This window comes from Agromyces mariniharenae (assembly GCF_008122505.1).
Taxonomy (GTDB): Bacteria; Actinomycetota; Actinomycetes; order Actinomycetales; family Microbacteriaceae; genus Agromyces; species Agromyces mariniharenae.
The window spans coordinates 748,288-804,343 of record NZ_VSSB01000001.1 but is presented as its reverse complement, the minus strand read 5'-3'; the positions used below and the strand labels follow the sequence as shown (position 1 = coordinate 804,343).

The window sequence follows — 56,056 nt, the reverse complement described above, 5'->3', positions numbered from 1 at the left end:
GATGCCTCGCTCGAGGACATCGCCCGCCGGGCCGGCGTCGGCATCGGCACGCTCTACCGCAACTTCCCCACGCGCGACGCGCTCGTGGAGGCCGTGTACCTCGACGAGGTCGCGGGTGTCGCGTCCTTCGCCGAGGAGCTCGACGACGCCGCGCCCTTCGACGCGCTCGCGGCGTGGCTGCGCCGCTTCGCCGACTACGCGAGCCGCAAGAAGGTGCTGCTCGAGGGGCTGAACCGCGACTCCGAGCTGCTGCAGACCTGTCGCGGCATCATGTACGAGTCGGGGGAGCCGCTCCTGCACCGCGCGCAGGAGGCCGGCGAGGTGCGCACCGACGTCCGGATCGACGACGCCGTGCGGCTGGTCGCGGGCGTGGCCGGCGTCGCGTTCCCCGACGCCGAGCAGCGCGAGCGCGTGGTCGACCTCGCGCTCGACGGGCTGCGCACGCGGTAGGCACAGCGCGCGGCGCGTGCACCCCGCGCGTGCCGGAATCCCGCCGAGGCGCTGGAATCCCGTTCGTGAGGGATTCCAGCGCACGCCGGGGATTCCAGCGCACGCCGGGGATTCCAGCGCACGCCGGGGATTCCGGCGAGTCTCAGGCGGTGGCAGGATGTGTGCCGTGCGGAGCCGCGCCGGCGAACGGCGCCGCCATCCGCGCGGAGGGAGGTCGTGATGGACGACCTGCGGGGAACGGCGACCGAGCGACTCGCACAGCTGCGTGCCGGCGAACCGGGCGACGCGGCGTGGCTGCACCGGCAGCTCGTCGCGGCGCTCGAGGGCTGGGAGGCCTCCGAGGACCAGGTGCAGGAGTACCGCGAGGCGCGCGAGGACTACTGAAGTCGGGCCGCGCGCGACATCACGAGGCCGCGCGCGACATCACGAGGAAGAAGGCGCCCGTCGGGTCGAGCAGCCCGGCGCTGCGGCCCGACGCCACGTCGGACGGCGGGTCCACGACCGTGCCGCCCGCCTCGACGGCACGAGCGACCGTGTCGTCGACGTCGTCGACGCCGAACACCACGCGCCACGCCGGCGCCTCGTCGGCGCCGAGCGTCGACGCCGCGTCGACGATGCCGGCGAAGTCGCGTCCGCGACGCTCGAACACGGCATAGCGGGGCTCGTCCTCGCCGAGGGCGAGGCTCCAGTCGAACGCGTGCGCGTAGAACTGCGTCGCCGCGTCGAAGTCGCCCGCCGCGAGCTCGAACCACACGGCACTGCCCGGTTCTCCGAACACGTCGAACCCCTCGACGATGCCGGGCTGCCAGTAGCCGACCACCGCGCCGGTGCCGTCGATCGCCATGCCGATCACGCCGCGCGTCGGCACGACCATGGGCTCGAAGAGCACCGTGCCGCCCGCCTCCGCGATGAGCTCGTCGGTCGTCGCGGCGTTGAACGTGAGCAGGAACACGGTCCAGTGCGGCGCCGACACGTCGTCGTCCATGCGCATGCCGATCCCGCCGATCCGCTTGCCCCCGAGGCGGAACACGCGGTAGCCGCCGAAGCGCTCGTCGACGACGTCCTCGGCCTCCCAGCCGAACAGCGTCTCGTAGAAGGCGGATGCCGCGTCGACATCCGTCGTGCTCAGGTCCACCCAGGCCGGGGCGCCCGGCACGAGGTCGTCGGGTCCGGGCATTCGGGCTCCCCCCTGGTCGCGGTCGTCCGATCGGCGACCGTCCGTCCGCGCATGCTAGCAGCGTCAGGGTCGTTCGTCGTCGGTCTCGACGTCGGGCTCGACCTCGTCCGCCTCCGCGTCGGCCGCCGGCCCGTACACGGCGTCGTTGGACTGCCCCACCGCGAAGAGGACGCCGATGATGGCGGCCGCCGGGCTGGCCAGCAGCATGATCGCGAAGAGGTTCCTGACGGGGTCGTCGATGCCGGTGAGCAGGGTGAGCAGGCCGGGGGACCCGGACAGCAGTGCGGTCCACCAGCGGCCCCCGATCACGAGCGCCCCGACCCCGCCGAGCAGGCTCGTGAAGGTCAGGGCGGGGACCACGGCATCCTCCACGGGCGGCGCGCCGGGGCCGCCGAACGCGCCGAAGGCGGCGGCGAACTGGGCCAGGATCAGCACGGGGCCCACGAAGACCGTGACGAGGCCCCAGATCCAGATGAGCGCGACGACGTGGGGGCGTCGGCGCCCGGTGGGCGGCGTGTCGATCACGGCGCCAGCGTAGTGGCATCCGCCGCAGCGGAGCGTGAGGCGATCGATCGAGATCAGGACGCAGCAGGAACGCGGAGTCGTTCGAGGATCCCCTGGCGACCCCACTCCATGACCTGGTCGTGGTTCCGGGTCAGCGTGCCGCGCGCGAGCGGGCTGAGCGCCCGCAGGAGCCGATTCGTCGTGCGCACCTGCCAGAGGTACACCGCTCGCGTGCCCCCGTCGGTCGACTCGGTGGTCCATCGGCCGAACCCCTCGAGGTCGCCCGTCGACCTGGCTTCGATGAGCCGCAGCGGCTCGACCCGCACGACCTCGACCCGGTAGCGCAGCCGATAGGGCAGCCGGCCGTGGGTGACGAGGTCGCGCACGTTGCCGACACCGTTCGCGTCGCCTTCTCGCACGACGTCCACGCGCTCGAACCCGCGCCACCACGTCGGCCAGGCGTCGATGTCGAGCAGTTCGTCCCAGACGCGCCCGACGGGCGCAGGCAGCTCCCACACCGTCGTGAACTCGAAGTCGGATGCCGTCGCCATGCTGCGCCTCCATGCCTGTCGACTCGACCAGCGAGGGACCCCGCGGTCGAGCGCGACGATGAGACAACGAGGTCAGGGTACCGAGCGGTTCACTCGATCGGCGGTTCGCGTCCTCATGCCGCCGCGATCGCCGCGCGCACCTCGTCCTCGACCAGGTCGGCATTGATCCCCGCGCCGGCGAGGCTGCCCGCGGCCATCGCGTAGGGCACCGACGACCGGCCGTCGGTGACGTTGCCGGCCGCCCACAGCCCGGACACGCTGGTGCGTCCCATCGGGTCGACCGTGACCCACGATCCGCCCATCGGGTGGTCGGCCGTCTCGGCGCCGAGCGCGAGGAGGATCCCGTCGTTGGGGCGCGGCGTCGGCCCGACGAAGATCGCGTCGGCCGCGGCATCCGTGCCGTCATCGAGCCGGATGCCGCGGAGCCGGCCCTCCTCGTCGGCGATCACCTCCGCGACGGCGCGATCCTCGACCCGGATGCCACGGGCCTCCAGGCCCGCTCGCGCCTCGGGCGGCAGCTCGACGCCGTGCCCGTAGAACGTCACGTCGCCCGACAGCTGGCGCATGAGCTGCGCCTGGTGCACGTTCGCGGCGCTCGACGCGATGACGACGATGCGCCCGTCGCGCTGCTCCCACCCGTCGCAGTACGGGCAGATGAACGCGCCGCGGCCCCATTGCTCGGCCAGCCCGGGGATCCCGGGCAGCTCGTCGCGCAGCCCCGATGCGACGAGCAGCCGCCGTGCGAGGTGCCGCCCCTCGTCGTCGAGCTCGACCTCGAACCCGTCATCGGCGACGGATGCCGCGGCCACCTCGCCCGGGCGCACGACGACGCCCTCGTAGCGCCGGAGCTCGGCGCGCCCGGCGGCGAGCAGGTCGAGCGGGGAGGTGTGGTCGCGCCCGAGCACGCCGTGCATGTGCCCCGCGAAGCGGTTGCGCGGCCGGCCCTCGTCGACGACGAGCACGCTCCGGCGCGAACGGCCGAGCATGAGCGCGGCGCTGAGGCCCGCGCTCCCGCCGCCGACGATGATGACGTCCCATGAGTGCTGCTGCATGGTTCCGATCGTCGTCGCGGTTTGATCGAATGGCAAGATCGATTGCCATAATGGCAAGCGAACCCTGCGAACGGATGCCGCATGCCCCACGATCCCGATCACCCATCGCCCGACGCCGACCGTCGGCCCGACGACGACCTCGACGCCGTGCTCGACGCGGTCGCGCCGCGCCTGCGCGCCCTCCGCACGCGCCGCGGCCTCACGCTCGCCGAGCTGTCCGAGCAGACGGGCATCTCGGTCTCGACGCTCTCAAGACTGGAGTCGGGCGGTCGCCGTCCGACGCTCGACCTGCTCATCCGCATCGCCGGCGTCTACCGCGCGAGCCTCGACGACCTCGTCGGCGCGCCGCAGATCGCCGATCCGCGCGTCGCGCCGCGGCCGTTCTACCGCGGCGGCCGGGCGATCATCCCGCTGACCCGCAGCAACCCCGACGTGCACGCGTTCAAGATGGTGCTGCCGGGGCATCCGCCCGACGTGCCGGTCGAGCGGCGCGTGCACGAGGGCTACGACTGGATCTACGTGCTCAGCGGTCGCGTCCGCCTCGCGCTCGGCGACGAGGAGATCGTGCTCGAGCCCGGCGAGGCCGCCGAGTTCGACACCCGCACGCCGCACGGCACCGCGAGCGCGTCGCTCGAGCCGGCCGAGATCATCAACCTGCTCAGCGCGCAGGGCGAGCGGGTGCACCTGCGCGAGCCGGGCGGCGACTGAGCGCTCGCGGCGCGGCGGCTCGCCGATGACACACCATCGGATGCCGCGGCGCGGCGGATTTCGCAGCCACTGCGCAGCGACATCCGCTCGGTCAGGGGTTAACGTCGAATATGGCGGAGCGAGAGCTGCGGAGCGCGGGCGGCGCACGCTGGCGGCTGCGCTCGCGCTCGCCGCGTTCGCACCAGGAGCTGCCTCCGTGGACGACGGCGCTCGTCGAGGGCGACGACGCCGGGTACTTCGGACCGGGGAGCGCCGTCTGGGCCGTGAACGGTGCCCTCCCGACGCTCGTCGCGGGCATCCGGGCGCTGCTGCTGCAGACGCTGCATCCGGGTGCGATGGCGGGCGTGCACGACTGGTCGCGCTACCACGAGGACCCGCTCGGGCGCCTCGACGGGACGATCCGGTGGATCGCCACGACGACCTTCGGCGACCGCAGGGCGGCGGCGGCGGCATCCGCTCGCGTTTCCCGGCTGCACGAGCGCATCACCGGCACCTACGTCGACGCCGCCGGAACCGAGCGCGCCTACGCGGCGAGCGACCAGGTGCTGCTGCGCTGGGTGCACGACGCGTTCACCGAGGCGTTCCTCGGCGCGCATGCGGTCTGGGGTGCGCCGATCCCCGGCGGGCCCGACGCGTACGTGCGGGAGTGGGCGGAGGCCGGGCGTCTGATGGGCGTGGTCGATCCGCCGACGTCGGTCGCCCGACTCGACGCCGAGCTCGACGGGTTCCTGCGCGAGGCGAAGGTCGACGAACGGGTCGCCCAGGCCGTGCGGTTCATCCGCAAGCCCGGACTCCCCGGCCTCACCGGTCGCGCCTACCCGATCCTGTTCGGCGGCGCCGTGGCGTCGCTCTCGCCGCGCTACCGCGAGCTGCTCGGCCTGCGGCGGCCGTGGTGGCCAGCGATCACGATGACCCGCATCCTCCTCGTGTCGGCCGCCCGAGTGCTCGGTCCGGTCTCGCCGAGCGAGCGGAACGCGCGGGCCCGGATCGCGCGGCTGGCGAGCGAGACCGCGCACGAGTCCGACACGCAGGCGGCCTGAGCGCCCGCCCTCGCGAGGCCGTCGTCGGGCGGATGCCGCGCAGCCGTGACGACCGCGCCGAATTCCGTTGACACGGCGCATCCGTGGGCATAGCCTGACCCCAAGGTTTACCGGTGATTACCGAAGGTTTTCAAATATGCAACAAACGCAGGGTCCTGCCGAGGGGCCGATCGGCCCGGTCGATGCGAGCGTCGTGCCCCGGTTCGCGGGCATCGCGACGTTCGCGCGGCTGCCCCGGATCGGCGAGGTCGAGCACGCCGACATCGCCGTCGTCGGCGTGCCGTTCGACAGCGGGGTGAGCTACCGCCCGGGGGCGAGGTTCGGCCCCTCGCACGTGCGCGAGGCGTCCCGTCTCCTGCGTCCGTTCAACCCGGCGCAGCAGATCTCGCCGTTCGCCGTGCAGCAGGTCGTGGACGCGGGCGACATCGCGGTGAATCCGTTCCGCATCGAGGAGGCCGTCGAGCAGGTCGAGGCCGGGGCACGGGCGCTCGCCGAGTGGGCCGATCGGCTCGTCGTGATCGGCGGCGACCACACCATCGCGCTGCCGTTGCTCCGCGCCGTGGCCGACCGGCACGGGCCCGTCGCCGTGCTGCACTTCGACGCCCACCTCGACACCTGGGACACGTACTTCGGCGCCCCCATCACGCACGGCACGCCGTTCCGCCGCGCGTCGGAGGAGGGGCTCATCGACCTCACCGCGAGCATGCACGTGGGCACGCGCGGTCCGCTCTACGGCGTCGAGGACCTCACCGACGACGCCCGCCTGGGCTTCGCCATCGTGACGAGCGAGGAGATCGAGGAGCACGGGGTCGCCGCCGCGATCGAGCGCATCCGGGCACGCATCGGCGACGCCCCGCTCTACATCTCCATCGACATCGACGTGCTCGACCCCGCGCACGCGCCGGGAACCGGCACGCCCGAGGCCGGCGGCATGACGAGTCGGGAGCTCCTGCGCATCATCCGCGCGCTCGCCGACCGGCGCATCGTCGGCGCCGACGTCGTCGAGGTCGCTCCGGCCTACGACCACGCCCAGCTCACGGGCATCGCGGCATCCCACGTCGCCTACGAGCTCATCAGCGCGATGGCGCCCCGCCAGGAGGAGGAGTCCGATGACCGACCGTGAACCCGACGAGCAGGAGGTGCTCGCGGCCGCCGACGCGATCGTCGACGCCTTCGCCGCGACCGACGGCGAGCGCTACTTCGCCACGTTCGCCCCTGAGGCCTCCTTCGTGTTCCACACCGAGTCCGACCGGCTCGACGACCGCGCGACCTACGAACGCCTCTGGGCCGAGTGGATCGAGAGCGGCTGGCGCGTCACGTCGTGCACCTCGTCGAACCGGCACGTGCAGACGTTCCCCGGCGGCGCGGTGTTCGCCCACGATGTCGACACGGCCGTCGAGACCGGTGACGGTCCCGACGCCTATCGCGAGCGGGAGACCATCGTCTTCCGCGCCGACGGCGACCGCCTCGTCGCCGTGCACGAGCACCTCTCCCCGTTCCCCGGCTGACGCGCCACGCGGCATCCGACCGCCACACCCCACCCAGGAGGAGCAATGTCGCTCTACTCACGCCTCGACCGCCGCCTCGAACAGCAGGCCGACAATGCCGGGCCCGTGCGCGGCACGCTGTCGCTGCTGCGCATCGGCATGATCTGGCTCGCCGCGAACCTCGTCGTCACGACGCTGCTCACCGGCACGCTGTTCGTGCCGGGGGTCGACTTCGGCACCGCGTTCACCATGATCGTGTTCGGCACGCTCGCGGGCGCGATCGTGCTCGCCGCGGTCGGCAACATCGGCACGCGCACCGGGCTGCCCACGATGGCGCTCACGCGCGGGTCGTTCGGCACGCGCGGCAGCTACCTGCCCGTCGTCGCCAACGTCGTGATCCTCATGGGCTGGAGCTGGGTGCAGGCAATGCTCGCCGGCGTCACGGTGGACTACCTGGTGCAGAGCCTCACCGGCTTCTCGAGCCCCATCCTGTTCTCGGTGCTCGCGCAGACGCTCGTCGTGATCCTCGCGATCTTCGGCCACGAGGGCATCGCCCGCGTCGAGCCGTGGCTCGCGGTGCTCATGCTCGTCATCATCGCGTGGATCTTCATCGTCGCGTTCACCACGTTCACGCCCGCCGAGTTCCAGGCCATCCCGGTCGACGAGGCGATCGGCTACACGCCCGTGATCGTGCTCGACATCGTGATCGCCACCGCGATCTCATGGACCGTGCTGTCGGCCGACTTCAACCGCCTCGCGAAGAGCAGCCGCGCCGGCATCCTCGGATCGGGCATCGGCTACACGCTCTCGACGGTCATCTCCATGACGCTCGGCCTCACCGCGTTCGCCTACGTGATCCTCGCCGGCGGCGACGCGGTGCCGTTCGACCCCGCCACGATCGTGGCCGAGTTCGGCGCCCCGCTCGCCATCGTGATCTTCCTGTCGGTCATGGCGACGAACACGATGGTCGTCTACGGCATGGTGACGTCGGTCGTGCACGCCCGCGTCGGCGGCCGACTGAAGTTCCTGCCCACGGCGCTCGTGCTCGGGGCGATCTCGATCCTCGGCGCGACCTGGCTGGGGCTGCTCACGCAGTTCACGAACTTCCTCGTGCTCATCAGCTCGCTGTTCGTGCCGGTGTTCGCGATCATGATCGTCGACTACTACCTCGTGAAGCGATCGGCGTACACCGCCGACATCCTGCGGGCGAGGGGCGGACGCTACTGGTACGCGGCCGGCATCAACTGGATCGCGGTGGCCGTCTGGGTCATCGGCGCGCTGACCTCGTACCTGCTCACCTACGTCTGGCCGTCGCCCATCGGCGCGACCATCCCGGCGTTCGTGCTGAGCTTCGCGCTCTACCTCCTCGCGATGCTGCGCGAGCGGTCGCGGCATCCGCGCGAGCCGATCGTGCACCTCAGCGAGGCCGATGCCGCGACCGCGACCGACGCACGCGCCGAGGTGGGCTGAGGTCGGGCGTGCGCGAGCTGAGCCACCGCATCACGAGCGGGATGCAGGTGTACCCGGGCGACCCCGGCGTCGAGATCGGGGTCGCGCTCGAGCTGGCGCGCGACGGCGTGGACGTGGCGCAGCTGCACCTCGGCTCGCACACGGGCACGCACCTCGACGCGCCGTCGCACACCGTGTCCGGCGGGCGCACGACCGGGGGCATCGGGCTCGACGAGCTCGTGGGGGAGGCGCTCGTCGTGCATCTCGAGGGCCTGGCGCCTCGGCAGCGGTACGGTGTCGCCGAGCTCGCGACCGCGCTCGGCGGCGAGGTGCCCGAGCAGCTGCCGCCGATCGTCGTGGTCGACACCGGGTGGGCGTCGCGGTTCGGCACGGATGCTGCGCTCGAGCATCCGGCGATCGACCCCGATGCCGCGACCGAGCTGCTGCGGCGCGGCATGCGCCTCCTCGCGGTCGACACGCTGAGCCCCGACCCGACGGGCGGCGACGGATTCCCGGTGCACGACGTCGTGCTCGGGGGTGACGCGCTCATCGTCGAGAACCTCACCGGGCTCGAAGGCCTGCCCGAGCGCGTGCGCATCGGGTTCTTCCCGCTGCCGATCGACGCCGACGGCGCACCGGTGCGGGCGGTGGCGTTCACCGACTGAGCCGTGCGCCCGGCCGCTGCCGGTCCGCTCCTACCGGCCCGCCCAGCGCAGCACGCGCAGGGCGCGCAACGTGTTCCACCGGCTCGGCTCGCCCTCGGGATCGTCGAGCGGGAAGAACACCTCGCCTCGCCGGGGCTTCGCGGCCGGCCATCGGCCGTCGTCGAGGCGCTGGTCGAGCACGAGCCCGACCGCGTCATCGACGCGCGGGTCGGGGTCGGCACCGGCCTCGCGGAAGTAGTCGAGCGCACGCAGCACGTCGTAGTGCCAGTACGGCGGGAACGCGAAGTCGAGGTAGCGATCGAGCACGAGCTCGCCGGTCGACCGACGCCGGTACAGGCCCCGCTCGAGCAGGTACTCCTCGCCGCGCCGCCGGGAGTCGGTGAGCTCGGCCGGAGCGTCGGGCACGGCGCGCTCGTAGGCGAGGAACCCCTCGATGACGCACAGGGTCGAGTCGAACGACGACCGCGTCGACTCCTCGGGCGGATCGCAGTTCCATCCGCCGTCGAGGAGCTGCTGCTCGAGCAGCATCCCGATGATGCGGTCGCTGCCCTCGCCGAGCTCGCCGAAGTAGGCGCCGTGGGCCAGCACGCCGCCGTTGACGCACTCCTCGACCTCGCCGTGGAAGTACGGGCGGTGCTCCCACCAGCGCCAGGTCACGCCGTCGCGCACCCGGTCGATCGCGGCCCGGACCTGCGGCGCAGCGGGATCGACGCCGATCCGGCGCAGGTCCTGCAGGATCCAGTGCGTGCCGCGGCGGTCGCCGTCTTCGCCGTACTCGTGATCGCCCCAGTGGCCGTCGTCGGCCTGCAGGGCGAGGAGCCGTGCGCCCACGCCCTCGGTCGCGATGCGGGATCGCTCGGCGGCGACCGCATCGGGCGGCGCGTCGAGCAGGTCGCGCATGACCTGCCAGCGGATGGCGGGATCGGATTCGAGCAGCCACTCGGTGACGTCCATCCGACCATGGTTCCGGATGCCGCCGACACCCGATGCGGGTCGCCGGTCAGTCGGGGCGGCGTGCCCCGGGCCCCGGGATCGACACGACCTCGTCGGGTGCGTGCTCCACGCCGTCCTCGTCGAGGAACGCCAGGCGCACCGGCCGACCGCCGGCCGTGTAGATCGAGGCGGGGCCGTGCCCGCTGGGGCGGTACTCGTCGCCCCACTCGATGATCGACGCGAGCACGGGCTTCAGCGCTCGGCCCGCGTCGGTGAGCACGTACTCTTCGCGCTCGCGCTCGCCCGCCTCGCGGTACGGCCGGCGCTCGAGGATGCCGGCGTCGACGAGCCGCGCCAGCCGGTCGGTCAGCACGTCGGGCGCGACGCCGAGCCGCGAGCGGATGTCGGCGAATCGCGTGCGGCCGCGGAACGCCTCGCGCACGATGAGCAGCGACCACTTCTGCCCGATGACCTCGAGGCTCCGGGCGATCGAGCAGCGCTCGTCGGAACGGTCGATGGGTGCCATGCGACCATTCTCGCACACTGGGTTGGAATTCCGGACTCAGCCTGCTAGCTTGGTGATTCCAACTCAGGAACATGCGGAAGGCGCAGGATGACCCTCAGCACCCGTGGAAGCTTCTGGACCGCGGCATCCGTGGCCGGCCTGGCACTGTGGGCGAGCGGCGCGCCGACCGTCGTGTATCCGCTCTACGCGGCCGAATGGCAGGTCGAGCCGACCGTCACGACGGCGATCTTCGCGATCTACCCGATCGTGCTCGTGCCGGTTCTCATCGTGTTCGGCAACCTCTCCGACGTGATCGGCCGGCGGGCCGTCATCCTGCTCGGACTCGCGGCGCTCGGGCTCGGCTCGATCGCATTCGGGATCGCACCCGACCTCACCTGGGCGTTCATCGGTCGCGCGCTCATGGGCGTCGGCGTCGGCCTCTCGCTGAGCCCCGCCACGGCGGCCATGGTCGAGTTCGGCGGCCGTGACGGCGCCCGGCGCGCGAGCTCCGCGACGACGGCGGCCACGGCGACCGGACTCGCCCTCGCCACGGTCGTGGGCGGCGCCCTCGTGCAGTACGCGCCCTGGCCGCTGCACCTCAGCTTCTGGGTGCTCACCGCCGTGACCGCGGTCGTCGCCGTCTTCGCCGTCGGGCTCCCGCGCCACACGCGCGACGAGGCCGCCGGCCCGTGGCGTCCCCGGCTGCCACGGATGCCGCGGAGCGAGCGCCCGTCGTTCGTCGCGGGCACGCTCGGCATCTCGGCCGCCTACGCGATGGGCGCGATCTTCCTCGCCCTCGGCGCGCAGATCGCACGCGACCTGGTGCGCAGCGACGACGTGTTCGTCGACGGCGCGATCATCGCGCTCTCGGCGGTCGTCATCGGCATCGTCGCGGTGCTGACGCGCGGGCTCCGCCCGCGGCTCGCCGTCACGCTCGGTCCGCTGCTCGCCACCGCCGGGCTCGGACTGCTGATCGTGGCGGGGCTCGCGCACTCCCTGCCCGCGTTCCTCGCGTCATCCGTCGTGGCGGGGGCCGGCTACGCCCTGATGTTCTCGGGCGGCCTCGGCCTCGTCACCACGAGCGCGCCCGTGCACGAGCGGGCCGCGATCATCTCGGCGGCATACGTCGTCGGGTACCTCCTGCAGGCGCTCGCCGCGCTCGGCCTCGGCGCCATCGCGACGGCGTCGGGCCTGCAGGCCGCCCTCGACCTGGGCGCCCCGCTCATCCTGCTGCTCGGCGTCTCGGCCCTCGTCGTCGCGAACCTGCCGCGGCGGCGCGAGGCGGTCACGGCGTAACCGTTCGAATGTCGACCGGGCGCGCTTCGAGGCCTGACGGAGGCCGCGTCGGCGGCAATCGGGTCTGGCGCATCGCGCCGTGGCATCCGTAGGCTGAGCCACGTCGGTCGGGCGCAGTCGACGCGCCCGCTGTCGGGGCAGGGGGAAGCCGTGGTGCAGTGGTTCTACGAGACACCCATCTGGATCACGCTGCCGCTGTTCGTCGGCGGATTCGTGGTCGTCTCGTGCTTGATCGTGCTCGCGCTCCGGCCGCTCGTGCACAAGCTCGTGACCGACCACAAGGAGTGGGACCGCGCGCTCGCGCACGTGATCGGCACGTTCGGCGTCTTCTTCGGCATCCTGCTCGCCCTCGTCGCGCTCTCGGTGTACGAGAACTTCGCCTACGCACGCGACACGGCGGTCGAGGAGGCCGGGCGCGTCGGCACGTTGTACCGCGCGACGAGCCTCCTCGACGCGCCCGACGGCGTGCCGCTGCGCACCGAGCTCGACCGGTACATGCATGCGGTCATCGAGCAGGACTGGCCGGAGCAGCGGCGGGGTGTGCTCCCCGAGGCGAGCGACGAGCAGGTCGACGAGTTCGAGGAGCTGCTCGCCCGGGTCGAGGCCCAACCGGGCCACGAACAGGCCGCGCTCCAGCAGGTGCTCACCACGTTCGACACGTTCATCGAGTCGCGTCGCGCTCGCATCGACGCCACGGCCCTCGAGCTGCCGTTCCTGCTCTGGCTCGTGATCTGGGTGGGTGCTGCGGTCAACGTCGTGCTGCTCGCGTTCCTCGACGTCCGCAACCCGCGCCTGCACCTGCTCATGGTGGGCCTGCTCTCGTTGTTCATCGGCCTCGTCATCTTCGTGACGGCCGACATGGACCGACCGTACGCCGGCTCCATTGCGGTGGGACCCGAGGCGTTCGAGCGCGTGCTCGAGCAGGTGGTCGAGGGGAGCGGCTGACTCGCGGGGGAGGACTCCGCCTGCTCATCGGGACGGTCGCGACGTTCCCACGGCGTCGGCCGGCGCCAGCATCACAACGGACGCTCTCCTCGAGCTCCACGCGCGCACGGGACGCGGGGGTTGCGGCATCTGGACGTCCTCCGTACGATACCCCACTAGGGTATGATACGAACGACGGACGGAGCGATCATGCGTGCGAGCGAGACGAACACGGCGACGACCGAGACGACGATGAACGCAACGTCGACGGATGCCGCGGCGTCCGCGTCGGGGTCCCCGCGACCGCGCGCGTGGTTCATCGTGCTGCTCGTCGTCGTGGGCGTGATCACGGGCGGCGGTCTGCTCCTCGGCGGCGCCGCCCTGGGCGGACTCGACGCGACGACGCCGATGACGGCCGTGGGCATCGCGACGCTCTGCTACGTCGCGGCGGCGGCGACCGGCATCCGCTGGATGGCCTGGGCGTGGGCGGGCCTCGGCTCGGTGCTCGTGGTCGGCGCCGAGCTGCTCGACGTGCCCCGCTGGATCGTGCTCGCCGCGGTGGGGGCCGTGTTCCTCGTGGTCGGCCTCGTGCGCCGGCCGCGGGTCACGGTGCCCCAGGGCATCGCGATGGTCGCCTACTTCGGCGTCGCGATCGCAGCACTCTTCCTCGCGCCCCGGCTCGGCCTCGTGATCGCGGGCGTCGCGCTCGCCGCGCACGCCGGCTGGGACCTCGTGCACTACCGCCGCGACGCCGTCGTGAACCGGTCGCTCGCGCTCTGGTGCCTCGGGCTCGACGTGTTCCTCGGCGGCGCGTGCGTGGTGCTGGCGATCGTCGGCTGAGTGGCGAGCGTCGGCTGAGTGGCGAGCGTCGAACGCGGCAGCACCGCCACGCGGCATCCGCTCGTCTCAGGCGCTGAGCGCGAGCCACGCGGCATCCGCTGGCGTCAGGCGCTGAGCGCGAGCTCCGCGTCGAGCAGGTCGAGCAGCAGCGGGGCGGATGCCGCGGCCGGCGCGCCGGTGATGGCCGAGACGACCCACTCGGGCGTCGACTCGGGCGGCAGCCGCAGCGTCACGAGCCCCGACGCCTGCGGCTTCGCGGCGACGTGCTGCGGCACGAGTGCGATGCCGAGGCCCCGGTGCACGAGGTCGAGCAGCGTGTGCACGTCGTTCACCGCGGCGCTCACGCGACGGGGCACGCCGTGCGCGGCGCACGCCTCGTCGTTGAGCGTGCGCACCGCCCACGACTCCTGGAAGTCGACGAAGTCGAGCTCGCGCAGGTCGGCCCACTCGACGCGATCGCGGCCGGCGAGCGGATGCTGCGGCGGCACGAGCAGCACGATGGGTCGTCGTCCGAACTCGTGGCGGCGGAGCCGCGTCACCTGCCCGCCGCCCGCGACGAACGCCACGTCGAGCGTGCCCTCGTTGACCCGCGCGGCGAGCTCGTGCGAGCCCGCCTGCGTGAACTCGAGCTCGACGAGCGGGTACAGCAGGTGCACGCGCTCGAGCAGCGCGTTCACGTCGACCATGCCGAGGCACTGCTCGGCACCGACCCTCAGGCTGCCCGAGAGCTCGTGCGTCGCACGCACCACGGCGTCGCGGGCCGCGGCCGCCTGCGCGAGCATCGTGCGCGCGTGGGGAAGCAGTGCGAGGCCGGCGTCGGTCGGCACGACCCGGCGCGTCGTGCGGTCGAACAGCGTCGTGCCGAGCTCCTCCTCGAGCCCACGGATCGCCGCCGAGAGACCCGACTGCGAGACGTGGCACACGGCCGCCGCGCGCGTGAACTGCTGCTCGTCGGCGAGGGCGACGAGGTACTCCATCTGTCGAAGATCCATTCATCGACCCTTCTTCTGAATGGCATGAGAACTAGTTGTTGGACTTCTAGTTTGAGCGTTCCTATCGTGAACAGGCAACCTCGCAACGAAAGGATGCTCCATGCAGCAGCGAACCATCGGCCCTCGCACGGTCAGCGCCATCGGACTCGGCGGCATGCCGATGTCGATCGAGGGACGGCCCGACGAGGCCCGGTCGATCGCGACCATCCACGCCGCCCTCGAGGCCGGCGTGACCCTCATCGACACCGCCGACGCGTACCACATCCACGCCGACGAGGTCGGCCACAACGAGGAGCTCATCGCCCGGGCGCTCCGCTCGTGGGGCGGCGACACGTCGGGCGTGCTCGTCGCGACGAAGGGCGGCCACCTCCGGCCCGGCGACGGCTCGTGGACCCAGGACGGCCGGCCCGAGTACCTCAAGGAGGCCGTGAAGGCGTCGGCCCGGCGGCTCGGCGTCGAGGCGATCGGGCTCTACCAGTTCCACCGGCCCGACCCGCGCGTGCCGTACGCCGACTCGGTGGGCGCGATCCGCGACCTGCTCGACGAGGGCGTCATCGAGCTCGCCGGCATCTCGAATGCGAACGTCGCCCAGATCGACGAGGCGAACGAGATCCTCGGCGGACGACTCGTGTCAGTGCAGAACCAGTTCTCGCCGGCGTTCCGGTCGAGCCTCGGCGAGCTCGAGCACTGCGCCGCGCTCGGCATCGCGTTCCTGCCGTGGTCGCCGCTCGGCGGCATTGCGCGCGCCGGCGCGGTCGGGCAGCGGCACGGCGCGTTCCAGCGCGTCGCCGACGCCCACGGCGTCAGCCCGCAGCAGGTCGCGCTCGCCTGGGAGCTCGCGCTCGCGCCCGTCGTCATCCCGATCCCCGGGGCCTCGCGCCCCGAGAGCATCCGCGACTCGGTGCGCGCCGTCGAGCTCGAGCTCACGGCCGACGAGCTCGCGTCGCTCTCGGACGTCGAGGAGCTCGCGGCCTAGCCCACCTGCGGCCCGTCCGCACTCGCACGCGGCCCGACCCGATGCGGGTCGCCCCAACCCCACGCAGTCTGCGCCACTTCGACGCCCGCTGCGCCAGTCCATGTGGCGCAGCGGGCGCTCAAGTGGCGCAACGACCGCACGATGACCAGGAGCACCAGCACCATGAAGACCATCACCCTCGGCGCCGACCTCGCCGCCCCCAACGTCGTCCTCGGCCTGATGCGCATCTCGAAGATGAGCGACGAGGCTGTGCGCGAGCTCGTCGGCACGGCCCGCGATGCGGGCATCGACTTCTTCGACCACGCCGACATCTACGGCGACGAGCTGCACGGCTGCGAGCGCCGCTTCGCGGAGGCCATGCAGCTCACGCCGTCGGAGCGCGAGCAGGTCACGATCCAGTCGAAGGCCGGCATCGTGAAGGACGGCCCGTACTTCGACTTCTCGTACGAGCACCTCATCGAGGCGGTCGACGGGTCGCTGCGCGCGCTGCAGACCGACTACCTCGACATCCTGCTGCTGCACCGGCCCGACGCGCTCGTCGAGCCCGACGAGGTCGCCCGCGCCTTCGACGAGCTCGAGGCCGCGGGCAAGGTGCGCGCGTTCGGCGTCTCGAACCACACGCCGGCGCAGATCGACCTGCTGAAGAAGTCCGTGCGGCAGCCCCTCGTCGCCAACCAGCTGCAGCTGTCGATCACGCATTCGCCGATCATCGCGCAGGGCGTCGCCGCGAACATGCAGGGCACCGACCAGGCGCTCACGCTCGACGGCGGCGGCATCGTCGACTACTGCCGACTCAATGACATCACGATCCAGGCGTGGTCGCCGTTCCAGGCCGGCTTCTTCAACGGGGTGTTCCTCGGCTCGCCCGACTATCCCGAGCTGAATGCCGTCATCGATCGGCTCGCCGCGAAGTACGACGTGCCCGCCATCGCCATCGCGACCGCGTGGATCACGCGCCACCCCGCCGACATGCAGGTCGTGCTCGGCACGACGACGCCCGAGCGGGTCGCCGCGGCGGCGCAGGGCTCGGACGTGCCGCTCACGCGCCCGGAGTGGTACGAGCTGTTCCGCGCGGCCGGCTACCGCGTGCCCTGACAGGGGATCGCCCGATGGGGTAGGTTGCCGCTCGAGGCAGCGAGGAGGGTCGCATGCGCGCTTCGGGCGGCACCTACGTCATCACCGGCGCCACGAGCGGGATCGGGCTCGAGGCCGCTCGGCGCCTCGCCGCGACCGCCGACCGGCTCGTCGTGCAGGGCCCCGAGCCCGAGGGCGCGGCCGGCGACGCCGTAGCGCGGATCGCGGCGGGTTCGAGCGCCGACGTGGTGTACGTGTCGTGCGACTACGGCCGGCTCGCCGACGTGGTGGCCGGGGCATCCGCGCTCGCAGAGGCCGCGGGCGCGCCGATCGACGGGCTCGTGAACAACGCCGGCGTGCCCGGCGCCGACCGTCGCCGCACGACCGGCGACGGGCACGAGCGCACGCTGCAGGTGAACTACCTCGCGATGGTGCTGCTCACCGAGCTCCTCGAGCCCCGCCTGGCCGACGGCGCTCGCGTCGTGAACCTCGCGTCGGCGACGCACTCGATGGCGCAGCTCGACCTGCCCGACCTCGAGCTCCAGCGCGGCTATTCGCCCGTGCGGGCCTACGCCCGCTCGAAGCTCGCGATCGTGATGTACACGCGCTGGCTGGCCGGGCGGATGCCGCGCGGCATCACCGCCGTGAGCATCCAGCCGGGCGTCATCGACACGGGCCTGCTCCACGCGATGTTCGGCTCGATCGGCGGCTCGGTCGGCACCGGAGCCGACAGCATCCTCGCCGCGCTCGCCGCGGATGCGCACGGCGGCGAGTACTACGACGAGGGCCGGCTCGTGCAGCCCAGCGCCGAGGCGCGCGACGACCGGCTCGCCGCCGACCTGATGGCGCGCACGCTCGACATGCTCGCGCCGTTCCTCGCGGGCTCGGGCGTCGATGCGGCAACGCGTTCGACCGGCTGACGCGGAGTCGGGCCGTCAGCCCGGCGCGGTCAGCCCGGGCCGTCGGTGCCGGGCTCGGCGGATGCCGCGGCCTCGGCGGTTGCCGCGGGCTCGGCGGATGCCGCGGGCTCGGCGGTCCTCACGGGCTCAGCCGTCATCGCAGGCTTGGCCGCCGTCGCGGGCCCGGCCGTCGTGGCCGCCCAGGCGGCCCGATCCGACGGGAACGCCGGTGCGGACGCGGCATCCGATGCTGCACTCTCGTCGGCGAGCCCTCGGAGCACCGGGTTCGACGGCGCGAAGAACGTGGTGCCCGTGACGGCCTGGGACACGTCGAGGATCTTGTCGTGATAGCCCGCCGGCTGCCCGATGAACATGCGGTGGATCATGAGCTGGATGACCCACAGCCGACGCGAGTAGCCGATGAAGTACGTGCCGAACTCGCCCTGGCCGGGTCGGCCGAAGGGCATGTTGTCCCGCAGGATCTGCAGTTCCTCGCCGTCGTCGCCGGCGATGGTCGCGAGCGTCTTGTGCGCGAACTGCGGGCCGGGCGCGTCGTCGAGCTCGACGTTGTCGAGCTTCGTGCGCCCGATCACGGCCTCCTGCTCGGCCGTCGAGAGCCGGGACCATGCGTCGAGATCGTGCAGGTACTTCTGCACGACGACATAGCTGCCGCCCGCGAAGTCGGGGTCCTCGTCGCCGATGAGGGTCATCTCGGGCAGCTCGGCCCCGATCGGGTTCGCGGTGCCGTCGACGAAGCCGAGCAGGTCGCGGGCGTCGAAGTAGCGGAAGCCCTGGGTCTCGTCGACCACGGATGCCGCGTCGCCGAGCTGATCGAGCAGCAGGCGCTCGAACTCGAAGCACAGGTCCTGCCGCTCGGCGCGGATGTGGAACAGCAGGTCGCCCGGCGTCGACGGCGCGGCGTGCACGGCGCCGGCCACCGCCGGGAACGGGTGCAGCTCGCTGGGGCGTGCGCCGGGCGAGAGCCGGTCCCACAGCTCGCGGCCGATGCCGACGACGCACGAGAGGTGGCCGTTCAGGTCGCGGAACCCCACCGTCTTCACGAGGTCGTCGATGCCCGACACGACCTCGCGCACGGTCGCGAGCGCCCCGTCGCCGTCGGCCGCGGTCATCACCAGGAAGACCGCGAACTGCGACAGCGGTGCGTCGACCTGCTGCGCATCGATCGGAACACGCTCGCCACCCTGCATCCGCCGCACCTCCCAGGGTGCCCACCCTACCCACGGGCGGGGATTCGCGGCATCCGGATCAGGCGTTCCAGAGGCCGAGCTTCTCGGGGTTCCGCATGATCCAGACGCGTGCGACCCGCCCGTCGCGCACGTCGAGGACCGCGACGCTGTGGATCACGTCGCCTTCGCCGAACGCGAGCGTGAGGCCGTCGGCGGTCTCGTGCAGCGACACCGTCAGGGCCGCGCCGAGCTTCGCGAGCTGCCCCAGGATGTACCGTCCGACGTGGTCGGGGCCGAGCACTGGGCGTCGCGCGGCGGACGCGAGCCCGCCGCCGTCGGAGACGAGCACGACGTCGGGATCGAGGAGCGGGAGGAGCGCCTGCAGGTCGCCGGTGCCCGCCGCCTCGGTGAAGGCGAGCACCACCGCATCGTGCTGTTCGCGCGGCGCCGATCCGGCGCGCCGCTCGCGCACGTGCCGACGCGCGGTCGAGGCGAGCTTGCGGCATGCGTCGGGGGAGCGCCCGACGACCTCGGCGATCTCGGTGAACGGCATCGCGAACACGTCGTGCAGCACGAAGGCCACCCGCTCGGCCGGCGTGAGCGACTCGAGCACGATGAGGAGCGCGGTGGCCACGGACTCGTCGAGCGTGACGCGATCGAGCGGGTCGGTCGAGGGCGGGGTGGCGAACATCCCCGTGCCGCCCGGCAGGGGCTCGGGCAGCCACTCGCCCACGTACCGTTCCCGTCGCGCACGCGCGGAGCCGAGCTGGTCGAGGCAGACGCGGCTCGCGACCCGGGTCAGCCACGCCGCCGGGTTCTGGATCGCGGCGCGCTCGGCGGGCGACATCCGGTACCAGCGCGCGTACGTCTCCTGCACGGCGTCCTCGGCGTCGGCGACGGTGCCGAGCATCCGGTACGAGAGGCTCATGAGCATGCCGCGCTCGGCTTCGAGCGCCGCCTCGTCGAACCCCTCGGGTGCCGTCGTCATGCCTCCACCTTCCCATCGGATGCCGCATCCGTCCTCTCCTGTCCGACGACGTGCGGGCACCCGATGTGAGGTCCGACGTCACATTCCGGGGGCCTGCGTCGTCGAAGGGGTGTGAACACGAATTGGAGACGCGGCATCCTGTGGGCCCTCAACGCGCTCGGCGCGTTCGTCGGCGCCTGGGCGCTCGCCGCACCGCGCAGCTTCTACGACGCCTTCCCGATGCCCGGCGTCTTCGGCGCCTGGGTCGCCGGCGACGGCCCCTACAACGAGCACCTCGTGCGCGACGTCGGGTCGCTCTACCTCGCGCTCGTCGCGGCAGGAGTCGTCGCGGCGCTCATGCGCCGAGCGGATGCCTCGATCGCGGTCGGCGTGGCCTGGCTCGTGTTCTCGGTGCCGCACCTCGTCTACCACGTGGGGCACCTGCACGGGCTCGCACCGCTCGACGCGATCGCGCAGCCGATCGCGCTGGCGGCCACACTCGTGCTCGCCATCCCCCTGTGCCTGCCACCGCGGCGGAGAATGATCAGCGAAGGAGAGGACGCATCATGAGGATCGCCGTCGCCGGAGGAACCGGCACCGTGGGACGCCGCGCGGTGGAGGCCGCACGCGAGCGCGGGCACGAGGTCGTCGTGCTGACCCGTTCGAACGGCATCGACCTCGTGTCGGGAACCGGGCTCGACGAGGCGCTGCGCGGCGTGGAGGTCGTCATCGACGCGAGCAACCTCGTGTCGACGTCGGCGAAGAAGACCACGGCGTTCTTCACGACCGTCACGCGCAACCTGCTCGCCGCCGAGGAGCGCGCCGGCGTGCGGCACCACGTAAGCCTGTCGATCGTGGGCGTCGACCGGGCGCCCTACGGCTACTACGCGGCGAAGGTCGCGCAGGAGCGCGCGGTCGAGGCGGGCGCCGTGCCGTGGACGATCCTGCGCGCGATGCAGTTCCACGAGTTCGCCGGCCAGATGCTCGACGTGCTCACGGTCGCGGGCCTGCACCTCGCGCCGCGGGGCCGTTCCCAGCCGGTCGCCGCGCGGGAGGTGGGGGAGCGGCTCGTCGAGCTCGCCGAGGGTGCTCCCGCCGGGCACGCGCCCGACTTCGCGGGGCCGCGTGAGGAGCGCCTCGAGGACATGGTCCGCAAGCTCGCGCACGCCCGGGGTCTGAAGGGCCCGGTCCTGGCGGTCTCGCTGCCCGGGAAGCAGTACGCGGCGATGCGTGGCGGCGAGACGCTGCCGGGTCCCGATGCGACGCTCGGACGCCAGACGTTCGACGAGTGGCTCGCCGAGCAGGCGAGTGCGCCGCATCCGACGCGCTGACTCACGGATGCCGCGGCGCCGAGAGTGCTCGGAATGTCGGAATGCGCGCGCGGAAGCGACCATACGGGCACTCTCGACGCCGACGCGTGAGGGTGGGCCCGCGTCGGCGCGTCAGCGCTCCTCGGGGTCGGCGCCGCGGGCGGCGCGGCCGCCGTCGACCGGGAGGACCGTGCCCGTGACGAAGCTCGCGGCATCCGACAGCAGGAAGGCGACGACCTGCGCGACCTCGGTGGCGTCGCCCGCGCGACCGAGCGGATGCAGCGCCGCGACCTGTCGCTCGATCGCCAGGCGACCCTCGGGGCCGATCGAGTCGAGCAGCTCGTCATAGCGCTCGGTGCGGATCGTGCCGAGCGCGACGGCGTTGCAGCGAATGCCGTCGGCACCGTAGTCGACGGCGACCGCTCGCGTCAGGCCCTCGAGCGCCGCCTTCGCGGTCGCGTAGGCGAGCGCGCCGCGCACCGGCCGCTGCCCCTGGTGCGACGAGACGTTGACGATCGAGCCGGCCACGTCGGTGCGTCGGAACTCGCGCACCGCGGCCGCGCACCCGGCCACCGCCAGCCGCAGGTTCGCCTGCACCGCCGCGAGGATGGCGTCCCCGCCGGCGTCGTGCAGCCACGCGTCGTCGAACACCGCCGCGTCGTTGACCCAGCCGTGCAGGCCGCCCAGCTCTCGGGCCCGCTCGACGGCATCCTCGAGCACGCCCTCCTTGCCGGCGTCGCCCATCACCGCGGCCGCGCGCGGCGGGTCGCTCGTCGCGACGAGCGCGTCGGGCTCGTCGAGCCAGTCCGCGGGCGTCGTGTCGACCACGACGACCGCGTGTCCCTCGGCGAGCAGGAACTCGGCGATGCGGCGCCCGATCCCCCCGGCGCCTCCCGTCACGACGTGTACGCGATGCGGCATCCGCATGCCGCCATGCTCGGCGACCGCCCGAGGTGCCGCAACCCCTTGCGTCTCAGCCGACGGCGGGGCCGAGCCACGCCTCGAGGATGCGCGCACGCAGCGCGTTGCCATGCTCGGCGAACATGCGCTGCCGGCGCACGTACTCGGCCTTGCCCTCGGGCGTCTCGATGCGCACGGGCTCGCCGCCCCACGGCGCCATGTCGTACGGCGACGCCTGCATGTCGAGGTACCGGATGTCGCGCGCGAGTTCGTACGCGTCGAGCAGCAGCTCGCCGGGCACGAGCGGGCCGAGTTTCACCGCCCACTTGTACACGTCCATGCCGGCGTGCAGGCAGCCGGGCTGCTCCAGCTCGGGCTGGAGCTCGCGGGTCGGCGCGAAGCGATTGCGCGGCACGGCATCGGGCGTGAAGAACCGGAACGCGTCGATGTGCGTGCACCGCAGCTCGTGCGCCTCGACGACGGCGTCGGTCGCGTCCTGCCCGAGCCGCAGCGGCACCGGATGCCGGTGCTCGCGCTGCCGGTAGACCATCGCCCACTCGTGCAGCCCGAAGCAGCCGAACTGCCCCGGGCGAGACGCGGTGAGGCGCAGCATCCGCTCGACCGCTCGCAGCAGCGGCGCCTTCTCGCGCTGCATCGCCTCGTGGTCGACCAGGAGCGAGCCCGGCGTCGGCCCCGCGGCGTACCAGCGCCAGTCCGCGCGCGGCGTGCCCGCGGCATCTGCCAGCTCGACGCCCGGACCGGGGTGCCAGCGCCGCAGCAGGCTCGGCGAGTACGCGTAGTAGGTGAAGAGGAAGTCCTCGATCGGATGCCGCTCGCCCCGTGCCGCGCGGGCGCGGTGCCCGACCGTGAGCGCGTCGGCGCGCTCAGCGTGCGCCTGCTCGCGGGCACGCCAGGCCTCGGCGTCGAGCACGATGGTCGGCGCCGCGAGGGAGCTGGCCTGCGGCATCCCTCGAGGATACGTCGGGTCGCCGCGTGCCGGCCGCCGGTCGGGGGGGGGGGGGGGGGGGGGGCCCCCCCCCCCCCCCCCCCCCCCCAGCCCTCCTCGTCCGCCGCGTGCTCCTCGGGTCGACGACCGCGGCCGACCGACCAGCCGAGGATCGCCATCTTCAGCGCGAGGAGGAATCCGCCGAGGGTGATGGGCGTGAGCTGCCGGTCGGGCTCCGCGAGGATCCGCATGGCGCGATGCTGGCATCGTCCGCGGGGCGGCGGCAAGCGGCCGGACGTCGAGTCAGGTCGGCGTGGTCTCGTCGACGAAGCCGTGCGCCTCGCCCAGGATCACGCGCCAGCGCTCGGGGCCCGCATCGTAGGGCACGACGGCCCATTCGCGCATGGGCCGGCCGCGCATGACCATGTTGTCGAGGCCGAGCTCGTCGACGCGCTGCTCGGACAGCTTCACGACGAGGTCGCCCGCGTTCGACGCGAACGCGAACATCCTGCCGCGCACCGAGAGCGATTCGGAGCCGAACATGCGCGTCATCGCGACGTCGGGCCGCGCGAGCAGGTCGCTCCCGACGTCGGCCAGCCGCTCGAGGGCACGGTCCCGCTCGGGGTTGGGCTTCGCCATGCCGCGATGCTACGCCCGACCTCCGACACGGGCGTGCGGCATCCGTCAGTGGTAGCGGCCGCTGTAGGCGTTGAGCGCGGGCTGGCCGCCGAGGTGGGCGTACAGCACGTTCGAGTCCTTCGCGATGGTGCCCGTCGACACGAGCTCGATGAGGCCCGCCATGGACTTGCCCTCGTAGACGGGGTCGAGGATGACGCCCTCGAGGCTGCCGGTGAGCCGCATCGCCTCGTCGGTCGACTCCACGGGGATCCCGTAGTAGTCGCCCGCCCAGCCCTCGAGCACGGTGACCTCGTCGTCGCGCAGCTCGCGTCCGAGGCCGATGAGCTCGGCCGTGTTGCGGGCGATGCGCGCGACCTGGTCGCGGGTCTCGTCGATCGTCGCCGACGCGTCGATGCCGAGGACCCGGCGCGGCCGGCCGCCGAAGTTCTGCTCGAGGTCGGCGAAGCCGGCGATCATACCCGCGTGCGTCGAACCCGTGACCGAGCACACCACGATCGTGTCGAAGAAGACGCCGAGCGCCGCCTCCTGCGCGGCGACCTCGTGCGCCCAGTTCGCGAAGCCGAGTCCGCCGAGCGGGTGATCGGATGCCCCGGCCGGGATCGGATACGGCGTGCCGCCGGCCGCCTCGACGTCGGCGATCGCCTGCTTCCACGACTCGCGGAACCCGATGCTGAAGCCCGCGGGGGAGAGGCGCACGTCGGCGCCCATGAGCCGCGAGAGCAGGATGTTGCCGACGCGGTCGTTCACCGAGTCGGGCCAGTCGACCCAGTGCTCCTGTACGAGCACGCACATCATGCCCAGGTGCGCGGCGACGGCCGCGACCTGACGGGTGTGGTTGGACTGCACGCCGCCGATCGACACGAGCGTGTCTGCGCCCTTCGCGAGCGCATCGGGCACGAGGTACTCGAGCTTCCGGGTCTTGTTGCCGCCGTACGCGAGGCCGCTGTTCACGTCCTCGCGCTTCATCCAGACGCGGGCGCCGCCGAGGTGGGCGCTCAGCCGGTCGACGGGGTGGATCGGGCTCGGCCCGAACGTCAGCTGGTGGCGGGGGAAGTCGGCGAGGGACATGGTTCTCTCCTTCAGGGGGTGGGGGTGACGGATGCCGCGGGCTCGCCCGGGCTCGCGTCGTCGACGGCCTCGTCGTCGTCGTGGGCCTCGAGGTGGAGCAGCCGGCCGAGGGTCGACCAGTTCTCGCGTGCGGCCTCGCCGGCCTCGTCCGAGAGTCCGGCAGCGCAGAGCTCGATGATGCGGTCGTGGTCGCCGACGGATCCGCGTCCGGCGAGTGACCCGAACCGGGCGCGCTCGAGCCGGCGCAGGAGCGGTGTGACCTGCTCGAGCAGGCCGGGCAGCAGCGGGTTCGCGCTCGCCCGCACGGCGACGTCGTGGAACTCGTCGTCGGCCACGATCGCCGCGTCGACGTCCTCGGCTCGAAGCGCATCGGCGAATCGCTCGTTCGCGTCGCGCATCGCGTCGAGGTCGGCCTCGGTGAGCTGCGGCACGGCCTCGCGCACGGCGAGCTCGTGCAGGCTCGCTGCGATGCGCTGCGCCGCAAGGGCGGTGCGCGTGTCGAGCGGGGCGACGACGGTCTGCTTTGCACGGCGGGTGTGCACGAGCCCGGCGGTCTCGAGCCGCGCGATCGCCTCGCGGATGGGCGTGCGGCTCACGCCGAGCCACGCCTCGAGCTCGGGGTCGCGCAACCGCTCGCCCGGAGCGAGCTGTCCGCTGACGATCGCGTCGCGCAGCTCGCGATAGGCGTAGTCGCGCAGCGAGGTCGGGCGCTCGGCACGAGCGCTGGGTAGCGGCATGCAATATATTGCAGCGGAGCCGGAGCGCCGAAGTCAAGTCGCGGCGGACGCCCGGCTCGAAGCGGACCGCCTGAGGAACGCGGTGCGCGGCGGACGCCCGGCTCGAAGCGGACCGCCTCAGGAACGCGGTGCGCGGCGGCCGGGCGGGTTGCGCGCCGGCCGCCGCGTGGGGTCAGGCGTCGAAGCGGGCCCCGGCCGGGTCGGTGGGCAGCGCCAGGAGGACGAGCAGGATGATGCCGCCGACGAACGGGATGAGGGCGAGGAAGTAGAACGGACCGGGGCGGTTCGTGTCGTGCAGGCGGCGCCAGCAGAGCGCGAGCCACGGGACGATCGTCCCGAGCGCCCAGGCGATCGTCAGCACGAGGCCGATCCAGTAGGCCGGACCGAAGACGAGCACGCCCTGGTCGTTCACGACGGCGCCCGAGACGCCGATGCCGTACGTGATGCCGTAGAGCACGATGCCCACGATGGCGTTCACGAGGAACCACCACCAGAATTCGCTGCGGCTCGCGCGGCCGGTGAACGTGGCGTACTTCTTGAAGAACCGGCTGATGGACTGCCCGAAGGACGCGCCGTACAGCGGCTGCGAGAGCGGGACGTCAGTGGTTGCGGGGGTGGTCATGATCTCCTCCAGATGGGTGCGGATGCCGCGGGTGCGCGCCAGCGTAGCGGGCGGGCGGTCCTGCCCCCTCGCTTTGCCCCGCGCCACGCCGTACGCGTCCCCTCGACCAGGTGCGGAGGTCGGCGCGAGCCCGTGTCGGCGGGCGGTGCCAGACTGGCTCCGTGCTGCTCGATGAGCTCGTCACCACGTCCGACACCGTTGCCGCCACGCGCTCGCGGCTGGCCAAGGTCGATGCGCTCGCCGCGCTGCTCGTGCGGCTCGAGCCCGACGAGATCGCCCCGGCGATCGGGTTCCTCGTCGGCAGGCCTCGGCAGGGCCGCGTGGGCGTCGGCTGGCGCAGCGTCGCCACGGTGATGGGCGAGCCGGCCGAGACGCCGACGCTCACGGTCGGCGACCTCGACGCGCTGCTCGACCGGCTGCGCGCCACCGCGGGCACGGGTTCGGCCGCCGAGCGCACGCGCGACCTGCGCGACCTCACGTCGCGCGCGACCGAGCGCGAGCAGGGCTTCCTCGCCAAGGTGCTGCTCGGAGAGATGCGCACCGGGGCGCTCGAGGGCGTCGTCACCGATGCGATCGCGCGCGCGGCGCAGCGCCCGGGCGACGTGGTGCGGCGTGCGGCGATGCTGTCGGGCGACCTCGGCGAGACGGCGCGGCTCGCGCTCACCGGCAGCGAGCAGGAGCTCGAGTCGGTCGGCCTGCAGGTGGGCCGCCCGGTGCTGCCGATGCTGGCGGCGACGGCCGCCACGGCATCGGCCGCGCTCGCGACGACGGGCGAGGCATCCGTGGAGTACAAGCTCGACGGGGCGCGCATCCAGGTGCACCGCTCGGGCGACGACGTGCGCGTCTTCACGCGCAACCTCGCCGACATCACGCACCGGCTCCCCGAGGTCGTCGAGGTCGTGCGACGGATGCCGGTGCGGGATGTCATCCTCGACGGCGAGACGCTCTCGCTCGACGAGGACGGCGCGCCGCGGCCCTTCCAGGAGACGATGTCGCGGTTCGGTGCGGATGCCGCGCGCGAGACGCTGCTGCATCCGTGGTTCTTCGACGTGCTGCACGTCGACGGGCGCGACCTGCTCGACGAACCGCTCGCGACGCGGCTGGCCGAGCTCGAGCGCGTGGCCGCGGGGCACCGCATCCCCGGCGAGGTCACGTCCGACCCCGAGGTCGCCGAGCGGGTGTCGCGTGACGCGCTCGCGGCCGGGCAGGAGGGCGTCGTCGTGAAGGCGATCGAGTCGCCGTACGCCGCGGGACGCCGGGGCTCGAGCTGGATCAAGGTCAAGCCCGTGCACACCTACGACCTCGTGGTCCTCGCCTGCGAGTGGGGCTCGGGTCGACGCACCGGCTGGCTGTCCAACCTGCACCTCGGCGCGCTCGACCCGACCGGGGAGTTCGGCGAGCCCGGCGACTACGTGATGGTGGGCAAGACGTTCAAGGGCCTCACCGACGAGCTGCTGCGCTGGCAGACCGAGTACTTCCAGGAGATCGAGGTGCGTCGCACGGCCAACACGGTGTGGGTGGCGCCGACCACGGTCGTCGAGATCGCGATCGACGGCGTGCAGCGCTCGACGCGGTATCCGGGCGGCATCGCGCTGCGGTTCGCGCGGGTCAAGCACTACCGCGACGACAAGCGGCCTGAAGACGCCGACACGATCCAGACGCTGCGCGGGCTGCTGCGGGGGTAGGGGATCCGAGCTCAGCCGACGGTCGCGAGCGCGCGCGGCAGCTCGTCGCAGAGCTCGCGCGCCAGGAACCCCACCGGTGCGATCCGGGTGACCAGTCGATCACCGGCCATCGCATGCGCGAACGTCGCCCAGACCGCCGCCTGCGCGGCATCCGCCCCTCGGGCGAGCAGCCCGGCGACGGCGCCCGCGAGCACGTCGCCGCTGCCCGAGGTGCCGAGGCCGGGGCCACCCGCCTCCACGTGCCAGCGGCGACCGTCGGCGACGGCGATCTCGCCGTAGCAGGTGACCGCCGCCCCGTAGCGGCCCGCGATCTCGCCGACGACGGCCGCCGCGTCGCCGACGTCGTGACCCAGCAGGATGCCCGCCTCCTCAATGTTGGGTGTCAGGACCGTCTCGGCCGGCAGGACGAGGTCGTCGAGGTCGGGAAGCACGCCGAGCGCGAACGCATCCAGCGCGAGCCCCGTCGGCGCCGTGATCGTCTCGCAGGCCTCGGCGACCGCCCGAAGCGCGATCCCCGGCTCGATGAAGCCGGGACCCACGACCACGGCGTCGGCGGACTCCAGCTCGTCGTGGGCGTCATCGGTCAGCAGTGCACCGCGGCCGTCGGGGAGCCGGATGACCCCGGCCTCGGGCACGGCGATCGCGACGTGCGCGGCGATCGACTCCGGCACCACGAGGGTGAGTCGACCGGCTCCGACCCGGAGTGCGGCGACGCCGGCGAGCACGACCGCGCCCGGTGTCCGCGCGGAGCCGCCCACCACCACGACGCGGCCGCGCGCGTCCTTGGACTCGCCGGGCGCGGGCAACGGCCAGTCGCGCAGCAGCGCGACATCGACCGGCGCCGACTCACGTCGGCCTGACATCCGCGTCCCCCGGATGCAGGGTCACCGCTGCACCCTCGGCGCGCAGGTGCTCGACCATGCCGAACCCCACGAGCCGGAACCGGCCGTCGACCTGCTCGAGCTGCGTGATCGACGCGTTGCCGACGACGTTCGCCTGCGCGAACTCCAGCAGTTCCCCTTCGCTCCATCCGAGGAGCACGTAGAGCGACACCATCACGACCGCATCGTGCGCCATCACGAACGCCCGGTCGCCCGCCGCGTCGCCGAAGTCGCGGTAGAACGAGCGCAGGCGCAGGGCGACATCCGCCCACGACTCGCCGCCCGGCGGCCGGTGGTAGAACTTGCCCAGGTGCCGTCGGCGCTCGAACTCCGTCGGGACGCGCGCCAGCACGCCGGCGCGGGTCAGGAGGTCGAGCACCCCGAGCTCCCGATCGCGGAGGCGCTCGTCGGCGAACACGACCGGCGCCTCGACCGGCTCGCCCATGGCGATCTCGAGCGTCTGGCGGGCTCGCACGTACGGCGAGGTCCAGGTCGAGTCGAACCCCGACAGCCGGGGCAGCAGCCAGCGGCCGAGCGCTTCCGCCTGTTCGACGCCGACCGGCGAGAGCGGCACGTCGGCATCTCGGGGCTCCAGCGGGATGACCTCGAGTCCCTCCGCCTCCGCCCTGGAGGCGGCGACGTTGCCGATGCTCTCCCCGTGTCGGGCGAGCCACACTTCTCGTACCACGAGCGTCCTCCGTTCCCCGGCGGTCCGGTCCGTCCGATCCTTCCGCAGCACGGGGTCGCTGGGAACCCGTTGCGATCCGGGATCGTCGTGAGGCAGTCACTGGAAGGACGACGTCATGCACTTCCGAATGTTGACGTCAACATGTATCGTCGTGCCCGAGCGTGTTGACGTCAACACGCTCGCACCACCACACTTCGACGGCGAAAGAGGACGACGTCAATGACGATGTCTCATGGCAGACGACGACTCACCGCGCTCACCGCGAGCGCCGCACTCACCGGTGCATTGCTGGCCGTGCCGATCGCCGCGGCGGCTCCGGCCTCCGCGGCGGACGGCATCACCATCACCCCCAACCCCGCGTACGCGGGCGAGGCGTTCGAGGGCTGGGGCACCAGCCTGGTCTGGTTCGCGAACGCGACCGGCGGCTACCCCGAGGACCTCCGCGAGGAGCTCTACCAGGCGGTCTTCGGCGAGGACGGCCTCGACCTCAACATCGCGCGCTACAACATCGGCGGCGGCAACGCGTCGGACGTGCAGGACTACCTGCGTCCGGGCGGTGCCGTCGACGGCTGGTGGGCGCCGAATCCCGCCGGCGACGCCGGGACCTACGGCGGCGTCTCCACCACGTACGCCGACCGCAACGCGCTGCTCGCCGCGTGGAACGCCGACGACCCCGCGTCGTACGACTGGGACGCCGACGAGACGCAGCGCTGGTGGGTCGAGCGGCTGGCCGCCGACGACCAGATCACGCACTGGGAGACCTTCGCGAACTCGGCGCCGTACTTCATGACCGAGAGCGGCTACGTGTCGGGCGGGTTCAACGCCTCGTCCGAGCAGCTGAAGCCCGCCGCGCAGGCGCAGTTCGCGACCTACCTCGTGAACGTCACCGAGCACCTCGAGGACGAGTACGGCATCGACATCGACACCATCGACCCGTTCAACGAGCCGAACACGAACTACTGGGGCACCACGCTGAGCAACGGCAAGCCGGTCGGCGGGCGCCAGGAGGGCATGCACGTCGGCCCCGCCCGTCAGGTGCAGCTCATCGACGCCGTGCGCGCCGAGCTCGACGACCCGGCCACCACGACCGACGCCGGCCTCGCCGCCATGGACGAGACGAACCCCGGCACGTTCGCAACGAACTGGGCCGGCTACCCGGCGGCGACCCGCGACAAGGTCGACCGCATGAACGTGCACACCTACGGCACGTCGGGCCGGCTCACCGTGCGCGACCTCGCCAAGCAGGCCGACACCGACCTCTGGATGAGCGAGATCGAGGGCAACTGGGTGAGCGGCAACAACCCGCTCAGCATCGAGAACGGCCTCGGCATCGCGAGCCGCATCCAGGACGACCTGCGCGAGCTCGAGCCGAAGGCGTGGGTGCTCTGGCAGCCCGTCGAGGACCTGTACAACATGGAGCCGCAGGCGGAGAACTCGAACTGGGGCTCGATCTTCATCGACCTCGACTGCGCGCCCTACCAGGAGGCCGACGGCACCGTCTGGAAGTCGGTGCGCCGCGTGGCCGCCGCCGGCGGCGACTCGACGAAGGTCGCCGAGTGCGGCGTGTCGATCAACTCGAAGTTCAACACCATCCGCAACTTCACGAAGTACCTCCACGAGGGCGACCACCTGATCGCGGTCGACAGCACGTCGAGCACGGCGGCCGTCCGCGGTGACGGCACGGGCGCGACGATCGTGCACAGCAACACCGCGGCATCCGAGCGCCAGGTCACCATCGACCTGTCGAACTTCGGCGACATCGCCGAGGGCGCCACGGTCACGCCGGTCACCACCACGCAGGCGAACTCGCTCGCCGACCCGACCTCGAACGCGCTCGTCGAGGGCGCCGCGGTGGCGATCGACCGCGAGGCGCGCACCGCGACGCTGACCGTGCCGGCCAAGTCGGTCACCACGTTCGTCATCGACGGCGTCTCGGGCGTCGCAGCGGATGCCCCCGCGCTCCGCGACGGCCACCGGTACCAGTTCGTCGGCGCGCAGAGCGGCAAGGCGCTGAGCTCCGGCACGACGGGTGCGGCCACCACGATCCGCGACCTGGCGACGGATGCCGCGGCCTCCGCGCCGCAGGCCTGGACCGTGCACGAGGTGGCGGCGGGCGACCGCGAGGCGACCCGACGCGTGGTGCTCGAGGCATCCGATGGACGCGTGCTCGGCGCGACGAGCGCGGGCACCGACCTGCGCACCGTGGGCGTCGATGCCGCCGCCGGTGACCCGGCGACACGCTGGATCGTGAACACGACCGACGGGCGAACCTACTCGCTCGTGAACGAGCAGCTCGGGCTCGCGCTCGACGTGAACGGGCAATCGACCGCGAACGGCGCGACGGTCGGCGTCTACGGCTCGAACGGCGGCGCCAACCAGGCGTGGGATCCGCGCGACCTCGCGCCGCTCGCGGGCCAGACCGTGGCCGCGCGCACGCTGGCGGGCGTCGTGCCGGTGCTGTCCGAGACGATCGTGCCGCGCTACGCGTGGGGCGCGGGCGTCCCCGTCGCAGTCGCGTGGCAGCTGCCCGATGAGGATGCGTGGACGGCGACCGGCCGCGTCGAGGTGCCCGGCACCGCGACCGACGTGTTCGGCCAGGCGATCGCCGTGACGGCGCTCGTCGACGTCGGCGGCCTCACGGCGTCCGACCCGGTCTCGATCACCGTTGCCGCGGGCTCCTCGCTCGCGGCGGTGCAGGCCGCTGCGCCCGCGACCGTCCCGGCGCGGGTCGGGGCATCCGAGAACGCCTTCGACGTGCCCGTGACGTGGGACTGGACGGGCGTCGCGGATGCCGCGTTCGGCGAGGTCGGCGTCGTGCGGGTGCCCGGCGCGGCATCCGCCGACGGAGCCTCGCTGGCGGCGACGCTCTCGGTGCTCGTCACCGAGGGCACGCTGCGCAACTTCAACCCCGACGCCGGAACGACGGCGTCGGCGAGCTCCACCGAGTCGGGCTACCCGGTCGACCGCACGCGCAACGGCGTGCTCGGCGACAAGGGCTGGTCGAACTGGGTGGCGTCGAACAAGCCGGCGCAGTCGACGCTGACCTACCAGTACGCGGCGGCGCACCAGGTGCAGCGCGTGGCGGTGCAGTTCTACCGCGACGGCACGACGAGCTGGGCGCAGACCATGCAGGTTCAGGTGCGCGGCACGGATGGCGCGTGGGTCCCGGCGCCCGGCTGGGAGACGTTCGAGCCCGTCGTGTCGCCGGCCGACGGCAGCGCGCCGACCGTGGTGGCCGAGTTCGCGCCGGTCACGGCGACGGGCGTCCGCGTCATCATGAACGCCTACGCGAACACGCACCTCATCGTGTCGGAGGTCGAGGTCTCCGAGGCGGTGGCCGCGCCCGCGTCGGTGGCCGACCTCGCGGTGCTGCGCCTCGACGGCGAGACGATCGACGGGTTCGACGCGGCGACGCTCGACTACGAGGTCGACGTCGACGGCGGGCGCCTGCCGACGGTCGACGCGATCGCGGTCGACCGGGCCGCGACCGTGCGGGTCACGCAGCCGACGACCGCGAACGGGGGCGTCGCGACCGTGGTCGTGACCTCGGCCGACGGCACGTCTCGTGCGGAGTACTCCGTGACGATCCGGCGGCACGCGGTGATCGACGGGCTCGCGCTCGCCGACCGGCCGCGCGTGGGCACGCCGTCGACGGCGGTCGGCACGCTGGACCCGGCCGACGGCGAGATCGCCTACCAGTGGCTCAGCAATGGTGAACCCATCGAGGGTGCGACGGATGCCACGTACACGCCGGTCACAAGCGACGCGGGCAAGCTGCTCAGCGCGCGCGTGACCGTCTCGGCCGACGGCGTCGAGCCGGCGACCGCCGAGACGCCGGCGCAGCGGATCCTGGCGGCGAACTCCGCCAAGCCCTGATCTGGAGCCTCGAGGGGCGGTCGCAGCATCCGCGGCGGCCGCCCTTCGGCGTGCGCGCGACCGGTGCGGGCGCCACGCGGGATGGGAATTCGATCGCGAGGGGACGCGACACGCGGGGGCGCCCTGTATTCCTGACGGCGTGTTGCGTCCCCTCGCGGCGTGTCGGCCGCGTCCGGCGCGGCGCGCCTGAGCGGATGCCGCGCGCTCGCCGTGCCCCGCGCCCGCGTCAGGCCCGGGGCGCCGCCGTGCTCTCGCGCACGATGAGCTCGGTGGCCACGAGGGTGCTGTCCTCCTGCTCGCCCGACTCGACCTCATGAAGGAGCGCCTCGACCGACCGGCGGCCGACCTCGCCGAAGAACTGGCGCACGGTCGTGAGCGGCGGCCAGAAGCTGCGCGACTCCTCCATGTCGTCGAACCCGACGACGCTCACCTCGTCGGGCACGGCGCGCCCGGTCTCGTGCATCGCGCGCAGCACGCCGAGCGCCATCTGGTCGTTCGCGGCGAAGATCGCCGTGACCTCGGGGTTCCGAGCGAGCTCGAGCCCGAGTTCGTGCCCTGACTCGCTCGACCAGTCGCCGACCACGACGGGCGGCACCTCGGCGCCGTGCGCACGGAGCGTCGCCTCCCACGACTCGCGCCGGTGCGTGGCGGAGTACGACCGCTCGGGGCCGGCGACGTGCCAGACGGTGCGGTGTCCGAGTTCGAGCAGGTGCTCGGTCGCGAGGCGGGCGCCGTGCGCCTGGTCGGTGTCGACCACGGGGTAGCGGTCGCGCGCGGTGGAATCGACCACGACGACCGGCAGGCCGGCGGGCAGCACGACGTCGTTCTCATCGAGCAGGTGAGCCTCGACGATGATGATCACGCCGTCGACCGCCTCCTCGCTGAGCCGGTCGAACGCGACCGAGACCTCGCCCTGCGTCGGGTGCGGCACGGGGATGAGCGTGATCGAGTAGCCGGCGTCGGCCGCGGCGATCGCGATGGCGTCGAGCGTGCGCATGTTTCCGAAGCTCGAGAGCGTGAACATGATGACGCCGATGCTGTGGAACCGGCCCGAGCGCAGCGCGCGGGCGGCGCTGTTGGGACGGTAGCCGAGCTTGCGCATGGCCTCGAGCACGCGCTCGCGCGTCTCGGGGTCGACGTTGTCGCGGCCGTTGGACACGCGCGAGACCGTCTGGCCCGACACGTTCGCCTCGCGGGCGACGTCGGCCATCGACGGCCCGCGCCGTCGGCCGGGCGCGGCCTGGGATGGGGTGGTGACGGTCGTCATCGGTGCTCCTTCGTGACTACATCATGCCCCGTGGCTTGCATGTTCACGTCAACATGCTATCGTGGCCTCATCGCATGTTGACGTGAACATGCCCGCGATTGGAAGTACTCGATGACAGCGACGTCCGCACCGGCACCGCCTCGCGGTGCCCCGGCCACAGAGGCCCCGCGCATCCGATCCCGAGCCCGCAGCGAGTGGAAGGGCCTGGCGTTCACGGCCCCCTTCCTCATCGTGTTCCTGCTCGTGTTCATCGCGCCCGTCGCCTACTCGGCCTACCTCAGCCTCTTCCGCGAGCAGCTCGTCGGCGGCAACGCGTTCGTCGGCTTCGAGAACTACCTCGAGCTGTTCACCGACCCGCAGTTCTGGGAGGGCTTCGGGCGGGTGGCGCTGTTCCTGCTCGTCCAGGTGCCGATCATGCTCGGCCTCGCGCTCGTCGCAGCCCTCGCCATCGACAGCGCCCGCTTGCACGCCTCGGGCTTCTTCCGCATCGTGATCTTCCTGCCCTACGCGGTGCCGGCCGTCGTGGCCGTGCTCATGTGGGGCTTCATCTACGGCGACAACTTCGGGTTGGCGGCGAACATCAACGACTGGCTCGGCTCCGACGTGCTCACGCCGTTCGCCCGCGAGTGGATCCTCGTCTCCATCGGCAACATCGTGACCTGGGAGTTCGTCGGCTACAACATGCTGATCTTCTACTCGGCACTCCGGGTCATCCCGACCGACCTGTACGAGGCGGCCGAGCTCGACGGCGCCGGCCCGATCCGCGTCGTGACCGGCATCAAGCTGCCCGCACTGCGCGGCGCGATCGTCATCGCCACGATCTTCTCGATCATCGGCAGCTTCCAGCTCTTCAACGAGCCGAACATCCTGCGCACGCTCGCGCCGAACATCATCACGACGTACTTCACGCCGAACATGTACGCCTACAACCTCTCGTTCAACGGCCAGCAGTACAACTACTCGGCCACGGTCGCGATCGTCATGGGCGTCATCACCGCGGTCATCGCGTACGTCGTCCAACTCCGCGGTTCGCGGAAGGAGGAGCGATGAGCACCACCGCCGAGACCCTGGGCACGGATGCCGCGGGCACCCCCCGCCCCGAGGCATCCGTCGCCCCCGCCGCCGCCTCGAGCGCACGCGCCGCGCGCACCGCGCGGCCCGGTCGCCCGACCCGTCGCCGCTCCTCGCTGCGACCCCGCAAGTCGGTGGCCTTCACGCTCATGATGTCGATCCTCGTGATCTACAGCCTGCTGCCGCTGGCCTGGCTCGTGATCAACGCCACGAAGACGCAGAGCGGGCTGTTCTCGAGCTTCGGCCTCGCGTTCGGCGACGAGTTCGTGCTGTTCCAGAACATCTGGGAGACGCTGACCTACCGCGACGGCATCTTCCTGCGCTGGTTCGGCAACACGCTGCTCTACGTGATCCTCGGCGCCGGCGGGGCGACCCTGCTCGCCACGCTGGCGGGGTACGGCCTCGCGAAGTTCCGCTTCGCCGGTCGCCGCGCGATCTTCGCGGTCGTGCTCGGGGCGATCGCCGTGCCCGGCACCGCGCTCGCCGTGCCGACGTTCCTCATGTTCAGCCAGCTCGGCCTCACGAACACGCCGTGGGCGATCATCATCCCGTCGCTCATCAGCCCGTTCGGCCTCTACCTGATCTGGGTCTACGCCGTCGACTCGGTGCCGACCGAGCTCCTCGAGGCCGCCCGCATGGACGGCGCGGGGGAGTTCCGCACGTTCTTCACGATCTCGATCCGCCTGCTCGCGCCCGGCATCGTGACCGTGCTGCTCTTCACGGTCGTCGCGACCTGGAACAACTACTTCCTGCCGCTGATCATGCTGAGCGACCCCACCTGGTACCCGCTCACGGTCGGCCTCAACCAGTGGAGCGCGCAGGCCACCGGAGTGAGCGCGCAGCCCATCTACAACCTGGTGATCACGGGCTCGCTGCTCACGATCATCCCCATCATCGTCGCGTTCCTCGGCCTGCAGCGGTTCTGGCAGTCGGGGCTCAGCGCCGGAAGCGTCAAGCAGTGACCGGGCGGCACCGCATGACCGACCCCACCCCCAACGCCCGACCGGAGCGTCCTGCCCCGGACCACATGGCACAACGAAGTGAAGGGAAGCATCACATGGCCATCCCCCGTTCCGCCGTCCGGCGGACCCTGGCGATCGCGGCCGCCGCGTTCGCGATCGGCTCGCTCGCCGCCTGCTCCTCGGGCGGCAGCACCTCGGGCGGCGGCAGCGCCGACGACCTCGACGCGGCCCTCGAGGCCGGCGGCGAGCTCACCTACTGGAGCTGGACCCCCAGCGCCGAGGCGCAGGTCGCCGCGTTCGAGGAGGCGTACCCGAACGTCGACGTCGAGCTCGTCAACGCCGGCACCAACACCGAGGAGTACACGAAGCTGCAGAACGCGATCAAGGCCGGCTCGGGCGCGCCCGACGTCGTGCAGATCGAGTACTACGCGGTGCCGCAGTTCGCCCTCTCCGACGCGCTCGTCGACCTGAGCCAGTACGGCCTCGACGACCTCGAGGACCAGTACAGCGCCTCCACCTGGGGCGCCGTGAACGTCGACGGCAAGCTCGTCGGCCTCCCGCAGGACTCCGGCCCCATGGCGCTGTTCTACAACAAGGCCGTCTTCGACCAGTACGGCATCGCCGTGCCCACCACGTGGGACGAGTACGTCGCGGCGGCGCGCCAGCTGCACGCGGCCGACCCGACGAAGTACATCGCCTCCGACACCGGCGACGCCGGCTTCACGACGAGCATGATCTGGCAGGCCGGCGGCCGTCCGTTCACGATCGACGGCACCGACGTGACCATCGACCTCGCCGACGAGGGCACCCAGAAGTGGACCGGCGTCTGGAACCAGCTCGTCGAGGAGGACCTCCTCTCGACCACGCCCGGCTGGACCGACGAGTGGTACAAGGGCCTCGGCGACGGCTCGATCGCGACGCTCGTGACCGGCGCGTGGATGCCCGGCGTGCTCGAGTCGAGCGTCGCGGATGCGGCCGGCGACTGGCGCGTGGCGCCGATCCCGACCTACGACGGCACGCCCGTCTCGGCCGAGAACGGCGGCGGCGGCCAGTCGGTCACCACCCAGTCGAAGAACCCGGCGCTCGCCGCGGCGTTCCTGCGTTGGCTGAACAGCGACCCGGCCTCGATCGACGTGTTCCTCGAGAGCGGCGGCTTCCCGTCGACGACCGCGGAGCTCGAGGACCCCGAGTTCCTCTCGTACGAGTCGGACTACTTCGGCGGCCAGAAGATCAACGAGGTGCTGACGCAGGCATCGAAGGACGTGTCGGAGGGCTGGTCGTACCTGCCCTACCAGGTGTACGCGAACAGCATCTTCGGCGACACCGTCGGGCAGTCCTACGCGAACAAGGCCGACCTGAACGAGGGCCTCGCCGAATGGCAGCGCCAGCTCGTCGACTACGGCAACGAGCAGGGCTTCACCGTCAGCGAGTAGTCGCAGACCAGCGAGGCCGGTCGGAGACCCCGGCCGGCCTCGCCCCATGATCCCAGCCGCACCGCACCGCACCGCACCATCCCCACGACCACCACCACCCGAACGGAGGACGCCGCGTGAGCCGCTTCGCCATCGGCGAGACCGACTTCGAGCTCGACGGCCGGCCGCACCGCATCCTCGCGGGCGCGCTGCACTACTTCCGCGTGCACCCCGACCTGTGGGCCGACCGCATCCGCAAGGCCCGGCTCATGGGCCTCAACGCGATCGAGACCTACGTCGCCTGGAACCAGCACGAACCGCACCGGGGGGAGTGGCGCGCCGACGGGGATCTCGACCTCGGGCGGTTCCTCGACCTCGTCGCGGCCGAGGGCATGCACGCGATCGTGCGTCCGGGCCCGTACATCTGCGCCGAGTGGGACAACGGCGGGCTGCCCGCGTGGCTGTTCCGCGACCCCGAGGTCGGCGTTCGCCGGTCGGAGCCGCACTACGTCGCGGCCGTCAGCGACTATCTCCGTCGGGTGTACGAGATCGTCGCGCCGCGTCAGGTCGACGGCGGCGGGCCGGTCATCCTCGTGCAGATCGAGAACGAGTACGGCGCGTACGGCAGCGACAAGGCGTACCTCGCCGAGCTCGTGCGGGTCACCCGTGACGCCGGCATCTCCGTACCCCTCACGACGATCGACCAGCCGACCCCGCAGATGCTCGCCGACGGCAGCCTGCCCGGGCTGCACCTCACGGGCTCGTTCGGCTCGCGCGTGCCCGAGCGGCTCGAGACGCTCCGCGAGTTCCAGCCCACCGGCCCGCTCATGTGCATGGAGTTCTGGTGCGGCTGGTTCGACGACTGGGGGTCGCACCACCACACGACGGATGCCGCGGCATCCGCTGCAGAGCTCGACGCGCTGCTCGCGGCGGGCGGATCCGTGAACGTCTACATGTTCCACGGCGGCACCAACTTCGGGCTCACGAGCGGGGCGAACGACAAGGGACGCTACGCGCCCATCACGACGAGCTACGACTACGACGCGCCGCTCGACGAGGCGGGGCATCCGACCGAGAAGTACTGGGCGTTCCGCGACGTGATCGCGAAGTACGCCGACGTGCCCGACGAGGTGCCCGAGCCGCGCCCTGCCGCACCCCAGGTCGTGGCGCCCCTGCGCGTGGGCCCGGCGCTGCTCGAGGTCGCCGCCCGGCTCGGCGACGAGTCGCGCCACGAGCGGATCCCGACGTTCGACGAGCTCGGGCACGACCGCGGCGTCGTGCTCTTCGCAACGCGGCTCACGCGCGGCGGCGTCGGCGTGCTCACGGTCGGCGACGAGGTGCGCGACCGCGCCTGGGCGCTGCTCGACGGCGTCCCGGTGGGCGTCATGTCGCGCGACGCGCATGAGCGCGCGGTCGTGCTGCCCGACGCGCGCGGCGAGCTCGTGATCGTCGTGGAGGACCAGGGCCGCGTGAACTACGGCCCGCGCCTCGGCGAGCACAAGGGACTCATCGGCGGCGTGGCGCTCGACGGCGTCGAGCTCGCCGACTGGTCGGTGCGACCGGTCGACCTCGATCGCGTGCCCGAGCTGGCCGCCCACGGTCGTCCCGGCGGATTCGCCGCCGGTCCGGCGCTCGCGTGGGGCGAGTTCGAGCTCGATGCGCCGGCCGACCTGTTCCTCGACACGCTGCACTGGGGCAAGGGCCTCGTGTGGGTGAACGGCTTCCTGCTCGGCCGGTATTGGCGACGGGGCCCGCAGCGCACGCTCATCGTGCCCGCGCCGGTGACGCGCGCCGGGCGCAACGAGGTGGCGCTGCTCGAGTTCGAGGCGATCGCCGAGCCGGTCGTGCGTACCCTCGCCGCGCCCTCGCTGGGGCACACGGAGATCTGAGCAGCGGATGCCGCGTCCCGCACCGCCGAGGGACGGGTCACGCCGCGGCGTCGCACCGCCTACGTCGCCGAGGGGACGCGACTCGCCGCGACGCCGGGACGGGCCACGGCATGTTGCGTCCCTTCGCGCCGATCTGGCGGAGTGAGTTGCGCGTCCGGAGCAGGTAAGGTTTGCCTTACCTGACTCGACCGGAGGATCCGTGGCCGCCAGCAGCAACATCGTCGTCACCCACGCCGAGACCGGCGTCGTCACGGCCGAGGTCGTGAACGCCGTCCGCATCTCGCCGAACTTCGTGCGGCTGACGCTCGCGGGCGACGGGCTGCGGGCGTGGCGTCACCTCGGGTTCGACCAGTGGTTCCGCCTCGCGGTGCCGACCTCGGACGACACCCGGTTCGACAACCTCGCCGACACGTTCGACATGGCCGGCTACCTGCGGTACCTCACGCTGCCGCGCGCCACGCGTCCGGTGATCCGCAACTACACGGTGCGCGCGTTCCGTGCCGACGACCTCGAGCTCGACGTCGACTTCGTCGTGCATGCCGACGACGGCGTGGCCGGGCCGTGGGCCGGGAGACTGCCCGTCGGGGCATCCGTCGGCCTCATCGACCAGGGCTGCGGCTACCGCGACGTCGACGCCGACTGGACCCTGCTCGTCGGCGACGAGAGCGCGCTGCCCGCGGTCGCCGGGATCCTGCGCGACCTGCCCCGCGACGCCCGCGGCCACGCGCTCGTGGAGCTCGGCGACCTCGACGACCGCCAGCACGTCGGGGCGCCCGAGGGCGTCGACGTGCACTGGATCGTCCGCGAGCCGGATGCCCCGGTCGGCCGTACGGCGCTCGAGCACCTGCGCGAGCTCGCGTTTCCCGAGGGTCGCGTGAACGCGTTCGCGGCAGGGGAGTCGAAGCTCGCGACGGGTGTGCGGCGTCACCTCGTGAACGAGCGCGGGGTGGCGAAGGGCGACGTGGCGTTCTGCGGGTACTGGCGGGCGGGCTGACGGTTCGCGTCGCGAGCACATCGTCTCGATACGCGTGCCGCTTCGCTGCGCGCTCCTCGACGGCCGGTCAGCCGGGGACGGCTCAGCCCAGTTCGGAGATGTCGATGCCCGTGACCGGCTCGCCCGTGTGCTCGTAGACGAGGGCGATCGCGCCCTTCGGGAACGCGATCGGCTGCTGCACGAGGGAGAACGCCGCCGGGATCGTGCCTCGGTCGAAGAGGCGCTTGCCCGTGCCGAGCGTCAACGGATAGACGTAGAGGTTCAGCCGGTCGACGAGGTTCGCCTCGAGCAGCGAGCCGACGAGGTCGCCGCTGCCGATCACGTGGATCTCGTCGAAGCGCTCCTTGACGGCACGCACCTCGTTCGCGACATCCGTGATCACCGTCGTGCCGGCCCACGACGGGTCGGTGAGCGTGTGCGAGGCGACGAACTTCGGCACGGCGTTGAACCGCCCCGCGATGGGATCGTCCGCGCCCTGCCGGGGCCAGAAGCCCGCGAAGATGTCGTAGGTCTTTCGTCCGAGCAGGAGCGCGTCGATGCGGTCGATGCCGGCGCCGATCACGGCGCCCGACTCGTCGTCGAAGTACGCCCCCTGCCAGCCGCCGTACTCGAAGCCGCCCTCGCGGTCCTCGTCGGGGCCGCCGGGCGCCTGGTAGATCCCGTCGAGGGTGATGAAGAGGTCGACGGCGAGAATGCCCATGGTGTGCTCCTTCCCCCGGTGCCACGCTAGTCACGACCCCCGACGACGTCGAGGGCGGGACGGCCACTCACAGGAAGCCGCCTCTGCCCTCATGGGGAACGCATGGGCGACGCACAGCCGCCTGCTGGATCCGGCCCCGATGGTGGGGACTCCACCCCGGAAGGAGCGACCCATGGCCACCGACCCCCGCTGGATCGACGAGCACGGCAACGAGATCGACGAGGACCACCGCGGACTCGTCTACGACATCCGCACGCTGGTCGACCGGCGCCGCGCCCTCGGCATCTTCGGCGGCATCGGCGCGACCGCGCTGCTCGCGGCGTGCGCCGGCCCGGACACCTCGTCGACCGCGAGCGCGACCGCCACGGACGCGAGCACGCCGAGCGCCTCGGCGACCCCCTCGGCCTCCGCGTCGGCCGCGGCATCCGGGCCCGTCACCGAGGTGCCCGACGAGACCGGCGGGCCCTACCCGGGCGACGGCTCGAACGGCGTCAACGTGCTCGACGACTCGGGCATCGTGCGCAGCGACATCCGCTCGAGCTTCGGCTCGTCGACCACGGTCGCCCAGGGCGTGCCGCTCACGATCGCGCTCACGGTGCGGGATGCCGCGACGGGCAGCGCGCTCGTCGGCGCCGGCGTGTACCTCTGGCACTGCGACCGCGAGGGCGGCTACTCGCTGTACTCGAACGGGCTCGCGAACGAGAACTACCTGCGCGGCGTGCAGGAGACCGACGCGACCGGCACCGTGCGATTCACGTCGATCTACCCGGCGTGCTACACGGGCCGCTGGCCGCACATCCACTTCGAGGTGTACTCGGATGTCGCGAACGCGGTCGCGTCGGGCCCGATCGTGAAGACCTCGCAGATCGCGCTGCCGCAGGAGGTCAACGACCTCGTCTACGCCACGTCGGGTTACGAGCAGAGCGTGCGGAACGTCGCGCAGGTGAGCCTCGCGAGCGACAACGTGTTCGGCGACGACGGCGGCATCCACCAGATCGCGACCATGTCGGGATCGGTGGCGAGCGGGTACACGGCGGCACTCACGATCGGCGTGTGAGGCGCGTCGGCGGGGTCGGGCGCGCGTCAGCGGCATCCGTCACCGCGAGCGACGGATGCCGCAGGTCGGCGGATGCCTCAGATGACGACGTCCTCGGGCTGCACCACGGCGCCCGCGTAGTCGGCGTCGACGAGGATCGGCAGGTGATCGCTCGACCCGCGGGGGAGCGTCTCGACGCGGCGGATGTCGAGCCCGACCGAGGTCGCGAGGTCGAAGTGCCCGCGGAAGAACTTGTACCGCGTGTACGTGCTCGCGTCGCTCAGCGTGAGCTCGTAGCCGACCTCGCGCACCTTCTCGGCGAGATTGTCCTTGAAGACCGGGTAGTTGTAGTCGCCGACCATGAGCGTCGGCAGGTTCGGCCCCAGGATCTGCAGCTGCGCGAGCGCCGACTTGATCTGGTGGCGGCGCAGCGAGTTCAGGGCCGTGAGCGGCGCCGCGTGGAACGAGGCGACGACGACCTCGCGATCGTGCTCGAGGTCGAGCAGGCGCACGCCGACGAGCCGCTCGTGGGCCGGGCGCAGCAGGTGGTCGTGCAGTGACTTCTTCAGCGCGAAGCTGCGCACGATGCGGAACTCGTAGCGGTCGGGCCGGTAGTACACCGCGAGGCCGAGCCGGTTGCCGCTCGTCGAGCTCGCCAGCTCGAGGTGGCCGATGTGCTGCGGGAGGTCGTTGGTGTCGCACTCCTGCAGGCAGATGAGGTCGGGCGAGTACCGCTCGTCGAGCGCAGCGAGCTCGTTGACCGCGCGGTGCTTCCTGAGGTTGTAGCTGACGACCTTCACCCGCCCCAGCCTACGCAGCGCCGAGGGGTGTGTGACGTGGTTGACAGCGACCTCGCGGCATCCTCGCGGCTGCGTCATGGCCACCGCGCGAAGGCGAGCGATCCTCACCCGGACTGGGGCTGACGGCCGCGACGGCACGGGCGTACCCTGCGGATCGCTGCGCCCCCGCGACGACGTGCGGGGCGCCGGGGGGAGGACGCCATGTCGCGTCGCGTGCGCCGGATGACCCTGCTCGTGGCTGCGGCGGCGGCCGTCGGAGCGATGCTCGTGCTTCCGAAATCGGCGCTCGCCGTGCCGGGTGCTCCGGCCGCAGCGCCGACGGCGCCGGGCGGCGTCGGTCCCGCCATCCGCGTGGAGGTCGTCGCCGACGGCTCGTCCGTGCGCGGGTCGACCGTGCGGCTGTACGCGGCGGGCGACGTGCCAGGCGAGGCGACGCTCGTCACGACGGCGGTGACGGATGCCTCGGGGTCGGTCGACCTGCGCCTGCGGAACGCGATCGACGACGACGCCGTGCTCTACGCGACGGCACGCGGCGGCACGGTGCGCGGTTCGGCGATGCCCGCCACGGTCGAGCTCGCCGCGTCGCTCGGCGACCTGCGCAAGGGCGGCGTGGTCATCGACGAGCTGTCGACGGTCGCGGCGGGCACGTCGCTCGCGCAGTTCGCCGTCGACGGCGCGGTGGGCGGCGCATCGCCGGGGCTGCAGAACGCCGCGCTCATGCCTCGGAACCTCGTCCACCTCTCGACGGGCGCCGCCTCCTCGTTCCTGCTCGAGGCGCCGAACGGCCCGGCGACCGAGACGCTGCCGACCGTCAACTCGCTCGCGAGCATCATCGCGGGCTGCGTGGCGGGCACGAACGACTGCGCGGCATTCCTCGATGCCGCGACGGACGCCTGGGGCATCCGGCCCGACACCACCTGGCAGGCCATGACGCTGCTGCCCGCGAACCCCTCGGGCGACCCCGGCGGCGTGTTCGCGCAGGTGCCGGCGGACCCGCGGTTCACGCCCGTGCGCACCGACGCGCCGGCCGCATGGATCGTCGCCCTGCGGTTCTACGGGAACGGTCACCAGTTCAAGGGCCCCGGCAACGTCGCGTTCGACGCCGAGGGCACGGTCTGGACGAACCAGAACGCCACCTGGTCGAAGCTGGCGAAGAAGGTGTGCCCTGGGCTCGACCTGTTCCGCCTCGATCCGTACTCGAAGGGCCGTCCCGTCGACACGTTCACGGGCGGCGGTCTCAACGGCTCGGGCTTCGGCATCTCCATCGACACGCGGGCGCACGTCTGGGCGAGCAACTTCGGCTTCACGGGCTCCGAATGCGCGGGTCCGCCGCCCACGTCCAACAGCGTGTCCGAGTTCACCGCCGACGGGCAGGCGATCTCGGGACCGCTCGGCTACCTCGACGGGCCGATCTCCTGGCCGCAGGGCATCGTGTCCGACGTCGACGGCGACATCTGGACCGCGAGCTGCGGCAACGACTCGGCGGTGATCTACCCCGACGGCGACCACACGCGGGCATTCACGGCGCACGACGAACGGGGTCTCCCGGTCGTCATCCGGCGGGCGTTCGACGTGGCGCAGAGCTCGACGGGCACGGTCTGGGTGACCGCGAACGAAGGCCATGAGATCTTCGCCTTCACGACCGACGGGGAGCAGCTGCCCGGCTCGCCGTTCGGCGACTCGACGACGTTCGACCATGCGCTCGGCGTGGCGAGCGACGGCCTCGGGAACGTGTGGGTGGCGAATTCCGGCGTGGTCAACATCCCGTGCGCGCCCGGTGAGGACGTCGAGGCGCCGTCAGGGCCGGGCCTGCAGGGCAGCGTCTCCCTCGTCGGGCCCGACGGGTCGATCCAGCAGTTCGAGGGCGCCGGCATGACGATCCCGTGGGGTATCGCGGTGGACGGCGACGACAACGTGTGGGTCGCGAACTTCGGGCAGCAGCGCCTGTCGTACCTGTGCGGCGCGAATCCGGCCACATGCCCGTCGGGCGAGGTCGGCGCGCCGATCTCGCCGGCCGACACGGGCTTCGCGTTCGACGGACTCCAGCGCAACACGGGCGTGCAGGTCGACGGGTCGGGCAACGTGTGGCTGGCGAACAACTGGGACGAGATCCCGACCGACGGCCTCGCCGATCCGTTCGGCGACGGCCTCGTGGTGGTGCTCGGCGTCGCCGCCCCGATCGCGATGCCGCTGATCGGCTGGCCGCAGCAGCCCTGACAGGGGACACGGCAGCGGGGGCCGTGGCGCGTGCCACGACCCCCGCTGCATCCGATGCTCGAGCTACTTCGCCAGCACCAGGCGCACGCCCGCGACGAGGAGCGGGGCGTAGCAGGCGAGCGAGAGCACGACGCCGACCGGGCCGAGGCCGAACGCGGGGAGCACCCACGGCAGGAAGCCGAGCGGCGCGATCCACCACGAGACCGCCTTGGCGCGGGCGAGTGCGAGCGAGAGCAGGCCCATGCCGATGAGGCCGGCGGCCATGCCCGAGTACTGCCAGATGGCGACCGTCCACTCCTTGGCGGCGGCGTCCATCGCGGCGGCGTCCTCGAGGGCCAGCGTGTTGCCGGCGCTGACGAGGAACCAGTCCGACAGCAGCAGGCCCGACATCTGGATCGCGCCGAACATGGTCACGACGGCCGCGATCGGCAGGAAGATCCGGCCCCGGGTGCCGCGCAGGAGCCCGAGCGACGCGATCGCGCCGAAGGCCAGCGCGACCCAGCCGTAGTGCAGCAGGTTGGCCGACCAGAGGCTGAGCGCCGGGTCGGCGGCGAGCGACTCGATGTAGCCGGTGTTGCCGGGCGAGGTCTGCTCGGGCGAGGTGAGCATGCCGCCCGTGAAGAGCAGCGGGGCGGCGATGAGGCCGGTGCCGCCGATGCGCTGCAGCACGTTCGGGTGCACGGGCCCGAGTTCGGCCTTCGTGCGGCCGCGGCCGGCGGGGTGGGCGGATGCCGCGGCGGCGGGCGCCGCGGTCGTCGAGGCCGCGCCGGCGATCGCCGGCTCGGTCGTGGTGGCGGATGCGAAGAGGTCCATAGTCGTGTGCCTTTCGGGGCGGTCGTGTGGTGCCGGGTTGGTGATCCCAGATTCCCGGGGGCACGACCCGGGCCCACAGGGTGCGGCGTCCCGCGGATGTCCCGACTCGCGCCCGGGACATCCCTCCAGCCCGTCAGGCGCGGCCGAGGCCCGCGTCGCGGGCGCGCACGATCGCCTCGGCGCGGTCGGCGACCTGGAGCTTCGCGAAGATGTTCGACACGTTGTTGCGCACGGTCTTCGGCGAGAGGAAGAGCGCCTGTGCGATCTGCGGGTTCGATCGCCCGGCGGCGAGCAGGTCGAGGATCTCGCGCTCACGCGCGGTGAGCTGGGGGAACACCTCGGCGGCGGGTGCGGTCGCCGGCCCGGCCGCGAAGAACTCCGCGACCCGCCGGGCGATCGCGGCGCCGAAGACGAGCTCGCCGCGGTCGACGGCGCGGATCGCGGTGAGGATCTCGTGCTGGCTCGCGCCCTTCACGAGGTACCCCCGAGCCCCGGCGCGCATGGCGGCGAAGACCGTCTCGTCGTCCTCCGACATCGTGAGCACGACGACGGCGAGGTGCGGATGCCGCGACACGACCTCGCGCGTCGCGGCGATGCCGTCGAGCCGGGGCATCTGCACGTCCATCACCACGACGTCGGCGTCGGCGCCGTCGACGACGGCGATCGCCTCCTCGCCGTCGGCCGCGGTCGCGACGACGTCGACGCCGTCCATCGACTCGAGCAGCATCGAGAGGCCGTCGCGGTAGACGGGGTGGTCGTCGACGAGGACGACGCGGATCGGATCCTCAGGCATCGGCGGTGGCCTCCTCGGCGGTTCGGGTCGGGAGCACGGGTTCGTCGGTGGTCGGCACGTCGGGCGCCGCGTTCGGGGTCGGCTCGCCGGAGTTCCGCGCCGCGTGCGCCAGCGGCAGGGCGGCACGCACGACGGTGCCGCCGCCGGGCGCCTCCGCGACGTCGACGGTGCCGCCGAGCTCCACGGCGCGCTCGCGCAGCGAGCGCAGCCCCACCCCGCGCACGGCGTCGGCCGGGATGCCCGAGCCGTCGTCGCGGACCTCGACACGCAGCCAACGCTCGTCGCGCCCGAGTCGCACGAGCACCCGGCTCGCGCCCGAATGTCGGCGGGCGTTCGTCAGCGCCTCCGACGCGATGCGATAGGCCGCGACCTCGACGGCGGGCGGCAGGTCGGCGGGCACGTCGCCCGACACCTCGACCGCGAGTCCGCCGCCGGTGAGCCGGGCGCCCTGCTGCTCGAGCGCTCGCAGGAGCCCGAGGTCGTCGAGCGCGGGCGGCCGCAGGTCGTGCACGATGCGGCGGATCTCATCGATGACCTCCGCCTGGTCGGCGATGGCCGCGTCGACGAGCGTGAGCGACCGGTCGGGATCGCGTCGGGCGAGGTTGCTGGCCGCCTCGAGGCGCAGCTTGACGCCGCCGAGCAGCGGCCCGAGGCCGTCGTGCAGCTCGCGGCGCAGGCGCGACCGCTCCTCCTCGCGCGCGAGCACGAGCCGTTCGCGGATCGCCTGGAGCTCGCGGCCGAGTTCGGCGTTGCGGATCGAGGCCGCGGCCAGCCGCACGAGGTCGCCCAGCAGCCGCTGGTCGCGATCGGATGCCACGGGCCGCCGCCCCGGCTCCATGCGGATGCGCCCGATCACGGCGCCGCCGTGGTCGATCGGCACGTCGACGACGTCGGCCGACCTCGCGCCATGCTCGGCGACGAGCGGCTCATCGGCAGGACGGTCCAGCTCGACGCGCACGTACGGCGACGCGAACGCCTCGGCGATGGCCGAGGCGAGGTCGGCGAGCTGGGATCGGGTGTCGGCCGAGCGCTCGAGCCGGTCGCCGAGCGACGACACGACCGCGTAGGGATCGCCGCGGCGTCCGTTCACGAGCCGGCTCGCGAACGCGAAGAGCCGCCCGCGCAGCGGCGCGTAGGCCACGGTGACCGCGACCACGGCGAGCAGCATCGCCACCCGGTCGTCGATGGCGCTGCCCACGGCGAGCACCACGAGCACGTCGACGACGACGATCGCGACGATGAGCACGGCGTAGACGATCGTCCACGAGAGCAGCCGGTCGATCGCGTAGAGCCGGTAGCGGGTCACGGCGATCACGATCGACGCGCCGATGAGCCCGATCGTGGCCGAGAGCAGCACGTCGACGACGACGGTCGGCACGAGCGGGTAGATTGCGAGCGCGCCGACGAAGACGATTCCCGCCCAGACGAGCCAGCGCAGCTGCGCGCGTTCCTCGGCCGATGCGCCGAACCGTCGCCCGATGCACACGACGAGCGCGAGCAGCAGGCTCGCCGCCAGGCACGGCAGCGACGCGGCGAGGATCGCGGCCCACGCGGCATCCGGCAGCGGAAGGGTCGGAATCGGGGGCTCGAACGCGGCGAGCAGATCGGCGCGGGCGGGCTCGTCTGCGGCGAGCGCCTCGGCCGGCGCGAACAGGAATGCGAACGGCATCACCAGACCGAGCACGATCGCGACGACCGAGGCGACGCGCCAGCCGCCTGGGCGCAGCCGTCCATCGGGGAACAGCAGCAGGAGCAGCACGATCGGGAAGATGAGCACCGAGCCGAGCCGGCTGAAGAACCAGAAGGCGGGCATCGCCCACCACGCGTCGCGGTCGTGGAACCACGCGAAGTTCACCGCGGCCGACGCGAGTCCGTCGAGCACCCACAGCGTGCCGAAGCCGACGAGCACCACCGCGATCGGATGCCACGGCAGACGCCAGAGCAGCAGGCACCCGGGCACCAGCATCGCGACGCCCGGGAGCACGCCCGACCATCCCGACGAGAGCGGCGGATCAGGCTGCTCGGGAAGCGCCGCCTCGGGGAGCACCGCGAGGTCGAGCGCGATCGCGCCGACGGCCGCCACGAGCGAGACGGCGATCGCCACGACCGTCGCGATGCGGCTCGTGGCGAGGGAGCGGGTCATCCGAACATGCTGTCAGTCCGGATGTCCCGCTGTCACGGGACTCGTGTCCCGACTTCGGCGGCGACCGCCATGCCGTCGGGCCGTGCGGCCGCGGCGGCCTCGGGCCCGGCGATCGCCTCGAGCCGGCCGAGGGCGGTGCGCGCGCGGGTCGCGTCGCCGTTCGCCCAGTGCGCGGCGGCGAGGCGCGTGAGCGCGGCCGCCTGATGGCCTCGGTCGCCGGCCTCGTCCGCGATCGCGAGCGCCTCCTCGAGCCGCGGGAGGCTCGCGATCGCCGACGGCGCACGGTCGGCTTCGAGGAAGAGCGTTCGGGTGAGGCAGCGCACGTCGCCGAGCCGCCGGAACGAGGCCTCGAGCTCATCGAGGTCCATCGCGGCATCCGTCGCACCGAGCTGCTGCTGCACCAGCGCGGCGTGCGCGAGCTCGTGCGTGTTGCCGGCCGTGGTGGCGTAGTCGACGCACTCCGCGGCCCACTCGGCCGCCCGCTCGGGCTCGAGGCCGGACTGCGCGGCGACCGACGCCATCATGTAGCGGGCGTTGTTGACGTGCATCGCGTCGCCGGCGAGTGCGAACGCGTCCATCGCCGCGCCGAACTCGGCGATGGCTGCCGCGGGATCGTCGAGCGCCGCGCCGCGCAGCGCGATCCCGCGGAACTGGCGCACCGAGGCGATGGACCACTCGTCGCCGAGCTCGCGGGCCAGCCGTTCGGCCTCGGCCAGGTTCGCGAGCGCCTCGGGGCCGCGGTCTCGGTACGCGTCGGCCAGACCCGCGAGGTGGTGCGCGTCGCGCCGGGAGGCGGCATCGTCGCCCGCCCTCGCCAATGCGCGCGTCGCGAGGTCGTCGACGAGCGGCAGGTCGAGGTAGGCGATGCCCGCTCCCATCACGAGCAGCTGGGCCGCGTCGGCGTCGGCGACCACTCGCTCGTCGCGCGCGGCCATCGCGACGGAGCGCACGCTGTCGACGTCGGAGCCGTACTGCTCGATGCCGACCGACAGCGTCGCGGCGAGCGGCAGCGCCGCCGGATGCCGCGACGCGATCGCCCAGCGCAGCGCCGCGTTCACCTCGGGGCACAGGCGCTCCGAGATGCGCATCGCCTCATGGCTGTCGTCCACCCGGGCGCGCTGGACGAAGTGCGCCGCGACGTCGGCATGGTAGACCGCGTGCCGTTCGAGCACCTCGCGGATGGTCGCCGCGTCGGTGCGGGCGCGGACGAATTCGCGCAGCACGGCGAGCAGCCGGAAACGGCGCGGCGAGCCGCCCGCGGGCACGAGCATGGAGTGGTCGAGCAGCCGCATGAGCACGCCCTCGACCCCGGGCTGCGTCACGGCGGCCGCGAGCTCGACGTCGAACGTGCGCGGGAGCGCCGCGAGTCGGCAGAGCACTTCCTTCTCGTCGTCGGCGAGCAGGTCCCACGTCCACTCGAACGTCGTCTCGAGCGTGCGGTGCCGTCCGGCCGGTGCGGCGCGGTCGAGCGCGGCGAAGTCCCGGTCGAGGCGGTCGGCGAGCTCCTCGAGCCCGAGGTATCGCGAGACGGATGCCGCGAGCTCGATCGCGAGCGGCAGTCCGTCGAGCCGGGCGCAGATGCGCTCGGCGAGTGCGCGGTCGGCGGCGGTCGGCGGCTCGCCCCGGGCGGCGAGGCGATCGAGGAACATCGCGAGCGCCGCGGCATCCGCGCCCTCGACCGAGAGCGGCCCGAGCGCGTACACGTGCTCGGCCGGGTCCCCGAACGGGGTGCGCGTCGTGCCGAGGAGCCGGGCCTGCGGAGCGTCGCGGAGGATGCGTCGCGCCGCCGCCTGCACGGCCGACCCGACACGGTCGATGTTGTCGAGCACCAGCAGGTAGGGGTGCGCCGAGAGCGCGAACGCGACCGAGGCCAGCACGTCGCCCCCGGGGACGGCCTCGAGGCCGAGCGCCCTGGCGATCCGGGGGACCACGTCGTCGGGCTCGGCATGCTCGAGCTCCACCACGATCGGCGGCCGTTCGCTCCGGTGCCGATTCGCGAACTCGAGCGCCAGCCGGGTCTTGCCGACTCCTCCCGGGCCGGTGATCGAGACGCATCGGTGCGCGTCGACGAGCGCCGCGAGCGCGTCGAGCTCGTCCTCGCGTCCGACGAATCGCGTGTCGGGCAGGCGCACGGATGCCTCGCGGCGCTCGCCGGCCGCGGCGATCAGCTCGGCGCGGCTCTCCGCTCCGAGCTTGCGGCGCAGGCTCGCGATATGGCTCTCGACGGTGCGCACGGAGATGAACAACTCCGAAGCGATCTCGGGGTTGCTCAGTCGCCGCTCGACCGCGGCCAGGATCGCGCTCTCGCGCGGGGTCAGCGTCTGCCCCGGCACGGCGCCGAGTCTAGGGGCGAATCCGCGTCGCCGCACGGGTTCCCGTCGGGCGGGCGACCGCGCGGATCGGCGGCCGCGCGGATCGGCGCGGGAGCACGTCGTCGATTCGACGAGCGTGCGTCCGCGCCGACCCGGCGGTCGGCTGGGTGTGCGGTGCGGGGCGGTGCGGTGATCGGCGGCCGGTCACACGGCGGTCGGTCACACCGCGCCGCCGAACGCGGGCCTGTCCGGCATGACCGGACGCAGGCGGCGGGGCAGCAGCTGGCGGATGCCGCGACGCGGGCGCGCGGCATCCGTGACGCCGTTGCCGGCCTCGCCGGTCTCGGCGAGGCGCTCCGCGATCACGCGGCGGCGCTCGAGGTCGCGCTGGAGGCGTTGCTCGCCGGCCCGTCGCAACTCGAAGACCTGGTAGTCCTCGCTGAGGTTCATGATCGTGCTCCTCGGGGTCGTGCAGGGGGAGGTGATGGGTGGATCAGCTCCGCCGCGCGGTGAACAGGAGGTATTCCCATTCGGTGCCGCGGCCGGAGCCGTCGAGCCCGTGGGCTCGTCCGAGCTCGGCGAGCGCCTGGTCGAGCGCGCGCACCTGCTCGGGGTCGTCGGCGATGCGGTGGTAGACCGCGATCGTCGGGCCGTAGTGGTGCTTGAAGTAGTCGCGGAACTCCTCGCCCGTGCGGAACCGGTCGATCCTCACGGACTCGCGCACCATCTCGACGTCGGTCGCCCGCTCGCCGAGGAGGCCGCGGACGTGCTGCTCGTCGCCCCACAGGGGTGCGGGCTGGGCGCCCTCGGGCAGCGGAGCCGCGAACGGCTTCATGGTCTTGAACATCTGGCCGATGAAGCCCTCGGGCGTCCAGGCGATGAGCGCGATCCGTCCGCCGGGCTTCACGACGCGCAGAAGCTCGTCGGCCGCCTCCTGGTGGTGCGGCGCGAACATGATGCCCACCGTCGAGAGGGCGACGTCGAACTCGGCGTCGCGGAACGGCAGGTGCTCGGCGTCGGCCTCCCGCCACTCGAGCTCGGCGCCTGCCTCGGTGGCCAGGCGTCGTCCGACGTCGAACAGCTCGGGCGCGAGGTCGCTCGCCACCACTGTTGCGCCGCGGAGGGCGGCGGGGATCGCGGCGTTGCCGCTGCCGGCGGCGATGTCGAGCACGCGCTCGCCGGGGCGCACGTCGGCGGCCGCGACCACGCGGGTGCCGAGCTCCCAGATGAGGTCGGACGCGAGCGTCGGGTAGTCGCCCGAGGCCCACATCGCGCGGTGCTTCCGCTTGAGCGCGAGGTCGGCGTCGGACTGGAGGGTGGCGGTGTCGGTCATGCGGTGATCTCCTCGATGAGGTCGGGTGGATGGTGCGTACAAGGCTGCGGGACCGGCACGGGTGCCGCATCCGTGCACAGCACGGAGATTTCCTCAGTGCTCGCACGGGGAGGTGGGTGGTCCGTGGCTCGCCTAGGCTGGAACGCGTGCTGCTCGCCCTCATCCGCCACGGTCAGACCGACTGGAACCTCGCCGGCCGCATGCAGGGGCGCACCGACATCCCGCTGAACGACACCGGTCGTGCGCAGGCGCTCGCCGCGGCCGCTCCGCTCGCCGCGGAGCCGTGGGACGTCGTGGTGAGCTCGCCGCTCGACCGGGCCCGCGAGACCGCCCTGATCATCGCGGGCGAGCTCGACCTGCCCGTCGGCGGGGCCTACGACGAGCTCATCGAGCAGGACTTCGGCGAGGCGGAGGGCACGCTCGTCTCCGAGCTCGACGTGCGCTGGCCCCTGCGCGACTTCGCCGGCATGGAGCCCGACGCGGAGGTGGGGCCCCGCGGCATCCGCGGCCTCGACCGCATCGCGGTGGATCATCCCGGCGCTCGCGTGCTCGCCGTCGCGCACGGCACCCTCATCCGCTTCACCCTCGCGGGGATCTCGGGTCACGACGCCCGCCACTACCCGCGGCTCGACAACGCGTCGTCGTCGTTCGTGCGGTTCGACGATGCGTGGGGCGTCGTCACGATCGGCGGCGCGCCGGCCGACGAGGTATTCGGCGTGGTCGAGGCGGCGATGGCCGATGCGGACGCTCGGCTGGGCGTCGCGAGCTAGTCTCGCGGGTCCTCGGCAGCCGTTCCCGCTGTCGAGGTCGCGGCGTCGGCCTGCGCCTCGAGTGCGCGCTTGCGCGCCAGCCCGTCGAGGATGAGGTCGAGCCCGAACTCGAACTCGTACTGGTCGTCGCACCAACCGAGCGTCGAGTCGGGATCGTCGTGGCGCACGACCGCGAGCATCGCCGCGAGGTGCGGCACCATCGCGGCCAGCTGCGCCAGGTCGGCGTCGCCCGAGTCGTCGTCCTCGCCGAGCTCCTGCGAGAACCCGAACATGCGGCTGCCGAGTGCGTGCATCGCGTGGTGGATCAGGTCGTACGACAGCCCGCCCGAGCGGAGGGTGCCGACCACGGAGTCGACGTACCGGGCGGTCGTGGGTGCGAGTCCGGTGCGGCTGTCGAGCAGGGCGGGGGCCCACGGATGCCGCAGCATCACGCGCCGTGCACCGAGGATGCGGACGCGCAGTGCGTCGTGCCACGCGGCATCCGTCTCGGGGACCTGGAAGCCGCCGACCTCGCCCTCGATCTCGGTGAACACGAGGTCGACGATGCCGTCGAGGATCGCCTCCTTGTTGGGCACGTGGTAGTAGAGCGACATCGCCTCGACGCCGAGCGACTCCGCGAGCCGGCGCACGGTGAGCGCGTCGATGCCCGCGGTGTCGGCGAGATCGACGGCGGCGCGGAGGACGCGCTCGCGGGAGAGGGGCGTGCGGCGTCGGGCCTGCTGCGTCGTCGACGTCATGGTCGCCCTCCTTCCTCGTGTCATCCGTCGGAGCGTTCCGTCCACCGTACGAGCGTTTCGTCGATCGTGCGGCTCCCGTTCTTCGTCCGGGTCTGGTGCCACCGTACGAGCCTGCGGGACATCCGGCGTTCGACCTCTCGACAATTCCTCGAACCCACGCTATCTTACATCGTAAGACTTACAACGTAAGGCAACGGGAGGTCTCGAAATGGACACCATGACGACGAAGACGGCGAACACGGCGTCGACGAGCACGATGCGGGCCGCGGTGGCGCGCCGGTTCGGCGGGCCCGAGGTGGTGCGGGTCGAGGAGGTGCGGCGACCGGAGCCGAAGGCCGATGAGCTCCTCGTGCGCGTGCACGCGAGCACGGTGAGCATCGCCGACCACCGGATGCGGAGCCGCGACCTGCCTGAGGGGCTGGGGATCATGATCCCGGTCGCGCTCGGCGTGTTCCGGCCGCGCAAGCCCGTGCTCGGCATGGACGTCGCGGGCATCGTCGAGGCGGTCGGCGAGGACGTCGAGGGCTTCGCGCCCGGCGACGAGGTGGTCGCCATGCTCGGAGGCGACTTCGGCGGACACGCGGAGTACGCGCGCGTGCCGATGTCGAAGGCGATCGCGCACAAGCCGGCGAACCTGTCGTGGGAGGAGGCCGTCGCCCTGGTCTTCGGGGGTCACACCGCGCTCGCGTATCTCGGGATGGTCGACATCGGACCTGGCACCGAGGTGCTCGTGAACGGGGCATCCGGTGCGGTGGGCACGGCGGTCGTGCAGCTCGCGGCCCTCCGCGGCGCTCGGGTCACCGCGGTCACGAGCGCCGGGAACGCGGACCTCGTCACCTCGCTCGGCGCCGACCGGGTGATCGACTACCGAGCGGCGGACTTCGCGAGCGACGGCTCGACGTACGACGTGATCGTGGAGTGCGTCGGCAACGCGCCGTTCGACCGGGTCGAGCACTCGCTGAAGCCGGGCGGAGCGCTGCTGCTCGTGGTGACCGGGCTGCGCGGGATGCTGCGCGCGAAGCGCGATGCGCGGCGGAGCGGATCGCTCGTGACGTCGGCGGGAACGTCCGTGAGCCACGAGGACCTCGCTGCGCTCATGCGGCTCGCGGAGGCGGGGGAGTTCCGGCCGGTGATCGATCGTACGTACGACCTCGACGATGTCGCCCAGGCGCATCGGTACGTCGACAGCGGGCACAAGCGCGGGAACGTCGTGCTCCGGATCCGGTGACGATGCTGCTCGCTCGTGTCGGGCTGGTCACGGTCGTGTGACGGTCTCCGCGAAACGAACGCATGGCTCCCTGTGCCCGCCTGGGGCGGACGTATGATGCGGAAATGGAGGCACCGGCCAGCACCACACTGGTCGTCGTCGGTGACGAGGCGACGTCGGCCATCCATGCGCTCGAGCGGTATGCGAACGTGCGGGCCGCCGTCTTCGACGAGGCATCCGACGACGACGTGGCGCGCTGGTCCGCGTCGACCGCGGCGCCGTACGTCGTGCACGACCATGATCCGCTCGCTCACGTCGCCAACGCCTGGGTGGAGTTCTTCGACGACCAGTCCACCTACGGGGTGCTCGAGCTCGAGATCGACCGTGCGCTCGAGGCCGCGGGCCGGCACGCCATGAACGTGCCCGACTACTACGTCGTGCTGCAGCCCGAGCACCTGGCCGTGACGTGGAAGCACTGGTGGCTCGGCGTGCTCGCCGCGGAGTCGCCGACGCGGGTGATCCCGTGGCCGGCCGCCGACGACTCGCTCGCCAAGCTGCTCCGGCACCTGCCG

General features: G+C 72.4%; 55 protein-coding genes (2 of these 55 running past the window's edge). 28 read left to right on the top strand and 27 right to left on the bottom strand.

Annotated elements, in window-relative coordinates:
- Together FYC51_RS03625 and FYC51_RS19105 are read left to right on the top strand one after the other, a co-directional pair.
- A protein-coding gene (locus tag FYC51_RS03625; protein ID WP_148732303.1) for a TetR/AcrR family transcriptional regulator crosses the window boundary here: on the top strand, positions 1-450 show its 3' portion. It extends 120 nt beyond the left edge of the window; only the last 450 of its 570 coding nucleotides appear in the window; the start codon falls outside the window, past its left edge; its stop codon occupies positions 448-450.
- Between the two features lie 219 nt (positions 451-669).
- Positions 670-834 carry a hypothetical protein gene (locus tag FYC51_RS19105; RefSeq protein WP_187432473.1) on the top strand — a complete coding sequence of 55 codons (165 nt, stop codon included), beginning with the start codon at positions 670-672 and terminating at the stop codon, positions 832-834.
- 19 nt (positions 835-853) lie between these two features.
- Here FYC51_RS19105 and FYC51_RS03615 read toward each other — a convergent pair whose 3' ends face one another.
- From FYC51_RS03615 to FYC51_RS03600, 4 genes are all read right to left on the bottom strand, one after another.
- Entirely contained in the window at positions 854-1,627 is a 774-nt protein-coding gene (locus FYC51_RS03615) for a VOC family protein (protein ID WP_148732301.1), read from the bottom strand.
- A gap of 63 nt (positions 1,628-1,690) precedes the next feature.
- Entirely contained in the window at positions 1,691-2,152 is a 462-nt protein-coding gene (locus tag FYC51_RS03610) for a hypothetical protein (protein WP_148732300.1), read from the bottom strand.
- Positions 2,153-2,205: 53 nt separating this feature from the next.
- A complete protein-coding gene (locus tag FYC51_RS03605; protein WP_148732299.1) occupies positions 2,206-2,682 on the bottom strand; it encodes an SRPBCC family protein in 477 nt (158 codons plus the stop codon).
- 113 nt (positions 2,683-2,795) lie between these two features.
- Positions 2,796-3,734 (bottom strand): NAD(P)/FAD-dependent oxidoreductase, encoded by a 939-nt coding sequence (locus tag FYC51_RS03600; RefSeq protein WP_148732298.1) that lies wholly within the window; start codon positions 3,732-3,734, stop codon positions 2,796-2,798.
- A gap of 81 nt (positions 3,735-3,815) precedes the next feature.
- On the opposite strand from FYC51_RS03600, the gene FYC51_RS03595 reads away from it, so the two are divergent.
- The 6 genes from FYC51_RS03595 (at position 3,816) to FYC51_RS03570 (ending at position 9,083) form a co-directional block, all read left to right on the top strand.
- A complete protein-coding gene (locus tag FYC51_RS03595; RefSeq protein WP_148732297.1) occupies positions 3,816-4,442 on the top strand; it encodes a helix-turn-helix domain-containing protein in 627 nt (208 codons plus the stop codon).
- A gap of 110 nt (positions 4,443-4,552) precedes the next feature.
- Positions 4,553-5,482 carry an oxygenase MpaB family protein gene (locus tag FYC51_RS03590; RefSeq protein ID WP_148732296.1) on the top strand — a complete coding sequence of 310 codons (930 nt, stop codon included), beginning with the start codon at positions 4,553-4,555 and terminating at the stop codon, positions 5,480-5,482.
- A gap of 136 nt (positions 5,483-5,618) precedes the next feature.
- Positions 5,619-6,605 (top strand): agmatinase, encoded by a 987-nt coding sequence (speB, locus tag FYC51_RS03585; protein ID WP_148732295.1) that lies wholly within the window; start codon positions 5,619-5,621, stop codon positions 6,603-6,605.
- A complete protein-coding gene (locus FYC51_RS03580; RefSeq protein ID WP_148732294.1) occupies positions 6,592-6,990 on the top strand; it encodes a YybH family protein in 399 nt (132 codons plus the stop codon). The genes speB and FYC51_RS03580 overlap by 14 nt, the downstream gene beginning before the upstream one ends.
- 45 nt (positions 6,991-7,035) lie before the next feature.
- A complete protein-coding gene (locus tag FYC51_RS03575; protein ID WP_148732293.1) occupies positions 7,036-8,439 on the top strand; it encodes a purine-cytosine permease family protein in 1,404 nt (467 codons plus the stop codon).
- A gap of 8 nt (positions 8,440-8,447) precedes the next feature.
- Positions 8,448-9,083: a cyclase family protein gene (locus tag FYC51_RS03570; protein ID WP_148732292.1), complete on the top strand. Its 636-nt coding sequence runs from the start codon at positions 8,448-8,450 to the stop codon at positions 9,081-9,083.
- A 30-nt stretch (positions 9,084-9,113) separates the two neighbouring features.
- Here the strand turns inward: FYC51_RS03570 and FYC51_RS03565 are convergent, their stop codons facing one another.
- Positions 9,114-10,037 (bottom strand): prenyltransferase/squalene oxidase repeat-containing protein, encoded by a 924-nt coding sequence (locus FYC51_RS03565; protein WP_148732291.1) that lies wholly within the window; start codon positions 10,035-10,037, stop codon positions 9,114-9,116.
- A gap of 46 nt (positions 10,038-10,083) precedes the next feature.
- Positions 10,084-10,542, bottom strand: a complete 459-nt coding sequence (locus tag FYC51_RS03560; protein WP_148732290.1) for a winged helix-turn-helix transcriptional regulator — start codon at positions 10,540-10,542, stop codon at positions 10,084-10,086.
- 87 nt (positions 10,543-10,629) lie between these two features.
- Between FYC51_RS03560 and FYC51_RS03555 the strand changes: the two genes are divergently transcribed.
- From FYC51_RS03555 to FYC51_RS03545, 3 genes are all read left to right on the top strand, one after another.
- Entirely contained in the window at positions 10,630-11,817 is a 1,188-nt protein-coding gene (locus FYC51_RS03555) for an MFS transporter (RefSeq protein ID WP_148732289.1), read from the top strand.
- Between the two features lie 150 nt (positions 11,818-11,967).
- Positions 11,968-12,762 (top strand): bestrophin-like domain, encoded by a 795-nt coding sequence (locus tag FYC51_RS03550; RefSeq protein ID WP_187432472.1) that lies wholly within the window; start codon positions 11,968-11,970, stop codon positions 12,760-12,762.
- A 189-nt stretch (positions 12,763-12,951) separates the two neighbouring features.
- On the top strand, positions 12,952-13,581 hold the full coding sequence (locus FYC51_RS03545; RefSeq protein WP_148732287.1) for a hypothetical protein: 630 nt from the start codon (positions 12,952-12,954) through the stop codon (positions 13,579-13,581).
- A gap of 104 nt (positions 13,582-13,685) precedes the next feature.
- Here FYC51_RS03545 and FYC51_RS03540 read toward each other — a convergent pair whose 3' ends face one another.
- On the bottom strand, positions 13,686-14,573 hold the full coding sequence (locus FYC51_RS03540; RefSeq protein ID WP_148732286.1) for a LysR family transcriptional regulator: 888 nt from the start codon (positions 14,571-14,573) through the stop codon (positions 13,686-13,688).
- A gap of 100 nt (positions 14,574-14,673) precedes the next feature.
- On the opposite strand from FYC51_RS03540, the gene FYC51_RS03535 reads away from it, so the two are divergent.
- The 3 genes from FYC51_RS03535 (at position 14,674) to FYC51_RS03525 (ending at position 17,543) form a co-directional block, all read left to right on the top strand.
- The gene (locus FYC51_RS03535) at positions 14,674-15,549 is read left to right on the top strand and encodes an aldo/keto reductase (RefSeq protein WP_148732285.1); all 876 of its coding nucleotides are present in this window, start codon (positions 14,674-14,676) and stop codon (positions 15,547-15,549) included.
- Positions 15,550-15,711: 162 nt separating this feature from the next.
- A complete protein-coding gene (locus tag FYC51_RS03530; RefSeq protein ID WP_148732284.1) occupies positions 15,712-16,644 on the top strand; it encodes an aldo/keto reductase in 933 nt (310 codons plus the stop codon).
- A gap of 53 nt (positions 16,645-16,697) precedes the next feature.
- Positions 16,698-17,543 (top strand): SDR family NAD(P)-dependent oxidoreductase, encoded by an 846-nt coding sequence (locus FYC51_RS03525; protein ID WP_148732283.1) that lies wholly within the window; start codon positions 16,698-16,700, stop codon positions 17,541-17,543.
- 29 nt (positions 17,544-17,572) lie between these two features.
- Here the strand turns inward: FYC51_RS03525 and FYC51_RS03520 are convergent, their stop codons facing one another.
- Both FYC51_RS03520 and sigJ read right to left on the bottom strand, forming a co-directional pair.
- On the bottom strand, positions 17,573-18,730 hold the full coding sequence (locus tag FYC51_RS03520; protein WP_148732282.1) for a Dyp-type peroxidase: 1,158 nt from the start codon (positions 18,728-18,730) through the stop codon (positions 17,573-17,575).
- A 58-nt stretch (positions 18,731-18,788) separates the two neighbouring features.
- The gene (gene sigJ, locus FYC51_RS03515) at positions 18,789-19,697 is read right to left on the bottom strand and encodes an RNA polymerase sigma factor SigJ (RefSeq protein ID WP_148732281.1); all 909 of its coding nucleotides are present in this window, start codon (positions 19,695-19,697) and stop codon (positions 18,789-18,791) included.
- Between the two features lie 111 nt (positions 19,698-19,808).
- On the opposite strand from sigJ, the gene FYC51_RS03510 reads away from it, so the two are divergent.
- Both FYC51_RS03510 and FYC51_RS03505 read left to right on the top strand, forming a co-directional pair.
- Entirely contained in the window at positions 19,809-20,246 is a 438-nt protein-coding gene (locus tag FYC51_RS03510) for a hypothetical protein (RefSeq protein ID WP_148732280.1), read from the top strand.
- Entirely contained in the window at positions 20,243-21,007 is a 765-nt protein-coding gene (locus tag FYC51_RS03505; RefSeq protein WP_148732279.1) for an SDR family oxidoreductase, read from the top strand. Before FYC51_RS03510 ends, FYC51_RS03505 begins: the two co-directional genes overlap by 4 nt.
- 111 nt (positions 21,008-21,118) lie before the next feature.
- Here FYC51_RS03505 and FYC51_RS03500 read toward each other — a convergent pair whose 3' ends face one another.
- From FYC51_RS03500 to FYC51_RS03475, 6 genes are all read right to left on the bottom strand, one after another.
- Positions 21,119-21,886 carry an SDR family NAD(P)-dependent oxidoreductase gene (locus FYC51_RS03500; RefSeq protein WP_222863195.1) on the bottom strand — a complete coding sequence of 256 codons (768 nt, stop codon included), beginning with the start codon at positions 21,884-21,886 and terminating at the stop codon, positions 21,119-21,121.
- Between the two features lie 73 nt (positions 21,887-21,959).
- Entirely contained in the window at positions 21,960-22,853 is an 894-nt protein-coding gene (locus FYC51_RS03495; protein WP_148734101.1) for a 3-methyladenine DNA glycosylase, read from the bottom strand.
- Between the two features lie 282 nt (positions 22,854-23,135).
- On the bottom strand, positions 23,136-23,471 hold the full coding sequence (locus tag FYC51_RS03490) for a TfoX/Sxy family protein (protein WP_148732277.1): 336 nt from the start codon (positions 23,469-23,471) through the stop codon (positions 23,136-23,138).
- A 45-nt stretch (positions 23,472-23,516) separates the two neighbouring features.
- Positions 23,517-24,539, bottom strand: a complete 1,023-nt coding sequence (locus FYC51_RS03485; RefSeq protein ID WP_148732276.1) for a 1-aminocyclopropane-1-carboxylate deaminase — start codon at positions 24,537-24,539, stop codon at positions 23,517-23,519.
- An 11-nt stretch (positions 24,540-24,550) separates the two neighbouring features.
- Positions 24,551-25,276, bottom strand: a complete 726-nt coding sequence (locus FYC51_RS03480; RefSeq protein WP_148732275.1) for a GntR family transcriptional regulator — start codon at positions 25,274-25,276, stop codon at positions 24,551-24,553.
- A 172-nt stretch (positions 25,277-25,448) separates the two neighbouring features.
- Positions 25,449-25,898, bottom strand: coding sequence for a DUF805 domain-containing protein (locus tag FYC51_RS03475; protein ID WP_148732274.1), 450 nt, complete (start codon positions 25,896-25,898; stop codon positions 25,449-25,451).
- A gap of 161 nt (positions 25,899-26,059) precedes the next feature.
- Here FYC51_RS03475 and FYC51_RS03470 point away from each other — a divergent pair, with 161 nt between their 5' ends.
- Positions 26,060-27,583 carry an ATP-dependent DNA ligase gene (locus tag FYC51_RS03470; protein WP_148732273.1) on the top strand — a complete coding sequence of 508 codons (1,524 nt, stop codon included), beginning with the start codon at positions 26,060-26,062 and terminating at the stop codon, positions 27,581-27,583.
- An 11-nt stretch (positions 27,584-27,594) separates the two neighbouring features.
- Here the strand turns inward: FYC51_RS03470 and FYC51_RS03465 are convergent, their stop codons facing one another.
- Together FYC51_RS03465 and FYC51_RS03460 are read right to left on the bottom strand one after the other, a co-directional pair.
- On the bottom strand, positions 27,595-28,446 hold the full coding sequence (locus tag FYC51_RS03465; protein WP_148732272.1) for an NAD(P)H-hydrate dehydratase: 852 nt from the start codon (positions 28,444-28,446) through the stop codon (positions 27,595-27,597).
- The gene (locus FYC51_RS03460; RefSeq protein WP_238476194.1) at positions 28,430-29,152 is read right to left on the bottom strand and encodes a histidine phosphatase family protein; all 723 of its coding nucleotides are present in this window, start codon (positions 29,150-29,152) and stop codon (positions 28,430-28,432) included. Before FYC51_RS03460 ends, FYC51_RS03465 begins: the two co-directional genes overlap by 17 nt.
- A 219-nt stretch (positions 29,153-29,371) precedes the next feature.
- Between FYC51_RS03460 and FYC51_RS03455 the strand changes: the two genes are divergently transcribed.
- The gene (locus FYC51_RS03455) at positions 29,372-33,028 is read left to right on the top strand and encodes an RICIN domain-containing protein (protein WP_148732271.1); all 3,657 of its coding nucleotides are present in this window, start codon (positions 29,372-29,374) and stop codon (positions 33,026-33,028) included.
- A gap of 226 nt (positions 33,029-33,254) precedes the next feature.
- Here the strand turns inward: FYC51_RS03455 and FYC51_RS03450 are convergent, their stop codons facing one another.
- Positions 33,255-34,295, bottom strand: coding sequence for a LacI family DNA-binding transcriptional regulator (locus tag FYC51_RS03450; RefSeq protein WP_238476193.1), 1,041 nt, complete (start codon positions 34,293-34,295; stop codon positions 33,255-33,257).
- A gap of 111 nt (positions 34,296-34,406) precedes the next feature.
- Here FYC51_RS03450 and FYC51_RS03445 point away from each other — a divergent pair, with 111 nt between their 5' ends.
- The 5 genes from FYC51_RS03445 (at position 34,407) to FYC51_RS03425 (ending at position 40,623) form a co-directional block, all read left to right on the top strand.
- Positions 34,407-35,345, top strand: a complete 939-nt coding sequence (locus FYC51_RS03445) for a carbohydrate ABC transporter permease (protein WP_148732270.1) — start codon at positions 34,407-34,409, stop codon at positions 35,343-35,345.
- Positions 35,342-36,328: a carbohydrate ABC transporter permease gene (locus tag FYC51_RS03440; protein WP_148732269.1), complete on the top strand. Its 987-nt coding sequence runs from the start codon at positions 35,342-35,344 to the stop codon at positions 36,326-36,328. Before FYC51_RS03445 ends, FYC51_RS03440 begins: the two co-directional genes overlap by 4 nt.
- A gap of 95 nt (positions 36,329-36,423) precedes the next feature.
- Positions 36,424-37,761, top strand: a complete 1,338-nt coding sequence (locus FYC51_RS03435; protein WP_148732268.1) for an ABC transporter substrate-binding protein — start codon at positions 36,424-36,426, stop codon at positions 37,759-37,761.
- A 116-nt stretch (positions 37,762-37,877) separates the two neighbouring features.
- Positions 37,878-39,629 (top strand): glycoside hydrolase family 35 protein, encoded by a 1,752-nt coding sequence (locus FYC51_RS03430; protein WP_148732267.1) that lies wholly within the window; start codon positions 37,878-37,880, stop codon positions 39,627-39,629.
- Positions 39,630-39,828: 199 nt separating this feature from the next.
- The gene (locus FYC51_RS03425; RefSeq protein ID WP_148732266.1) at positions 39,829-40,623 is read left to right on the top strand and encodes a siderophore-interacting protein; all 795 of its coding nucleotides are present in this window, start codon (positions 39,829-39,831) and stop codon (positions 40,621-40,623) included.
- An 82-nt stretch (positions 40,624-40,705) separates the two neighbouring features.
- Here the strand turns inward: FYC51_RS03425 and FYC51_RS03420 are convergent, their stop codons facing one another.
- Positions 40,706-41,323, bottom strand: a complete 618-nt coding sequence (locus FYC51_RS03420) for a dihydrofolate reductase family protein (protein WP_148732265.1) — start codon at positions 41,321-41,323, stop codon at positions 40,706-40,708.
- Positions 41,324-41,495: 172 nt separating this feature from the next.
- Here FYC51_RS03420 and FYC51_RS03415 point away from each other — a divergent pair, with 172 nt between their 5' ends.
- Complete coding sequence (locus tag FYC51_RS03415) at positions 41,496-42,380, top strand: intradiol ring-cleavage dioxygenase (RefSeq protein WP_148732264.1); 885 nt, start codon at positions 41,496-41,498, stop codon at positions 42,378-42,380.
- 77 nt (positions 42,381-42,457) lie between these two features.
- Here FYC51_RS03415 and FYC51_RS03410 read toward each other — a convergent pair whose 3' ends face one another.
- Positions 42,458-43,159, bottom strand: a complete 702-nt coding sequence (locus tag FYC51_RS03410; RefSeq protein WP_148732263.1) for an endonuclease/exonuclease/phosphatase family protein — start codon at positions 43,157-43,159, stop codon at positions 42,458-42,460.
- Positions 43,160-43,360: 201 nt separating this feature from the next.
- On the opposite strand from FYC51_RS03410, the gene FYC51_RS03405 reads away from it, so the two are divergent.
- Complete coding sequence (locus FYC51_RS03405) at positions 43,361-45,376, top strand: NHL repeat-containing protein (RefSeq protein WP_148732262.1); 2,016 nt, start codon at positions 43,361-43,363, stop codon at positions 45,374-45,376.
- A 63-nt stretch (positions 45,377-45,439) separates the two neighbouring features.
- Here FYC51_RS03405 and FYC51_RS03400 read toward each other — a convergent pair whose 3' ends face one another.
- The 6 genes from FYC51_RS03400 to FYC51_RS03375 all read right to left on the bottom strand — a co-directional run bounded on the left by FYC51_RS03400 (position 45,440) and on the right by FYC51_RS03375 (position 52,770).
- A complete protein-coding gene (locus FYC51_RS03400; RefSeq protein WP_148732261.1) occupies positions 45,440-46,189 on the bottom strand; it encodes a hypothetical protein in 750 nt (249 codons plus the stop codon).
- Positions 46,190-46,322: 133 nt separating this feature from the next.
- Positions 46,323-46,982, bottom strand: coding sequence for a response regulator transcription factor (locus FYC51_RS03395; RefSeq protein ID WP_187432471.1), 660 nt, complete (start codon positions 46,980-46,982; stop codon positions 46,323-46,325).
- A complete protein-coding gene (locus tag FYC51_RS03390; RefSeq protein WP_148732260.1) occupies positions 46,975-49,125 on the bottom strand; it encodes a sensor histidine kinase in 2,151 nt (716 codons plus the stop codon). The genes FYC51_RS03395 and FYC51_RS03390 overlap by 8 nt, the downstream gene beginning before the upstream one ends.
- A 32-nt stretch (positions 49,126-49,157) precedes the next feature.
- Positions 49,158-51,458 (bottom strand): LuxR C-terminal-related transcriptional regulator, encoded by a 2,301-nt coding sequence (locus FYC51_RS03385; protein ID WP_187432470.1) that lies wholly within the window; start codon positions 51,456-51,458, stop codon positions 49,158-49,160.
- A gap of 198 nt (positions 51,459-51,656) precedes the next feature.
- Positions 51,657-51,887, bottom strand: a complete 231-nt coding sequence (locus FYC51_RS03380) for a hypothetical protein (RefSeq protein WP_148732258.1) — start codon at positions 51,885-51,887, stop codon at positions 51,657-51,659.
- 43 nt (positions 51,888-51,930) lie between these two features.
- Positions 51,931-52,770: a class I SAM-dependent methyltransferase gene (locus FYC51_RS03375; protein ID WP_148732257.1), complete on the bottom strand. Its 840-nt coding sequence runs from the start codon at positions 52,768-52,770 to the stop codon at positions 51,931-51,933.
- 146 nt (positions 52,771-52,916) lie between these two features.
- Between FYC51_RS03375 and FYC51_RS03370 the strand changes: the two genes are divergently transcribed.
- Complete coding sequence (locus tag FYC51_RS03370; RefSeq protein WP_187432469.1) at positions 52,917-53,540, top strand: histidine phosphatase family protein; 624 nt, start codon at positions 52,917-52,919, stop codon at positions 53,538-53,540.
- On the opposite strand, the gene FYC51_RS03365 is transcribed toward FYC51_RS03370, so the two are convergent.
- On the bottom strand, positions 53,537-54,277 hold the full coding sequence (locus FYC51_RS03365; RefSeq protein ID WP_238476192.1) for a TetR/AcrR family transcriptional regulator C-terminal domain-containing protein: 741 nt from the start codon (positions 54,275-54,277) through the stop codon (positions 53,537-53,539). The genes FYC51_RS03370 and FYC51_RS03365 overlap by 4 nt on opposite strands.
- 217 nt (positions 54,278-54,494) lie before the next feature.
- Between FYC51_RS03365 and FYC51_RS03360 the strand changes: the two genes are divergently transcribed.
- The gene (locus FYC51_RS03360; protein ID WP_238476191.1) at positions 54,495-55,505 is read left to right on the top strand and encodes an NAD(P)-dependent alcohol dehydrogenase; all 1,011 of its coding nucleotides are present in this window, start codon (positions 54,495-54,497) and stop codon (positions 55,503-55,505) included.
- 104 nt (positions 55,506-55,609) lie between these two features.
- On the top strand, positions 55,610-56,056 hold the 5' portion of the coding sequence (locus FYC51_RS03355; protein ID WP_148732254.1) for a hypothetical protein. 87 nt of this gene lie beyond the right edge of the window; only the first 447 of its 534 coding nucleotides appear in the window; its start codon is at positions 55,610-55,612; the stop codon falls past the right edge of the window.

Bases quoted from the DNA above. Each gene is read 5' to 3' on its own strand.
- FYC51_RS03420 (WP_148732265.1), bottom strand. From the start codon at position 41,323: ATGGGCATTCTCGCCGTCGACCTCTTCATCACCCTCGACGGGATCTAC.
- FYC51_RS03540 (WP_148732286.1), bottom strand. From the start codon at position 14,573: ATGGATCTTCGACAGATGGAGTACCTCGTCGCCCTCGCCGACGAGCAG.
- FYC51_RS03415 (WP_148732264.1), top strand. From the start codon at position 41,496: ATGGCCACCGACCCCCGCTGGATCGACGAGCACGGCAACGAGATCGAC.
- FYC51_RS03525 (WP_148732283.1), top strand. From the start codon at position 16,698: ATGCGCGCTTCGGGCGGCACCTACGTCATCACCGGCGCCACGAGCGGG.
- FYC51_RS03575 (WP_148732293.1), top strand. From the start codon at position 7,036: ATGTCGCTCTACTCACGCCTCGACCGCCGCCTCGAACAGCAGGCCGAC.
- FYC51_RS03455 (WP_148732271.1), top strand. From the start codon at position 29,372: ATGACGATGTCTCATGGCAGACGACGACTCACCGCGCTCACCGCGAGC.
- FYC51_RS03505 (WP_148732279.1), top strand. From the start codon at position 20,243: ATGAGGATCGCCGTCGCCGGAGGAACCGGCACCGTGGGACGCCGCGCG.
- FYC51_RS03480 (WP_148732275.1), bottom strand. From the start codon at position 25,276: ATGCCGCTACCCAGCGCTCGTGCCGAGCGCCCGACCTCGCTGCGCGAC.
- FYC51_RS03465 (WP_148732272.1), bottom strand. From the start codon at position 28,446: ATGTCAGGCCGACGTGAGTCGGCGCCGGTCGATGTCGCGCTGCTGCGC.
- FYC51_RS03565 (WP_148732291.1), bottom strand. From the start codon at position 10,037: ATGGACGTCACCGAGTGGCTGCTCGAATCCGATCCCGCCATCCGCTGG.
- FYC51_RS03595 (WP_148732297.1), top strand. From the start codon at position 3,816: ATGCCCCACGATCCCGATCACCCATCGCCCGACGCCGACCGTCGGCCC.
- FYC51_RS03605 (WP_148732299.1), bottom strand. From the start codon at position 2,682: ATGGCGACGGCATCCGACTTCGAGTTCACGACGGTGTGGGAGCTGCCT.
- sigJ (WP_148732281.1), bottom strand. From the start codon at position 19,697: ATGACGACGGCACCCGAGGGGTTCGACGAGGCGGCGCTCGAAGCCGAG.
- FYC51_RS19105 (WP_187432473.1), top strand. From the start codon at position 670: ATGGACGACCTGCGGGGAACGGCGACCGAGCGACTCGCACAGCTGCGT.
- FYC51_RS03450 (WP_238476193.1), bottom strand. From the start codon at position 34,295: ATGACGACCGTCACCACCCCATCCCAGGCCGCGCCCGGCCGACGGCGC.
- speB (WP_148732295.1), top strand. From the start codon at position 5,619: ATGCAACAAACGCAGGGTCCTGCCGAGGGGCCGATCGGCCCGGTCGAT.
- FYC51_RS03390 (WP_148732260.1), bottom strand. From the start codon at position 49,125: ATGACCCGCTCCCTCGCCACGAGCCGCATCGCGACGGTCGTGGCGATC.
- FYC51_RS03360 (WP_238476191.1), top strand. From the start codon at position 54,495: ATGACGACGAAGACGGCGAACACGGCGTCGACGAGCACGATGCGGGCC.
- FYC51_RS03405 (WP_148732262.1), top strand. From the start codon at position 43,361: ATGTCGCGTCGCGTGCGCCGGATGACCCTGCTCGTGGCTGCGGCGGCG.
- FYC51_RS03365 (WP_238476192.1), bottom strand. From the start codon at position 54,277: ATGACGTCGACGACGCAGCAGGCCCGACGCCGCACGCCCCTCTCCCGC.
- FYC51_RS03615 (WP_148732301.1), bottom strand. From the start codon at position 1,627: ATGCCCGGACCCGACGACCTCGTGCCGGGCGCCCCGGCCTGGGTGGAC.
- FYC51_RS03440 (WP_148732269.1), top strand. From the start codon at position 35,342: ATGAGCACCACCGCCGAGACCCTGGGCACGGATGCCGCGGGCACCCCC.
- FYC51_RS03475 (WP_148732274.1), bottom strand. From the start codon at position 25,898: ATGACCACCCCCGCAACCACTGACGTCCCGCTCTCGCAGCCGCTGTAC.
- FYC51_RS03485 (WP_148732276.1), bottom strand. From the start codon at position 24,539: ATGTCCCTCGCCGACTTCCCCCGCCACCAGCTGACGTTCGGGCCGAGC.
- FYC51_RS03590 (WP_148732296.1), top strand. From the start codon at position 4,553: ATGGCGGAGCGAGAGCTGCGGAGCGCGGGCGGCGCACGCTGGCGGCTG.
- FYC51_RS03580 (WP_148732294.1), top strand. From the start codon at position 6,592: ATGACCGACCGTGAACCCGACGAGCAGGAGGTGCTCGCGGCCGCCGAC.
- FYC51_RS03490 (WP_148732277.1), bottom strand. From the start codon at position 23,471: ATGGCGAAGCCCAACCCCGAGCGGGACCGTGCCCTCGAGCGGCTGGCC.
- FYC51_RS03520 (WP_148732282.1), bottom strand. From the start codon at position 18,730: ATGCAGGGTGGCGAGCGTGTTCCGATCGATGCGCAGCAGGTCGACGCA.
- FYC51_RS03560 (WP_148732290.1), bottom strand. From the start codon at position 10,542: ATGGCACCCATCGACCGTTCCGACGAGCGCTGCTCGATCGCCCGGAGC.
- FYC51_RS03395 (WP_187432471.1), bottom strand. From the start codon at position 46,982: ATGCCTGAGGATCCGATCCGCGTCGTCCTCGTCGACGACCACCCCGTC.
- FYC51_RS03375 (WP_148732257.1), bottom strand. From the start codon at position 52,770: ATGACCGACACCGCCACCCTCCAGTCCGACGCCGACCTCGCGCTCAAG.
- FYC51_RS03535 (WP_148732285.1), top strand. From the start codon at position 14,674: ATGCAGCAGCGAACCATCGGCCCTCGCACGGTCAGCGCCATCGGACTC.
- FYC51_RS03495 (WP_148734101.1), bottom strand. From the start codon at position 22,853: ATGCCGCAGGCCAGCTCCCTCGCGGCGCCGACCATCGTGCTCGACGCC.
- FYC51_RS03600 (WP_148732298.1), bottom strand. From the start codon at position 3,734: ATGCAGCAGCACTCATGGGACGTCATCATCGTCGGCGGCGGGAGCGCG.
- FYC51_RS03400 (WP_148732261.1), bottom strand. From the start codon at position 46,189: ATGGACCTCTTCGCATCCGCCACCACGACCGAGCCGGCGATCGCCGGC.
- FYC51_RS03380 (WP_148732258.1), bottom strand. From the start codon at position 51,887: ATGAACCTCAGCGAGGACTACCAGGTCTTCGAGTTGCGACGGGCCGGC.
- FYC51_RS03445 (WP_148732270.1), top strand. From the start codon at position 34,407: ATGACAGCGACGTCCGCACCGGCACCGCCTCGCGGTGCCCCGGCCACA.
- FYC51_RS03530 (WP_148732284.1), top strand. From the start codon at position 15,712: ATGAAGACCATCACCCTCGGCGCCGACCTCGCCGCCCCCAACGTCGTC.
- FYC51_RS03545 (WP_148732287.1), top strand. From the start codon at position 12,952: ATGCGTGCGAGCGAGACGAACACGGCGACGACCGAGACGACGATGAAC.
- FYC51_RS03555 (WP_148732289.1), top strand. From the start codon at position 10,630: ATGACCCTCAGCACCCGTGGAAGCTTCTGGACCGCGGCATCCGTGGCC.
- FYC51_RS03435 (WP_148732268.1), top strand. From the start codon at position 36,424: ATGGCCATCCCCCGTTCCGCCGTCCGGCGGACCCTGGCGATCGCGGCC.